The 56,161-nt window shown below is 65.3% G+C and carries 54 protein-coding genes (1 of these 54 cut by a window edge); 25 read left to right on the top strand and 29 right to left on the bottom strand.

Features of this window, described 5'->3' with window-relative positions:
* Positions 1-351, bottom strand: partial view of a type II 3-dehydroquinate dehydratase gene (aroQ, locus tag Q8R73_RS06085; RefSeq protein WP_305718635.1) — the 5' portion only. The gene continues 105 nt to the left of window position 1, outside the view; 351 of the gene's 456 nt are visible here — the first part of the coding sequence; it begins with the start codon at positions 349-351; its stop codon lies beyond the left edge, outside the window.
* A 97-nt stretch (positions 352-448) separates the two neighbouring features.
* Here aroQ and Q8R73_RS06080 point away from each other — a divergent pair, with 97 nt between their 5' ends.
* A complete protein-coding gene (locus tag Q8R73_RS06080; RefSeq protein ID WP_305718634.1) occupies positions 449-1,735 on the top strand; it encodes an amidase in 1,287 nt (428 codons plus the stop codon).
* 5 nt (positions 1,736-1,740) lie between these two features.
* Complete coding sequence (locus Q8R73_RS06075) at positions 1,741-2,331, top strand: nitroreductase (RefSeq protein WP_305718633.1); 591 nt, start codon at positions 1,741-1,743, stop codon at positions 2,329-2,331.
* On the opposite strand, the gene Q8R73_RS06070 is transcribed toward Q8R73_RS06075, so the two are convergent.
* The 5 genes from Q8R73_RS06070 to Q8R73_RS06050 form a co-directional block, all read right to left on the bottom strand.
* Complete coding sequence (locus tag Q8R73_RS06070; protein WP_305718632.1) at positions 2,328-3,512, bottom strand: MFS transporter; 1,185 nt, start codon at positions 3,510-3,512, stop codon at positions 2,328-2,330. The genes Q8R73_RS06075 and Q8R73_RS06070 overlap by 4 nt on opposite strands.
* A gap of 8 nt (positions 3,513-3,520) precedes the next feature.
* Positions 3,521-3,712: a 4-oxalocrotonate tautomerase gene (locus Q8R73_RS06065; protein ID WP_305718631.1), complete on the bottom strand. Its 192-nt coding sequence runs from the start codon at positions 3,710-3,712 to the stop codon at positions 3,521-3,523.
* A gap of 14 nt (positions 3,713-3,726) precedes the next feature.
* Positions 3,727-4,473, bottom strand: a complete 747-nt coding sequence (locus Q8R73_RS06060) for a class II aldolase/adducin family protein (RefSeq protein ID WP_305718630.1) — start codon at positions 4,471-4,473, stop codon at positions 3,727-3,729.
* A 3-nt stretch (positions 4,474-4,476) separates the two neighbouring features.
* Entirely contained in the window at positions 4,477-5,571 is a 1,095-nt protein-coding gene (gene aroC, locus Q8R73_RS06055) for a chorismate synthase (RefSeq protein WP_305718629.1), read from the bottom strand.
* Positions 5,572-5,633: 62 nt separating this feature from the next.
* Complete coding sequence (locus Q8R73_RS06050) at positions 5,634-6,092, bottom strand: CBS domain-containing protein (protein WP_305718628.1); 459 nt, start codon at positions 6,090-6,092, stop codon at positions 5,634-5,636.
* A 122-nt stretch (positions 6,093-6,214) separates the two neighbouring features.
* On the opposite strand from Q8R73_RS06050, the gene Q8R73_RS06045 reads away from it, so the two are divergent.
* Both Q8R73_RS06045 and Q8R73_RS06040 read left to right on the top strand, forming a co-directional pair.
* Positions 6,215-7,510 carry an O-acetylhomoserine aminocarboxypropyltransferase gene (locus tag Q8R73_RS06045; RefSeq protein ID WP_305718627.1) on the top strand — a complete coding sequence of 432 codons (1,296 nt, stop codon included), beginning with the start codon at positions 6,215-6,217 and terminating at the stop codon, positions 7,508-7,510.
* Between the two features lie 3 nt (positions 7,511-7,513).
* Positions 7,514-8,296 (top strand): alpha/beta fold hydrolase, encoded by a 783-nt coding sequence (locus Q8R73_RS06040; RefSeq protein WP_305718626.1) that lies wholly within the window; start codon positions 7,514-7,516, stop codon positions 8,294-8,296.
* A 9-nt stretch (positions 8,297-8,305) separates the two neighbouring features.
* On the opposite strand, the gene Q8R73_RS06035 is transcribed toward Q8R73_RS06040, so the two are convergent.
* A complete protein-coding gene (locus tag Q8R73_RS06035) occupies positions 8,306-9,517 on the bottom strand; it encodes an LLM class flavin-dependent oxidoreductase (RefSeq protein ID WP_305718625.1) in 1,212 nt (403 codons plus the stop codon).
* Between the two features lie 197 nt (positions 9,518-9,714).
* Here Q8R73_RS06035 and Q8R73_RS06030 point away from each other — a divergent pair, with 197 nt between their 5' ends.
* The 5 genes from Q8R73_RS06030 (at position 9,715) to Q8R73_RS06010 (ending at position 12,962) form a co-directional block, all read left to right on the top strand.
* On the top strand, positions 9,715-10,824 hold the full coding sequence (locus Q8R73_RS06030) for an ATP-dependent RecD-like DNA helicase (protein WP_305718624.1): 1,110 nt from the start codon (positions 9,715-9,717) through the stop codon (positions 10,822-10,824).
* Between the two features lie 186 nt (positions 10,825-11,010).
* Positions 11,011-11,727 (top strand): peptide-methionine (S)-S-oxide reductase MsrA, encoded by a 717-nt coding sequence (msrA, locus tag Q8R73_RS06025; protein ID WP_305718623.1) that lies wholly within the window; start codon positions 11,011-11,013, stop codon positions 11,725-11,727.
* A 24-nt stretch (positions 11,728-11,751) separates the two neighbouring features.
* Complete coding sequence (gene msrB, locus Q8R73_RS06020; RefSeq protein ID WP_305718622.1) at positions 11,752-12,165, top strand: peptide-methionine (R)-S-oxide reductase MsrB; 414 nt, start codon at positions 11,752-11,754, stop codon at positions 12,163-12,165.
* A gap of 114 nt (positions 12,166-12,279) precedes the next feature.
* Positions 12,280-12,444 (top strand): DUF3309 family protein, encoded by a 165-nt coding sequence (locus Q8R73_RS06015; RefSeq protein ID WP_305718621.1) that lies wholly within the window; start codon positions 12,280-12,282, stop codon positions 12,442-12,444.
* A 221-nt stretch (positions 12,445-12,665) separates the two neighbouring features.
* Positions 12,666-12,962, top strand: a complete 297-nt coding sequence (locus Q8R73_RS06010; protein WP_305718620.1) for a hypothetical protein — start codon at positions 12,666-12,668, stop codon at positions 12,960-12,962.
* A 95-nt stretch (positions 12,963-13,057) separates the two neighbouring features.
* On the opposite strand, the gene Q8R73_RS06005 is transcribed toward Q8R73_RS06010, so the two are convergent.
* From Q8R73_RS06005 to Q8R73_RS05990, 4 genes are all read right to left on the bottom strand, one after another.
* Positions 13,058-13,585 (bottom strand): DUF4112 domain-containing protein, encoded by a 528-nt coding sequence (locus Q8R73_RS06005; RefSeq protein ID WP_371126039.1) that lies wholly within the window; start codon positions 13,583-13,585, stop codon positions 13,058-13,060.
* A 54-nt stretch (positions 13,586-13,639) separates the two neighbouring features.
* Positions 13,640-14,059: a DUF5413 family protein gene (locus tag Q8R73_RS06000; protein ID WP_305718618.1), complete on the bottom strand. Its 420-nt coding sequence runs from the start codon at positions 14,057-14,059 to the stop codon at positions 13,640-13,642.
* A 275-nt stretch (positions 14,060-14,334) separates the two neighbouring features.
* Positions 14,335-15,975, bottom strand: coding sequence for a hypothetical protein (locus Q8R73_RS05995; protein ID WP_305718617.1), 1,641 nt, complete (start codon positions 15,973-15,975; stop codon positions 14,335-14,337).
* Between the two features lie 52 nt (positions 15,976-16,027).
* Positions 16,028-17,320: an adenylosuccinate synthase gene (locus Q8R73_RS05990; RefSeq protein WP_305718616.1), complete on the bottom strand. Its 1,293-nt coding sequence runs from the start codon at positions 17,318-17,320 to the stop codon at positions 16,028-16,030.
* A 377-nt stretch (positions 17,321-17,697) separates the two neighbouring features.
* Here Q8R73_RS05990 and ybaK point away from each other — a divergent pair, with 377 nt between their 5' ends.
* The 4 genes from ybaK (at position 17,698) to Q8R73_RS05970 (ending at position 21,452) form a co-directional block, all read left to right on the top strand.
* On the top strand, positions 17,698-18,171 hold the full coding sequence (ybaK, locus tag Q8R73_RS05985; protein ID WP_305718615.1) for a Cys-tRNA(Pro) deacylase: 474 nt from the start codon (positions 17,698-17,700) through the stop codon (positions 18,169-18,171).
* 140 nt (positions 18,172-18,311) lie between these two features.
* Positions 18,312-19,247 carry a DMT family transporter gene (locus tag Q8R73_RS05980; RefSeq protein ID WP_305718614.1) on the top strand — a complete coding sequence of 312 codons (936 nt, stop codon included), beginning with the start codon at positions 18,312-18,314 and terminating at the stop codon, positions 19,245-19,247.
* A gap of 81 nt (positions 19,248-19,328) precedes the next feature.
* On the top strand, positions 19,329-20,147 hold the full coding sequence (locus Q8R73_RS05975) for an MlaD family protein (protein ID WP_305718613.1): 819 nt from the start codon (positions 19,329-19,331) through the stop codon (positions 20,145-20,147).
* A 144-nt stretch (positions 20,148-20,291) separates the two neighbouring features.
* A complete protein-coding gene (locus Q8R73_RS05970) occupies positions 20,292-21,452 on the top strand; it encodes an alpha-hydroxy acid oxidase (RefSeq protein ID WP_371126040.1) in 1,161 nt (386 codons plus the stop codon).
* Between the two features lie 91 nt (positions 21,453-21,543).
* Here Q8R73_RS05970 and Q8R73_RS05965 read toward each other — a convergent pair whose 3' ends face one another.
* Positions 21,544-21,945, bottom strand: coding sequence for a DUF1330 domain-containing protein (locus Q8R73_RS05965; protein WP_305718611.1), 402 nt, complete (start codon positions 21,943-21,945; stop codon positions 21,544-21,546).
* A 96-nt stretch (positions 21,946-22,041) separates the two neighbouring features.
* Here Q8R73_RS05965 and Q8R73_RS05960 point away from each other — a divergent pair, with 96 nt between their 5' ends.
* The 4 genes from Q8R73_RS05960 to Q8R73_RS05945 all read left to right on the top strand — a co-directional run bounded on the left by Q8R73_RS05960 (position 22,042) and on the right by Q8R73_RS05945 (position 26,769).
* On the top strand, positions 22,042-22,974 hold the full coding sequence (locus Q8R73_RS05960) for a DMT family transporter (protein WP_305718610.1): 933 nt from the start codon (positions 22,042-22,044) through the stop codon (positions 22,972-22,974).
* A gap of 124 nt (positions 22,975-23,098) precedes the next feature.
* The gene (locus tag Q8R73_RS05955) at positions 23,099-24,079 is read left to right on the top strand and encodes a tripartite tricarboxylate transporter substrate binding protein (RefSeq protein WP_305718609.1); all 981 of its coding nucleotides are present in this window, start codon (positions 23,099-23,101) and stop codon (positions 24,077-24,079) included.
* Positions 24,080-24,228: 149 nt separating this feature from the next.
* Complete coding sequence (locus Q8R73_RS05950) at positions 24,229-25,272, top strand: C-terminal binding protein (protein WP_305718608.1); 1,044 nt, start codon at positions 24,229-24,231, stop codon at positions 25,270-25,272.
* Positions 25,273-25,413: 141 nt separating this feature from the next.
* A complete protein-coding gene (locus Q8R73_RS05945; RefSeq protein WP_305718607.1) occupies positions 25,414-26,769 on the top strand; it encodes an esterase-like activity of phytase family protein in 1,356 nt (451 codons plus the stop codon).
* Positions 26,770-26,946: 177 nt separating this feature from the next.
* On the opposite strand, the gene Q8R73_RS05940 is transcribed toward Q8R73_RS05945, so the two are convergent.
* The 8 genes from Q8R73_RS05940 to glmM form a co-directional block, all read right to left on the bottom strand.
* The gene (locus Q8R73_RS05940) at positions 26,947-28,596 is read right to left on the bottom strand and encodes a mucoidy inhibitor MuiA family protein (RefSeq protein WP_305718606.1); all 1,650 of its coding nucleotides are present in this window, start codon (positions 28,594-28,596) and stop codon (positions 26,947-26,949) included.
* Positions 28,597-28,831: 235 nt separating this feature from the next.
* Positions 28,832-30,421: a phosphoglycerate dehydrogenase gene (gene serA, locus Q8R73_RS05935; RefSeq protein ID WP_305718605.1), complete on the bottom strand. Its 1,590-nt coding sequence runs from the start codon at positions 30,419-30,421 to the stop codon at positions 28,832-28,834.
* Positions 30,422-30,543: 122 nt separating this feature from the next.
* Positions 30,544-31,716 carry a phosphoserine transaminase gene (locus Q8R73_RS05930; RefSeq protein WP_305718604.1) on the bottom strand — a complete coding sequence of 391 codons (1,173 nt, stop codon included), beginning with the start codon at positions 31,714-31,716 and terminating at the stop codon, positions 30,544-30,546.
* A 190-nt stretch (positions 31,717-31,906) separates the two neighbouring features.
* On the bottom strand, positions 31,907-32,497 hold the full coding sequence (locus Q8R73_RS05925) for a glutathione S-transferase family protein (RefSeq protein WP_305718603.1): 591 nt from the start codon (positions 32,495-32,497) through the stop codon (positions 31,907-31,909).
* A gap of 83 nt (positions 32,498-32,580) precedes the next feature.
* Complete coding sequence (locus tag Q8R73_RS05920; protein ID WP_305718602.1) at positions 32,581-33,405, bottom strand: outer membrane protein; 825 nt, start codon at positions 33,403-33,405, stop codon at positions 32,581-32,583.
* Positions 33,406-33,626: 221 nt separating this feature from the next.
* Complete coding sequence (locus tag Q8R73_RS05915) at positions 33,627-34,454, bottom strand: outer membrane protein (protein WP_305718601.1); 828 nt, start codon at positions 34,452-34,454, stop codon at positions 33,627-33,629.
* A 343-nt stretch (positions 34,455-34,797) separates the two neighbouring features.
* A complete protein-coding gene (locus Q8R73_RS05910) occupies positions 34,798-36,057 on the bottom strand; it encodes an MFS transporter (protein ID WP_305718600.1) in 1,260 nt (419 codons plus the stop codon).
* A gap of 101 nt (positions 36,058-36,158) precedes the next feature.
* The gene (gene glmM, locus Q8R73_RS05905) at positions 36,159-37,505 is read right to left on the bottom strand and encodes a phosphoglucosamine mutase (RefSeq protein WP_305718599.1); all 1,347 of its coding nucleotides are present in this window, start codon (positions 37,503-37,505) and stop codon (positions 36,159-36,161) included.
* A gap of 356 nt (positions 37,506-37,861) precedes the next feature.
* On the opposite strand from glmM, the gene Q8R73_RS05900 reads away from it, so the two are divergent.
* Positions 37,862-38,998, top strand: coding sequence for an alpha-hydroxy acid oxidase (locus tag Q8R73_RS05900; RefSeq protein ID WP_305718598.1), 1,137 nt, complete (start codon positions 37,862-37,864; stop codon positions 38,996-38,998).
* An 8-nt stretch (positions 38,999-39,006) separates the two neighbouring features.
* Here Q8R73_RS05900 and Q8R73_RS05895 read toward each other — a convergent pair whose 3' ends face one another.
* The 5 genes from Q8R73_RS05895 to Q8R73_RS05875 are packed head-to-tail and all read right to left on the bottom strand — an operon-like array spanning position 39,007 to position 43,610.
* A complete protein-coding gene (locus Q8R73_RS05895) occupies positions 39,007-40,200 on the bottom strand; it encodes an FAD-dependent oxidoreductase (protein ID WP_305718597.1) in 1,194 nt (397 codons plus the stop codon).
* Positions 40,182-41,585: an NAD(P)/FAD-dependent oxidoreductase gene (locus tag Q8R73_RS05890; RefSeq protein WP_305718668.1), complete on the bottom strand. Its 1,404-nt coding sequence runs from the start codon at positions 41,583-41,585 to the stop codon at positions 40,182-40,184. The genes Q8R73_RS05895 and Q8R73_RS05890 overlap by 19 nt, the downstream gene beginning before the upstream one ends.
* 30 nt (positions 41,586-41,615) lie before the next feature.
* Positions 41,616-42,320, bottom strand: coding sequence for a TVP38/TMEM64 family protein (locus tag Q8R73_RS05885; RefSeq protein WP_305718596.1), 705 nt, complete (start codon positions 42,318-42,320; stop codon positions 41,616-41,618).
* On the bottom strand, positions 42,320-42,904 hold the full coding sequence (locus Q8R73_RS05880) for a TIGR04282 family arsenosugar biosynthesis glycosyltransferase (protein ID WP_305718595.1): 585 nt from the start codon (positions 42,902-42,904) through the stop codon (positions 42,320-42,322). The genes Q8R73_RS05885 and Q8R73_RS05880 overlap by 1 nt, the downstream gene beginning before the upstream one ends.
* Positions 42,905-42,932: 28 nt before the next feature.
* Positions 42,933-43,610 carry a TIGR04283 family arsenosugar biosynthesis glycosyltransferase gene (locus Q8R73_RS05875; RefSeq protein WP_305718594.1) on the bottom strand — a complete coding sequence of 226 codons (678 nt, stop codon included), beginning with the start codon at positions 43,608-43,610 and terminating at the stop codon, positions 42,933-42,935.
* Positions 43,611-43,892: 282 nt separating this feature from the next.
* Between Q8R73_RS05875 and Q8R73_RS05870 the strand changes: the two genes are divergently transcribed.
* Complete coding sequence (locus Q8R73_RS05870) at positions 43,893-45,689, top strand: radical SAM protein (RefSeq protein ID WP_305718593.1); 1,797 nt, start codon at positions 43,893-43,895, stop codon at positions 45,687-45,689.
* A gap of 63 nt (positions 45,690-45,752) precedes the next feature.
* Here Q8R73_RS05870 and Q8R73_RS05865 read toward each other — a convergent pair whose 3' ends face one another.
* The 3 genes from Q8R73_RS05865 to Q8R73_RS05855 form a co-directional block, all read right to left on the bottom strand.
* A complete protein-coding gene (locus Q8R73_RS05865) occupies positions 45,753-46,595 on the bottom strand; it encodes a shikimate dehydrogenase (RefSeq protein ID WP_305718592.1) in 843 nt (280 codons plus the stop codon).
* A 232-nt stretch (positions 46,596-46,827) separates the two neighbouring features.
* Positions 46,828-48,891, bottom strand: a complete 2,064-nt coding sequence (locus tag Q8R73_RS05860) for an elongation factor G (protein WP_305718591.1) — start codon at positions 48,889-48,891, stop codon at positions 46,828-46,830.
* 634 nt (positions 48,892-49,525) lie between these two features.
* Complete coding sequence (locus tag Q8R73_RS05855) at positions 49,526-49,975, bottom strand: ion channel (RefSeq protein ID WP_305718590.1); 450 nt, start codon at positions 49,973-49,975, stop codon at positions 49,526-49,528.
* A gap of 423 nt (positions 49,976-50,398) precedes the next feature.
* Between Q8R73_RS05855 and Q8R73_RS05850 the strand changes: the two genes are divergently transcribed.
* The 6 genes from Q8R73_RS05850 to Q8R73_RS05825 all read left to right on the top strand — a co-directional run bounded on the left by Q8R73_RS05850 (position 50,399) and on the right by Q8R73_RS05825 (position 56,043).
* Complete coding sequence (locus Q8R73_RS05850; protein WP_305718589.1) at positions 50,399-51,151, top strand: SDR family NAD(P)-dependent oxidoreductase; 753 nt, start codon at positions 50,399-50,401, stop codon at positions 51,149-51,151.
* Between the two features lie 150 nt (positions 51,152-51,301).
* Positions 51,302-52,744: a sensor histidine kinase gene (locus Q8R73_RS05845; protein ID WP_305718588.1), complete on the top strand. Its 1,443-nt coding sequence runs from the start codon at positions 51,302-51,304 to the stop codon at positions 52,742-52,744.
* Positions 52,745-53,025: 281 nt separating this feature from the next.
* Positions 53,026-54,165 carry an alpha-hydroxy-acid oxidizing protein gene (locus tag Q8R73_RS05840; RefSeq protein ID WP_305718587.1) on the top strand — a complete coding sequence of 380 codons (1,140 nt, stop codon included), beginning with the start codon at positions 53,026-53,028 and terminating at the stop codon, positions 54,163-54,165.
* A gap of 119 nt (positions 54,166-54,284) precedes the next feature.
* Positions 54,285-54,734, top strand: a complete 450-nt coding sequence (locus Q8R73_RS05835) for a c-type cytochrome (RefSeq protein ID WP_305718586.1) — start codon at positions 54,285-54,287, stop codon at positions 54,732-54,734.
* 143 nt (positions 54,735-54,877) lie between these two features.
* On the top strand, positions 54,878-55,366 hold the full coding sequence (locus Q8R73_RS05830) for a Twin-arginine translocation pathway signal (RefSeq protein WP_305718585.1): 489 nt from the start codon (positions 54,878-54,880) through the stop codon (positions 55,364-55,366).
* A gap of 5 nt (positions 55,367-55,371) precedes the next feature.
* On the top strand, positions 55,372-56,043 hold the full coding sequence (locus tag Q8R73_RS05825) for a ferric reductase-like transmembrane domain-containing protein (protein WP_305718584.1): 672 nt from the start codon (positions 55,372-55,374) through the stop codon (positions 56,041-56,043).
* Here the strand turns inward: Q8R73_RS05825 and Q8R73_RS05820 are convergent.
* Positions 55,994-56,161: DUF992 domain-containing protein (locus Q8R73_RS05820; protein WP_305718667.1), on the bottom strand; the 168-nt coding region annotated here is incomplete at its 5' end. The genes Q8R73_RS05825 and Q8R73_RS05820 overlap by 50 nt on opposite strands.

Here is a 56,161-nt window from a genome sequence, read left to right as displayed (position 1 = left end):
GTGGCGGAACGCTTCGCGCGCATGCACATTGCTGATGTGCAGCTCGATCAGCGTGACCCCCGCGCCCTTGATGGCGTCGTGCAGCGCGATGCTGGTGTGCGTGTAGGCGCCGGCGTTGAGGATGACCCCCAGCAGCTTGCCGGCGGCCTGTTGGCTGCCGGCCTCGTGGATCCAGTCGATCAGCTCGCCCTCGTGGTTGCTCTGGCGGAAATCCAGCTTGAGGCCGTTGGCGGCGCTGGCACGCTCGCACAGGTCCTGCACATCGGCCAGGGTCTGCGAGCCATACACGGCCGGCTCGCGCGTGCCGAGCAGGTTGAGGTTGGGGCCGTTGAGAACGAGGACGGTTTTCATGGACATCTTTTCCGGGCGTTGATTCGGAATTGTGCCACTGGGGAGGGTGTTCAGGGCTCGGCTAACATTCAGCGACAAGAATCACGAGGAAGACGGCATGACCACTCCCAAACTTCACGAACTCGGTGCCGCCCAGGCCGCCGTCCTGCTGGCGCGGCGCGAGCTCAAGGCCGAAGACCTGGTGCGCGCCTGCCTGGAGCGCGCCGCAGCGCGCAACGAGGACATCCACGCCTTCGTGCACATCGACGCCGTCTCGGCCCTGGCCCATGCGCGCGCGCTGGACGCCGGCGCCGTGCGCGGCCCGCTGCACGGCCTGCCCATTGGCGTAAAGGACCTGTTCGACACCGCCGACCTGCCCACCGGCTACGGATCGAGCCTTTACGCCCACCACCGCCCGGCGGCCGATGCCGCCAGCGTGGCCCTGTGCCGCGAAGCCGGCGCCGTGCTGCTGGGCAAGACCGTCACCACCGAGTTCGCCTACTTCACGCCCGGCCCTACGGTGAACCCGCACAACCCCCTGCACACCCCGGGTGGCTCGTCCAGCGGCTCGGCCGCCGCCGTGGCCGAGCACATGGTGCCGCTGGCCCTGGGCACGCAGACGGCCGGCTCCATCATCCGCCCGGCCGCCTACTGCGGCGTGGTGGGCTACAAGCCCAGCTTGGGCCGCGTGATGAGCGCGGGAGTGAAGAGCCTGTCGCCCACGATGGACGTGATCGGCGGCTTCGGACGCAGCGTGCGCGACGCCGCCCTGCTGGGTGCCGTGCTCACGGGCGACATGCGCTTGCTGGCGGGCCACGAACACGGCACGCTGCGCATCGGCCTGTTCCCCTCGCCGTCCTGGCCGCTGGCCGAACTGGACACCCAGCGCGCCTGGGAGATCGCCACCGCGGCCTTGTCACGCAACAGCGACAGCTGCCAGGACGTGGTGCTGCCCCAGGACTTTGCCGAACTGATCCAGTTACAGAAGGACCTGATGACTTTCGAGATGGCGCGCTCGCTCAGCCACGAGCGGCTGCGCCATCGCGAGGCCTTGAGCCCCCAGCTCGTGGCCCTGCTGGACGCCGGCATGGCCATCGACGGCGCCACGCATGAGGCCTATCTGCAGCGCACCGCCGACTGGCGCCTGCGCATCGACAGCCTGTTCGAACGCCATGATGTGCTGCTCACCCCCAGCACCACGGGTGTGGCGCCGGCCGGCCTGGCCGCCACCGGCGACCCCTTGTTCTGCCGCAGCTGGTCCCTGCTGGGCCTGCCCGCCGTGCACCTGCCCTTCGCCACCGGCGCCAAGGGCCTGCCCGTGGGCCTGCAGCTGGTCGGGCGCATGGGTGAAGACCACAAGCTGCTGGCTGCCGCGCAGCGCATCCACGAGCGCCTGCTGTACTGACCGGCATGAGCGATCGCATCACAACCGACATGCCCGTTTCCCTGGCCGCCCTGCTGGGCCGCCATTCGCTCGGCCCGCGCTGGATGGTGGCCCCCGGGCCCGACGCGCAAGAGCTTGCGCTGGCCGTGCAGGCCGCACTGCGCGCGCCGAACCATGGCCGGCTGCAGCCCTGGCGCCTGGTGACGATCGCTGAAGCCCAGCGCCCGGCCCTGGCCGCGCTGTTCGAGCAGTTCGCGCGCGACGCCGGCAAAAGCGAGGAAGAGGTGGCCACCGAACGCGAGCGCGCCTGGAACGGGCCGGTGCTGGTGGCCTGGGTGGCGCGCATCGACGCCAGCGTGGAAAAAGTGCCCCCGCACGAGCAGTGGATCTGCGTGGGTGCCGCCATGGGCAACTTCATGAACGCCCTGCACAGCCTGGGCTACGGCGCCAAGATCCTCAGCGGACGCAAATGCCAGCACCCGGCGCTGGTGCAGGCCTTCTGCGAAGAGGGCGAGCAGCTGGTGGGCTTCACCTGCATCGGCACGCCCACGCGCGGGCTGGAGCCGCGCGAGAAGGATGAAGCGGCTTCGCTGGTGTCGGCGTGGAAGCCTGGCTAACTGAGGGCGTGGTGCGGGCCATGTAAATGGCGCCAGACCCGCCACGCACAGAACGTGGCCAGCGCGGCGCACACCAACCCGGCCCAGAACACGCTGGCCAGGCCCAGATGGCTGGTCAGCACGCCCCCCGCCAGACCGCCGAGCACGCCGGGCACGCCATAGGCCAGCACGGTGTACAGCGCCTGGCCGCGCCCGCGCAGGCTGCCCGGGAAATGGTGTGAGAGCAGCGCGATGCAGGCCGCGTGGTGCGCAGCAAAGGTGAATGCATGCAGGCACTGCGCCAGCAGCAGCACCGGCCAGAGTTCGGCGCCGGCGGCGGTCATGCCCATGCGCAGCACGGTGAGCGCGGCGCAAAGCAGCAACCAGCCGGTCAGGCTGATCAGCGGCAGCCAGCGGCTTTGCGTGAAGAACCAGACGATCTCCACCACCACCGAGATGCCCCACATCATGCCGATCACGGTCTTGCTGTAACCCAGCGCATCGAGGTGCAGCGAGAAGTAGATGTAGACACCCATGTGCGCCAGCACATGGAAGAACGCCGAGGCGAAGAACCACTGCACCGCGCGCTGGCGCAGGATGGGCAGCAGCGGACGTTTCTGCTCATGCGGGTGCAGCTCTTCCTTGAGATCCGGCAGCCACCAGACACTCGCCACCACCAGGACCATGGACACGACGGTCCAGGCCGGAAAGTGGTCCATGCCAAAAGCCTCGAACCAGGCGCCGGCGGCAAACACCGTGATCAGGAAGCCCAGCGAGCCCCACAGGCGCACGCGGCCATAGCGCTTGGCATCGAAGGCGCCGCCGGCACTCACCAGATGGGCCATGGCGGCCTCGCTCATGGGCATCATGGCGCTGGTGTGCAGGAACATGAGGAAGAGCACCAGCGCCAGCCACCCCACGCCGGCCTCCACCCACAGGCCCAGCGAAACGAGGAGCGCCGTGGTGGCGGCGTAGCGCAGCAGCTTGACGCGTTCGCCGGTGTGGTCGCTCAGTGCGCCCCAGGCGTAGGGTCCGACCAGGCGGGTGACCGCGGGCACCGCCACCAGCAGGCTGATGACGAACAGGCTGTAACCCCGCTCCTTGAGCCAGAGCGGCAGGTAGGGGTTGAAGAAACCGATGTGCGCGAAATAGCTGGCCGACAGGGCCGCGAAGGGCACCAGATGCCGGCGGTTTTGGGGCACCGGGCGCCCTACTTCGTCTTCTCGCTCCAGAGCACGCCACCCGAGGCCCAGTCGGACTTCTTGATGTCGGTGAGGATCACGTCCACCGCCTCGGGCGAGGTGCCCAGGGTGCGGACGGCGGCTTCGGTGACGGCCTTGACGAATTCCTTCTTCTGCTCGGGCGTGCGGCCTTCGAACATTTCAACGCGGATGGTGGGCATGGATGAACTCCTCTTCAGTTGCGGTAGGTGGGATCGATCTTGTCGAGTTTGCGCAGCAGGGCCGGCCATTCAGCGTCGCCATCGCGTTCACTGCCGTCGCCGGTCCACTGGGCATAGGTCCTGGCGGCCACCGCCTCACTGGCGACCAGCACGCGGCCTCCAGTGGCGGCCATGGCCCGCAGCTGGGCGCGCGCGGCGCGCTCCAGGTGGTGCATGAGCATATAGGCCTCGGCCACCGTCTGCCCCACGGTCAGCGTACCGTGATTTTCCAGGATCAGGCCGTCGAGTTCGCCCAGGTTCTTCACCAGGCGTTGACCCTCCGGCTCACTCAGCGCCAGGCCCTCGTAGGCGTGGCGGCCCAGGCGATCAAACAGGCGCATGGCATGTTGCGTGGTGGGCAGCAAGCCGCCCGGCACCATGGCCAGGGCCAGGCCCCATTCGGTGTGCAGGTGCAGCACGCAACGCGCACTGGCGCGCGCCGCGTGGATGGCACCGTGGATGGCAAAGCCCGTGGGGTTCACAGCATAGGGCGAGTCGTCGAGCTTCTCGCCGCGTGTGTTGACCTTGACGAGGTTGGAGGCGCAGACCTCGTCGAACAGCAGGCCGTACGGGTTGATCAGGTAGGCGCCCTCCTCGCCCGGCACGGCCGCGGAGATGTGGGTGTAGATGGTGTCGTCCCAGCCGTTGAGCGCAGCCAGGCGGTAGGCCGCGGCCAGATCGATGCGCGTGGCGCGTTCGGCCTCGGTCATCGGCGCGGACATGGCTTAAACAGAACCGGGGATGGGTGCGATGGGCAGCTGAACATCACCGCACTGCGCGCGGTGCCGCAGCGCGTGGTCCATCACCACCAGGGCCAGCATGGCCTCGGCGATCGGCGTGGCACGGATGCCCACGCAGGGATCGTGGCGGCCCTTGGTGATGACCTCGGTGCTGTGGCCTGCCGTGTCGATGGACTCACGCGGCAGCAGGATGGAGCTGGTGGGTTTGATGGCGATCGACACGTCCAGGTCCTGCCCGGTGCTGATGCCGCCCAGCACGCCGCCGGCCTTGTTGCCCTTGAAGCCATCCGGCGTGAGGGCGTCGCCATGCGTGCTGCCCTTGTCCGCCACGCTGGCAAAACCGTAGCCGATCTCCACGCCCTTGACGGCGTTGATGCCCATCATGGCGTAGGCGATGTCGGCGTCGAGCTTGTCGAACAGCGGCTCGCCCAGGCCCACGGGCATGTTGGTCGCGGTGACACGCAGGCGCGCACCGCAGGAGTCACCGGACTTGCGCAGCGCCTCCATATAGCTCTCCAGCGCGGACACGTCGGCCACCGGGGCAAAGAATGGGTTGTGGGGCACGTGGTCCCAGGACTCGAAGGGAATGGCGACCTCGCCGATCTGTGTCATGCAGCCGCGGAACTCGGTGCCGAATTTTTCCTTGAGCCACTTCTTGGCCACGGCACCGGCCGCCACCATGGGCGCCGTCAGGCGGGCCGAGGAACGGCCGCCGCCACGCGGATCGCGGATGCCGTACTTGCGCCAGTAGCTGTAGTCGGCATGGCCGGGGCGGAAGGTCTGCAGGATCTGCCCGTAGTCCTTGCTGCGCTGGTCGGTGTTCTTGATCAGCAGGCAGATCGGCGTGCCCGTGGTCTGGCCCTCGTAGACGCCGGAGATGATCTCCACCGCATCGGGCTCGTTGCGCTGGGTGACGAACTTGGAGGTACCGGGGCGACGGCGGTCCAGGTCAGGCTGGATGTCGGCCTCGCTGAGCGACATGCCGGGCGGGCAGCCGTCGATCACGCAGCCGATGGCCGGGCCGTGGGATTCACCGAAGTTGGTGACCGTGAAGAGATGTCCGAAGGTGTTGCCGCTCATGGGGAGTGATTATCCCAGAGCGGCCGGGGACAGCGGAAGCAAGAAACCTGATTCGCAAGTTCTCAGAACTTGGAATCCGGTACATCGTCTTCCGGCCAGTCGCGGATGTAGGCCTTGAGCATCTTGTTCTCGAAGTTCTGGCTGTCCACCACGGCCTTGGCCACATCGTAGAAGCTGATCACGCCCATCAGCGTCTTGGCATCCATGACGGGCATGTAGCGGGCGTGGCGCTCCAGCATCATGCGGCGCACCTCGTCGAGCTCGGTCTCCACGTCGCAGATCAGGGGCGCGCTGTCCATGGCGGCACGCACCAGCGTCGTGCCCACGCTGCCCTTGTTCTTCACCACCTGCTGGATGACCTCGCGGAAGGTCAGCATGCCCACCAGATTGCCGTTCTCCATGACCACCAGGGAGCCGATGTCCTTCTCGGACATCGCATCCAGGGCCTTGGCCAGCGTTTCCTCAGGGGTCACGGTGTACAGGGTACTGCCCTTGACGCGCAGAATGTCGCTGACTTTCATGGTGTGCTCCTCGCGATGTTGTTATGAATTGAATATAGCCCACAATAAGACGTAACCGTGCGTCGGGTCAAGAGGGCATGCGACAAGCCTCGGCCCGACCGCGGGTAACTACGGAGACACCCATGCCCGGCTATTCCGACCCTGGCTTCGACACCCTGGCACTGCACGCCGGTGCCGCGCCCGACCCGACCACGGGCGCACGCGCGGTGCCCATCCACCTCACCACCTCCTTCGTCTTCGAGTCGAGCGACCACGCCGCCGCGCTGTTCAACCTGGAGCGCGCCGGCCATGTCTACAGCCGCATCAGCAACCCGACCAACGCCGTCTTCGAGCAGCGCATGGCCGCCCTGGAAGGCGGCATCGGCGCCATTGCCGTGGCCAGCGGCCAGGCGGCCCTGCACCTGAGCGTGGCCACCCTGATGGGCGCGGGCTCGCACATCGTGGCCAGCACCGCGCTGTACGGGGGCTCGCAGAACCTGCTGCACTACACCCTGCGCCGCTTCGGCATCGACACCACCTTCGTCAAGCCCGGCGACCTGGACGGCTGGCGCGCCGCCGTGCGGCCCAACACCAAACTCTTCTTTGGCGAGACCGTGGGCAACCCGGGCCTGGACGTGCTGGACATCCCCGCCGTCAGCTCAATCGCCCACGAGGCCGGCGTGCCCCTGCTGGTGGACTCCACCCTGACCTCGCCCTGGCTGATCAAGCCCTTCGAGCACGGGGCCGACCTGGTCTACCACTCGGCCACCAAGTTCCTCAGCGGCCACGGCACGGTGATCGGCGGCGTGGTGGTGGACGGCGGCAGCTTCGACTGGGAAGCCTCGGGGAAATTCCCCGAGCTGAGCCAGGCCTACGACGGCTTCCACAACATGGTCTTCACCGAGGAGTCCACCATCGGCGCCTTCCTGCTGCGCGCGCGCCGCGAGGGCCTGCGCGACTTCGGCGCCTGCCTGTCGCCGACCAATGCGTTTCAACTGCTGCAGGGCGTCGAGACGCTCGGCGTCCGCATGGACCGCCACATCGCCAATACCCATGCGGTGCTGGAGGCCCTCACCGCCAACAAGGCGGTCGAATGGGTGCTGCACCCGTCGCTGCCGAACCATCCGGACCATGAACTTGCGAAAACGCTGCTGCCGCGCGGCGCGGGCTCGATCGTCAGTTTCGGCATCAGGGGCGGCCGGCCCGCCGGCAGGAAGTTCATCGAAGCGCTCCGCATGATCAGCCATCTCGCCAATGTCGGCGACGCCAAGACGCTGGTCATTCACCCCGCCAGCACCACCCATCAGCAGATGGATGCCGCCCAGCTCAAGGCCGCAGGCGTCGGCGAGGAACTGGTGCGGCTGTCGGTCGGCATCGAATCCGCCACCGACATCGTCGACGATCTCGGCCAGGCGCTCCGCATCTCGCAGAAGGCCTGAGCCATGCAACTCACCGTCAACGGCACCGATACCTTCGTCGCCACCGGCGGGCGGGAATACGACAAATCCCTGCCCACCATCGTGCTGCTGCACGGCGCCGGCTTCGATCACACCACATGGGCGCTGCATTCGAGGTGGTTCGCGCATCACGGGTTTGGCGTGCTGGCGCCGGATCTGCCGGCACACGGCCGCTCCGGCGGCGCGCCGCTGGCAACCATCGCCGACATGGCCGACTGGACCGCGGCCTTGCTCGATGCGGCCGGTGCTGCGACGGCACGGCTGGTCGGTCACTCCATGGGATCGCTGATCGCGCTGGAGACCGCCGCGCGGCACCCGGCCAGGGTGACCGCGCTGAGCCTGATCGGCACCGCGGCGACCATGACGGTCGGCCCCGATCTGCTGAGGGCCGCCGAAGCCAACGACCATGACGCCATCGACATGGTCTCGATCTGGGGCCTTGGCTACCAGGCCGAACTCGGCGGCAGCCTCGCGCCCGGCCTGTGGATGCATTGCGGCGCGCAGCGGGTGCTGGAGCAGTGCCGGCCCGGCGTGCTGTTCAACGACCTCTCGGCCTGCAACGCCTATCAGGGCGCGCTGGCCGCCGCCGCGCAGATCAAGGTTCCGGCCACGCTCATTCTCGGCGAGCGCGACATGATGACACCGGCCCGGGCCGGCAAGGCGCTGGCCGCCGCACTGCCGAACTCGCGCACGGTAGTACTGTCAGGCGCCGGCCACATGATGATGGTCGAGCGGCCGGACGAGTTGCTGGCGGCGCTGCGGAGCTAAGCGAACTCGCTAACTCGCCGCCGCGTTTGCCTTTGCCGGCGCGACAGTCACCGCCAGCTTGCCGTAGCGATCCGTGAACGCCTCGGTATCGATTTCCTCGAGCTTGATGGCGCCGCTCATCACGCCGGCCTTCCAGGCGTCATGTTCCGGGTCCTCGCGGAACTCCGGCATGACTTCCTTCGCGAACAGTTCGAGCGAATCGCAGATGTGCTCGTGGCTGTTCTTGCCGGCCTGGTTGAGCAGGATCACCTGGTCGATATGAGAGCTTCTGAAACGCCGCAGTTTCCTGCGAATGGTTTCGGGCGAACCGATCAGGCCGCCGCGCAAGGCGGCCTCCTGGGCTTCCGGATTTTCGCGCTTCCACTTGTTGTATTCGTCCCACATGTTGACGGTGCCGGGATCGGGACGCTGCCGGTTCTGCGAGGCGCCGTAGAAGCGCAGCGCGAACTGGAAGAAGGTTGCGCCATCCGCCCGCGCGCGGGCCTCCTCGTCGGTCTTCGCGCACATGAAGAACGACACCAGCGCCATGTTCGGATTGATCTCGTAGTCCGCCAGCTTCTTCAGCCGTTTTGTAATGGCGTTGTAATAGGCGTGCACCCAGGCATGGGCGGCATCTGCGCTGACGAACTGGAAGCCGAGCGCGCCAAAACCGTGCCGGCCGGCACGCTCGATGGTCGGCAGTTGCGAGCACGCCATCCACAATGGCGGGTGCGGCTTCTGCACGGGTTTGGGCACCACGTTGCGCAGCGGAATGTCGAAATACTTGCCGTGATGCTCGCTGCCGCCCTCCCCGAACATCGGGAAGATGGCGGCGACCGCCTCCTCGAACACTTCCTTCTTCGTCTCCATGTCGCGGCCGAACGGCGTGAGTTCCGTGATCGAGGCGCTTTCGCCCATGCCGAATTCGCAGCGGCCGTTGCTCAAGAGATCGAGCACCGCGACCCGTTCGGCGACGCGCGCCGGATGATTGGTGGTGAGCTGGAAGATGCCGTGGCCGAGCCGGATGTTACTGGTGCGCTGGCTGGCCGCGGCGAGAAAGGACTCCGGCGACGGCGAATGCGAATATTCCTCGAGGAAATGATGTTCCACCACCCAGGCATGATCGTAGCCGAGCCGGTCGGCGGTCTCCAGCTGCGTCAACGCGTCCTGGTAGAGCTTCAGTTCGCTCCCGGCCTCCCAAGGGCGCGGCAGTTGCAGCTCATAGAAGATGCCGAATTTCATGATTTCGCTCCCGCGCGGCTCGTTGTTTTTCAAACAGTGTATTCCCGTGAAAGCGTGAGTCCAGCCTGCTTCAGTGTCCGGCCTCCCCGCAATTCCGCGCGGCGGAAGTCGCCTTGCAAGAGCAGCGCGAATGGTTAGCTTTGACAGGTGAGTCGCGGTCGCACTCGCTGCCCGTCTCTCCCCTTTATCGAGATCCCATGCCGACCTTTACGCCGCATCAGGACGCCGCGCTGAAAGCCGTTGCCGACTGGCTCAAGGCCAAACCGGGCAGGAACGGCACGCCGCCGGTGTTCCGGCTGTTCGGCTATGCCGGTACCGGCAAGACCACGCTGGCGCGGCACATCGCCGAGGGCGTCGAGGGCGGGGTGAAATTCGCGGCCTTCACCGGCAAGGCCGCCCTGGTGATGCGCAACAAGGGCTGCGACAACGCCTCCACCATCCACTCCTTGATCTACCGCGCGCGCGAATCCGGCGTCGAGCAGCCGAGTTTTGAGCTGTGGGACGACGCGCCGGCCTCGAAAGCCAAGCTGATCGTGATCGACGAATGCTCGATGGTGGACGCCGAACTCGGGCGCGACCTGATGTCGTTCGAATGTCCGCTGCTGGTGCTCGGCGACCCCGCGCAGTTGCCGCCGATCCAGGGCGGCGGCTTCTTCACTGACAGCGAACCCGACGTGATGCTGACCGAGGTGCATCGCCAGGCCCAGGACGACCCGATCATCCGGATGTCGATGGACGTGCGCGAGGGCCGCGACCTCGATATCGGCCGCTACGGCGAGAGCCAGGTGGTGTCGCGCAACGAACTCGATCCCGAAAGGGTGATGCAGGCCGACCAGGTGCTGGTCGGCCGCAACAATACCCGGCGTGCCTACAACATGCGGGTGCGGCAGAAGCAGAACATCGAGGATCCCCTTCCCGTTGCCGGCGACAAGCTGGTGTGCCTGCGCAACAACCGCAAGAAGGGCCTCTTCAATGGCGGGCTGTGGCGGGTGAAGTCGCGTGCAGCGTCGAAATCCCAGATCATCACCATGCGATTGTCGCCGGATGAAGACTTCGGGCACAAGGTGACGAAGGTGTCGGTGCGCGGCGACTGCTTCGGCGGCGCCATCGACACCATCCCGTGGGAACAGCGCAAACCCTATGACGAGTTCGACTACGGCTACGTGCTGACGGTGCACAAGTCGCAGGGGTCGCAATGGGACGACGTGGTGCTGTTCGACGAAAGTTTTGCCTTCCAGGAAAGCCGCGCCCGCTGGCTCTACACCGGCATTACGCGCGCCGCCAAGCGGCTGAGCGTGGTGATCTGAGCCGGCGCATCCCCTCCTCCCGCGAAGCGGTGGGGAAGGGAGAAGGTTCACGAACTCGTGTGCATTCGGCCGTAACAACCCCCGTCCCGCCGCGTATCTTGGGGACATCGGGCAGGCCGCCGGCGTTGCGAACCGTGGCAGCCTCATTAAACTGCTCACCCATCCGCTGACCCCTGAGGAAACCCCATGTCCCGCAGCTTCACCCGCCTTTCGCTTGGAGCCGCCGCGCTCAGCGCGCTGGCGATCTCAGCCCTGGCCCTCGCGCCCGCGCGCGCGGCCGAAGACGCCGTGATCATTCCCGCCCCCGCGGTCGACGCCAAAGCCACCGACGGAGTCCAGACCGCCATCCTCGCCGGGGGCTGCTTCTGGGGCGTGCAGGGCGTGTTCCAGCATACCGCGGGCGTGCTGAACGCGGTATCCGGCTATGCCGGCGGCAGCAAGGCGACCGCGAACTACACCATGATCACGACCGGCGCCACCGGCCATGCCGAGACGGTCGAGATCAAATACGACCCGAAGAAGATCAGCTACGGCAAGCTGCTGCAGATTTTCTTTTCCGTCGTGCACGACCCGACGCAGTTGAACCGCCAGGGCCCCGATGTCGGCACCCATTATCGCTCGGAGATATTCACCAATTCCGACGAGCAGAAGAAGGTGGCGGAGGCCTATATCGCCCAGCTCAACGCCGCCAAAGTCTACAGAAAGCCGATCGTGACCAAGGTCGGGCCGCTGGAGGCGTTTTATCCGGCCGAGGCCTATCACCAGGATTACCTGACGCTGCACCCGAACCAGCCTTATATCCGCATGCACGACCTTCCGAAGGTCGAGAACCTGAAGAAGATCTTCGCGGAGCACTATACGGCGAAGCCGACGCTGGTGAGCCAGGCGAAGGCCACCAACTGAAGGCGCAATTCACGAGGAGGATGAATGTCTGACACCAGGACGACGGACGGCAGGCTCGAGAAGAGCGACGCCGAGTGGCGCAAGGAACTGACGCCGATGCAGTATGCGGTGTTGCGCGAGAAGGCCACCGAGCGGCCGTTCTCCGGGGAATACGAGCATGAGCATCGCGCCGGCACCTATATCTGCGCCGGCTGCGGCCAGACGCTGTTCGAATCCGACGCCAAGTTCGATTCCGGCTGCGGCTGGCCGAGCTTTACCCAGCCGGCGCTGGAGAGCCATGTCGACGAGGAACGCGACATCAGCCACGGCATGGTCCGGACCGAAGTACTGTGCTCGAAATGCAATGGCCATCTCGGCCACGTGTTCGAGGACGGCCCCGGCCCGACCGGCCTGCGCTACTGCATCAATTCGGCGGCCCTGAAGCTGCAGCCGAAATAGCTGGGACGAGGAGCCGGTCGTTCCCGCGATGGAACCCTGGCCCGGGATATGCTTGGCTACCGGAGGCGTAGCGGCGGATTTCCGTTCGCCGGCCGCCTCTCGGGGGAGAGTGCCATGTCGCTCGGAACGATACTCGTCATCATCCTGATTATTTTCCTGTTGGGCGGCTTCAGCGGCCGGTTCGGCGGCTATGGATACGGCTTTGGCCACTCCGGCATGGGTCTCGGCGCCGTCATTCTGGTCGTGCTGCTCATCCTGCTGCTGCTCGGCAAGCTTTGACCCGCGCAAGCCATTGAAATATCATAACTAAATACGAAAGCGGTACCAGGATGCGCGGATTCATCATCCGGCCTGTCAGGAGTCGCATTTCTGGCAAACGAGCTTATATTAAAGACTGTCCTGAAATGACGTGTGCCGACGGCGCCCTTGAGCCCCGCCCGCACGACACGTTCGCGGTTTCCGAATCGCGTCCTCACGAAAAAGATTAGAGGTCACTGACCATGGCTGCCTTCAGTTACAATACTGCCGCCGAACTGTTTCCTGCCGCGATCCGCAAGAAGAAGCGGGCGGGCTTCGCCTACCGGCGGTTTGGCACCGCGGCCGAAGCGGTTCGCTTCGCGATCGAGGAATTGCCGGCGGATTCGCTGAACGGCGCGTATCTCCAGGTCGACGAGGCCCGCTTCGACCAGAGCGGCATTCGCACGCTGTATGAAAGCCAGGACTTTCCGCTCGAGCGTCGCCCGCGTGCCCCCGAACCCGAGCCCGCCGGTAACGACGCCAACGCGGACGCCGCGTAAGAATCTCTTCCGGTAGGCTTTTTACCTGGGCGCATGCTTACTTCACCTCTCCCGTCGGGAGAGGTGAATGAATCCAAGTCGACATCGTCCAATGTTCAGCGCGGCTGCTTTTCCAGCCAGCGTTGCAGCATCCGCACGTTGCGAACGTTGGCGCGGAACATGACGTCGAAGGCGTCGCCTGCGATCGGCACCAGACCGACCACGCCGTCGAGCGCGACATTGCCCAGCATCCGGGTCGTCAGATACCAGGGCGCGCCCAGCGCGCGCGCTTCGCGCACCACCCACAGCGAAATCGCCGTGGTGATGATATCGCCGAACACCGGGACCAATCCGATCAGGCCGTCGATGCCATAACGGATGTTGGTGCCTGGCACGACGAACGCGACATCGAGCAGCTTCGACAGGGCTTCGAGCCGCGCCAGCCGCTGCTCGCGGGTGAGATTTCCGAACGGATTGCTCGACGTTCCGAACTCGAACTTGACGCCGCCGACCTGCGGACCCAGCCTCTCAGGAGGGACCTCGCGGCCGTCCTGATCGATGATGGGGCCAAGCGCCTCGGCCCCGCGAAACCCGGTCTTCCGGCCGCGCGCGGAGTTGGGAGAGATGATTTCTTCGTTCGACATGGTCATCACATGGTAACGCGCGAAACGGCCGCAAGTTGCGTCACGCCGTCGCGGCTATGCGGTCGCTACCGGCCGCGGCTCGGCGTATTTGTGCGCCAGCCATGACGCCACGGTCGCGGGGACGAAGCCCGGCAGGCCATACAGAATGAACTGGAGCGCGCCGGGGTCCGTTCTCTGGCCCCCGTAGATCAACAGCGCCGTGGCAAAGGCGATCACCCCGACGATCAGCACCCGCGCCACCCAGTTGATCCGCTGGACGTGAAACAGGATGTCGTCCACCGCCGCCATCATCAGTGCCGGCACGATGCCGAACAGATAGGCGAACTGCAGCGTCTTGCCGAACACCACGAACAGTTTTGCCACCTCCGCGGCGCTGATCTGGGTCCAGTAGCCGGAGGCATAGGTGGTGGCGAACAGCAGCAGGAAGCCGCCGAGAAAGGGGCCGACAGCGGCGAAGATCAGATAGCGCTTCATGGGTTGCTCTCGAGATTTCTTCGTAACATAGCGGAATTTGCCGAAGCGCAACCCGCGAATGCGGGCGATCCAGTATTCCAGAGACAGTAGGTAAAATCGACAGGCCGCGGCGTACTTTATCCTCCGCTTTCGCGGAGGATGACGGGTTGTGGTGTTGCGGCCACCTGACTCCCGGTCCGGAGTGAGCCTTGCAAAATCCGGGGCCACTCGCGCGCAGCGTTCCCGGATTGCGCCCACCGGCCCCATCCGATCTCTACGGGATCGAACGTAGCCCCTTACTCGCCCCACGCCATGAAGGCCTCGTTGAAGGCGCGTTCGCCCGGTGCGCCCTTTTCGATGGCGATGATGGCGCGGCGCTGGTTGACATAGACCAGCGGCACGTCGAACCAGGAGCGCTCCTTCAACAGCTGGATGTTGCGCGTTCGCTCGGACTCGATGTTGGAGAGGCCGACCAGGAACAGCGCCTTCGGGCCGTCGGTGACCTTCACCGCATAGCCCGCCAGCGGCGTGCCGCGGGCCTGCTCGTTGGACTTCATCAGCACGCCCGGCACGTTGCCGATGCCGCCCCCGGCAAAATCCTGCGGCAGGATGAAGGTCAGTTCCGCGGTGTGGCTGGCCGGCAGCGACGTGTCGGTGTTGCGCAGGAACGACATCGTCATCTTGAACTGGCGGTCGGGGATCTCGATCTCGGCGCGCACGGCAATATCGGCCTTCTGGGCGCCGGACGCCTTGACCTGTTCGGTGCGCCAGATCACCGAGCCGACATATTGCTTGCCCTTGGGATCGGAAGGATCCTCGTCATACAGCACCACGCGCTGCGCCACCGGGGCGACCTGGTCGGTCGACGACGGCTGACCGACGCGATCGGGAATCTTCGGCTTCGACAGCGGCGTCGACGGATCCTTCGGCGCGTCCGCCACCGGCTGCGACTTGAACAGCCCGCTGACCGTCGTCACCAGTGACTTGCCCCACAGGATGCCGGCGCCGACCAGGATCAGCACGACGCCGACCGCGATCGCGCTCTTGAACGGGAACACGGTGCCGGACCGGATCCGCTTCTTCGCCTCGCTCTCGCGGTCCTGGGTCAGGCGCGAACGCTGCGGGCGCTGCGGCGGTTGTTGCGGCTGCGTCGAGGGCGCGTAGCGCTCCGCCTCCTCGACGGATTCGTCGTAGGAATAGGGCGCGTCGGGATCGGCGCCGCGGTTCTCCATGCTCGGCTCGAGCCGGTCGAATTCCGGCGAGGGCGACGGCACGTTGGCGTAGGTCTTTCGCGCCGAGCGGTTGGCCTGCGCCGCCGCGCGGCCGAGATCGTCGGCGTCGGCGGCGATGTCGCGGAAGCCGCGCATGCCCGGCGCCTGCGGCGCGTTGTTGTCGGGGCCGCGGCGCGGCGCGCCGGTGCGTTCGCGGGTCGGCGGCAGCTGCGGATCCTGCATCGGGACCTGCGGTTGCAGCGGACGCGGCGGCGGCGGAGCAGCGTCGGGGCGTGGGGCGCGCGGGCGATCGTCCTGGCCGAGCGGCGGACGTTCGTTGCGCGCGGGCGGCGACAACGGCGGACGGGGACGCGGCGGCACCGGCGGGGAAGCCGGTGGCTGCGGCTGCGCGACAACCGGCGGCGCCGGCTCACCCGGCCGCGCCGGTGGCTTGGTGGTGGCGCGAAATGAATCGCCGGCGCGAGCGCCGCCGCGCGAGGCGTCCCGGGCGCGCTGGGCGGCTTCGGATTCGACCTTGCGAACGGCCTCTTCCAACGACAGCCGCTCGCGGGTGATTTCGGATTCGCTGAGCGGCGGCTGCACGCTGCGCAGTTGCGCGATCAGCGCGGCGCGGGCCCGTTCGTACAGGGCGCGGCGGCTCTCGCCGGGGGCACTGGGGTCCAGGCCGGCAATGGCGCGGGCGATCAGCGGGTAGTAATCAGCCATATCGTCTCAATATTGCAGGCCTTCACATTGCCGGCCTTCCGGTAACATCTCGTTAAGCCTCAAACGGGTTCTGCACCAGAATAGTATCCTCGCGTTCGGGGCTGGTGGAAAGTAAGGCGATGGGACAACCCACCAGTTCCTCGACCCGGCGGACATATTTGATGGCCTGGGCCGGCAAATCCGCCCAGGAGCGGGCATTGGCGGTCGGTTCCTTCCAGCCCTCGATGGTCTCGTAGACCGGCTTGATCCGGGCCTGCGCGCCTTCGCCTGCCGGCAAATGGTCGATTTCCTTGCCGTCCAGCGTATAGCCGGTGCAGACCTCGATCGAATCGAAGCCGTCGAGAATGTCGAGCTTGGTCAGCGCCAGCCCGTGAATGCCGCAGGTCCGCACGGTCTGGCGCACCAGCACCGCGTCGAACCAGCCGCAGCGCCGCGGCCGGCCGGTATTGGTGCCGAACTCGCGGCCACGCTCGCCGATCTTGCGGCCGATCTCGTTGTCCTGCTCGGTCGGGAACGGGCCCTGGCCCACCCGGGTCGTATAGGCCTTGCAGATCCCGAGGACATAGCCGACCGCCGACGGCCCCATGCCGGTACCGGTCGCCGCCTGAGCCGCCACGGTGTTGGACGAGGTGACATAGGGATAGGTGCCGTGGTCGACGTCCAGCAAGGCGCCTTGCGCGCCCTCGAACAGGATGCGCTTGCCCTCCCGGCGCTTGAGGTCGAGCAACCGCCATACCGTCTCGGCGTAGGGCAAGAGCTGCGGCGCCAGCGCGCTCAATTCCTTCAGGATGCCGGCGCCGTCGATTTCCTCCAGCTTGAGGCCGCGGCGCAGCGCGTTGTGGTGCGTCAGCAGGCGGTCGATCTTGTGCGGCAGGGTGTCGAGATCGGCGAGATCCATCAGCCGGATGGCGCGGCGGCCAACCTTGTCTTCATAGGCCGGGCCGATACCGCGCCGCGTCGTGCCGATCGCAGTCAGGGCGCTGGCCGACTCCCGGAGCGCATCGAGTTCGCGATGCAGGGGCAGGATCAGCGTAACGTTCTCCGCGACGCGCAGATTCTCCGGACTGATGGCGACCCCCTGGCCTGTCAGCCGGGTTACCTCGTCGAGAAAGGCCTGCGGGTCGAACACGACGCCGTTGCCGATCACCGCCAGCTTCGAGGGCCGCAACACGCCGGAGGGCAACAGCGCCAGCTTGTAGGTGACGCCGTTGATGACGAGCGTATGGCCGGCATTGTGTCCGCCCTGGAAGCGCACGACGATGTCGGCCTGCTCCGACAACCAGTCGACGATCTTGCCCTTCCCTTCGTCGCCCCATTGGGCGCCGACGACGACGACATTGGCCATTTCGAAAGACTTCCCTCTGCAACTGTTTCGGTCCGAGAATGATCGGTTCGGAAAATCGGTTCCCAATCTTCCGGATCAAGCGCCCAGCCTAAATCACGGCCGGGGCCGCTCGCATGCGAGGCATACCATCGGATAAAGGATGCAGGCTATCGAAGCAAGCAGGAACGGGGGCATTCGACCGGGTTGGAGGTTCTCCAACCCATTGATATCCCCACAAGATTTGTGGCGGCGCGAGGGCACGGCGAGGATCGGCGGAGCAACGGCCCTGCTCTTGCGGCAGGAACAACGCCGGCGATACAGTGGCCACCACGCCGTTACGCTACCGCCCCGAAAATTGCTATCTGAACTCCCGGCACGAGATCCCGGAGCAATGGCCCATGTCGAAGACCACGCCTGCGACCCTGGCGCTGCGCAAGACCGGCTGCGCCTTCAAGCTGCACACCTATGTCTACGATTCCAGTGCCGAAAGCACCGGGCTGCAGGCCGCCGAGGCGCTCGGCGTCGACCCCAACCGCGTGCTCAAGACCCTGATGGCCGAAGTCGACGGCAAGCCGGTCTGCGTGGTGGTTCCGGCCGATAGCGAAGTCAGCATGAAGAAGCTCGCGGCGGCGTTTGACGGCAAGTCGGCGAACATGATGCGCCCGGCCGATGCCGAACGGCTGACAGGCTATCATGTCGGCGGCATCAGCCCGTTCGGGCAGAAAAAGCGCGTGCCGGTGGCGCTCGAGCAGACGGCGCTGAACCACCTGACCGTTTTCGTCAATGGCGGGCAGCGCGGATTGCAGATCGAAATCGACCCCCATGACGCCGCGATCGCCGCGGGCGCGGTCGCGCACGCGCTGGCGGTCTGATCGCGCCAACTCCCGCATGGTCGCGATGCGTCTTCCGCCATTGAAAGACGGCCAGAACCCGTGTCTGTGAGGCATGCCGGGTGAACATTCCGGCCCGGCCCTGCCGGGCCGGGCGCGGCGCCATGAACCGAGCCCAGAGAATGTCTGCTTCCAACCCCACCACCGGCGCCGCGACTTCCGGGAACTGGATCGCCAACCAGCCTTATCTGCTGCTGTCGATTACTGCGCTGTGCTGGGCCGGCAACGCCATCGTCGGCCGGCTCGCCGCCGGACATATTCCGCCGGTCACGCTGTCGTTCCTGCGCTGGTCGCTGGCATTTCTCATCATCCTGCCGTTCGCCTGGAAGCATCTGGTGCGCGACTGGGGCGCCATCCGCGGCCGGCTCGGCACCATGGTGATCCTTTCCGTCACCGGGATCAGTGCCTTCAACACCATGCAATACTGGGCGCTCGAGCACACCCAGGCGCTGAACACGCTGTTGCTGCAGTCATCCACGCCGCTGTTCGTCGCAATATGGTCGCTGCTGCTGCTCGGCATCCGGCTGACGCTGGCGCAGGCCGGCGGGCTCGCGGTGTCGCTGGCGGGCGTGCTGGTCATCCTGCTGCAGGGCGACCTGACGACGCTGAAGAACATCGAGTTCAATTTCGGCGACCTCATCTTCGTCACCGCCTTGGTGATCTTCGGGCTGTACTCCACCCTGTCCTTCAGGCGCCCGCAGATCCACGGCCTGTCCTTTGTCGGCTTCACCTTCGGCTGCGGCGCCGCCGCCCTGATTCCCCTGTTGGTCTGGGAACTCATGACCCGGCCGATGATGCAGCTCAACACCGCCAATCTGCTGACGCTGGTCTATGTCGCGGTGTTCCCTTCCACGCTGGCCTATCTGTGCTTCAATCGCGGCGTGCACCTGATCGGCGCCAACCGCGCCGCAGCGTTCTTTCACGTCGTCCCGATGTTCGGCGCTGCGATGGCCATCGTCTTTCTCGGCGAGCATCCGCGATTGTTCCACGTGATCGGCTTCGCGCTGGTTCTCACCGGTGTTTTCGTCGCCTCGCGCAGACCCTCGCCCGCGGCGTGACCCCTCACTGGTCCGGAAAGCGGTGACGGGGCGCGGCAATTGCGCTATCCCTTCACGCTGTCGAAAGCTGGAATACCGAACATGAAACCGCGGGCGAGCAGCCTGATGATCGGAACGTTGACCCTGGTGCTGATCGCCGGGGGATTCGGCGCGTTTCTCGGCATCCGGAAGTACGCCGGCATCCAGGGGCAGGTACCGCTTCGGGTCGTTTTCGAAGGCTCCGCATCCGGCCTTCACGAGGGCGGCAGCGTCAATCTGAACGGAATCCGGGTCGGCGAGGTGGTCTCGCTGACGCTGGACAACCCGCGCCGGGTGGTCGCGCTGGCGATGATCGACAGCGCCGCTCCGATTCGCAAGGACACCGAGGCAGGGCTCGAATTTCAGGGACTGACCGGCGTGGCGGCGATCTCGCTGATCGGCGGCGCGATCAACGGCCCTCCGGTTCCGCTGGACACGGACGGCGTGCCGGTGCTGACGGCCGATCCGGATGCGCTGCTGGACGTGCAGGAAAAGATCCGGGTGGCGCTGCGCAACATCGACCGTATCATCAAGGACAATCAGGTGGCGGTGAAGGATACACTGCTCAACTTCGAGACCTTTACGGCGAGCCTCGCGGGCAGCGGCCAACAGATCACCGACGTGGTCGATGCCGCCGACGATGTCCTGAAAGGCATCGACGGCAGCCTTGCCCAGACGGAAACGTTTCTGGCGAGCCTCGGCAGCGCCAAATATGGCGGCGACCTGCTGCCGACCGTGATCTCGCTTCGCGAACTGATCGAAAGTTTCGACAAGCGCTCCGGCGTCCTGATGGCGGATACCCGCCGCATGCTGCAGGATGTCAGCCAGTCGATCATCAAGGCGGACCAGAAGCTCGGCGGCCGTCCTCCGGCCAGGCGCTAGGCAGGTCGCGCGCGGCGGCGCTTGACCCTCAAGCCGCGCTGTCTCACCATCGAGGTCAAGATCCCCCGAAGAAGGCTCGCCGACGTGCACGACAAAACCGCGCTCACCCCTCCGCCACCCACAGTGCAACGCTCGACCGACGCCGTGCCCCGCGCCTTGCGGCGTTACCTTTCGCTCGACGATTTCGAGGCGACAGCCCGGCGGCGGCTGCCGAAATTTCTCTATGGCTATATCTCGGGCGGTGCCGAGACCGACGCCTCGGTGCGCGACAACCGCCGCGCCTTCGAGGAATACGGCTTCGTGCCGCGGGTGCTGAACGACGTCTCCGGCCGGGAACACACCACCACGCTGTTCGGCAAGACCTATGCGGCCCCGTTCGGCATTCCGCCGATGGGCTCGTCGGCGCTGTGCGCCTATCGCGGCGACATCGTGCTGACGCGCGCGGCGGCCGCGATGAACCTGCCGATGATCCTCAGCGCCTCGTCACTGATCACGCTGGAAGACGTGCGGCGCGAAAATCCCGATGCCTGGTACCAAGCTTACCTCGCCGGCGAGCCGTCGCGCATCGAGCCGCTGGTCGACCGGGTCGCCGCCGCCGGCTACGACACCTTTGTCGTGACCGCCGATGTGCCGGTACCGCCCAACCGCGAGAACAACATCCGCAACGGTTTTCAGGTCCCGCTGGCGATCACGCCGCGCGTCGCGTGGGATACCGTGACCCATCCGCACTGGCTGTTCGGCGTCTGGGCCCGCACGCTGATGAACCACGGCATGCCTCATTTCGAGAACATGGACGCCAAGCGCGGGCCGCCGGTGCTGGCCAAGAACCTGATGCGCAACATCGGCCATCGCGACCAGCTCGCCTGGAAGCATGTCGAGATGATCCGTCGCCGCTGGAAGGGCAGACTGGTGGTCAAGGGCCTGATCTCGCCTGCGGATGCCCGCATCGCACGCGAAAGCGGCGTCGATGGTGTCATCATTTCGAATCACGCCGGCCGGCAGCTCGACTTTACCGTGTCGGCCTTGCGCACGCTGCCGGAAATCGCCGCCGAAGCCGGCGGCATGACCGTGATGCTGGACGGCGGTATCCGGCGCGGCACCGACGTGATCAAGGCGCTGGCGCTGGGCGCGCAATTCGTCTTCGTCGGCCGGCCGTTGCTATATGCGGCGGTGGCCGGCGGCGAAGCCGGGGTGCAGCGCGCGCTGACCCTGCTGATGGACGAGATCAATCGCGACCTGGCGCTGCTGGGAATCCGCAGCATTGGCGAGATAACTCCGGATCTGGTGCGGCGGCTTGCGTCGTGAAGATGCTGTTGGACGACTTCGCATACCAACGAACGATCGGAATTATGGGTCCCGGCGTTCTTCGCCGGGACGACGCAAAACTTGTGTGCCACTAACCCATCTTGAATTTGCTGTAGGCCTCGGCGGTCGCGATGATCACGTGCTCGGCGCAGCCGTTGCGGCGATGCGGATCGCATCGTGTCTCGTAATCGGCAGAGGTCATCATGTCGATGAAAGCGGCGACCGAGGGATAATACACCAGCGCCAGATAATTCCATTGGTTGCCGTCCAGCCGGCCCAGCGCGACCGTCTTGGCGTCGCCGGTCCACAGCAGGGTGCCGCCGCGCGCCTTTATCATCGGCACCGTCAGCGCGCTGTAGCGCAGATACGCATCCCAACCCGAGCCGTCGCCGTCGAGCGAGCGGTCGTGAAACCGCATCAGGTTCACCATCACGACCGGCCCCTGGTGCTCCAGCTCCTTCAGCCCTTCGATATTCAACAGATCCACGCCCATCGCCTGCTCCTCCTTCGCTTGATTCCGGCATTGTAGCATTGCGGATGCGGGGCTTGTCGCGCGGCAGGATTCCGGCACAACTCCGTCCTGAAGCACATGACAACTCCCGCGCCGCCGCCTGCCCCCGGTCCGGTCAGGTGGCTCAATCACCAGCCCTATCTGCTCTTGAGCCTGACCTCGCTGTTCTGGGCCGGCAATATCGTGCTCGCACGCTATGTCGCCGGCCATGTGCCACCGATGACTCTGTCCTGCGTGCGCTGGATCGGCGCCTTCCTGATGCTGATGCCGTTTGCCTGGCCGCATCTGAAACAGGATTGGCCGGCGCTGCGCGCCCGCCTGCCTCTGATGGTGGCCCTGTCGGCCACCGGATTCGCCTTCAACAATGCGATTTCCTACTGGGCGCTGCAATATACCGAGGCGCTGAACGCCCTGTTGATCCAGTCGTCGGGACCGCTTTTCGTGGCGCTGTGGTCACTGCTTCTGTTCGGCATGCGGCTGACATCGGCGCAGTTCGCCGGCATCACGATCTCGCTGGCGGGCGTGCTGACCATCCTCTTGCGGGGCGATCTCGCGGCCCTGGTCGACATCCGGTTCAACCGCGGCGACGTGATGTTTGCCGGCGCGGTGCTGAGTTTCGGGCTGTATTCGGCGCTGATCACCCGGCGGCCGAAAATACACCAGCTCTCGCTGATTTCCTTCACCATCGGCTGCGGCGCGGTGCTGCTGCTGCCGTTCTCGATTCTCGAATTTTCGGCGGGTGTCCGGCTGAAGCCCGATGCGCTGACGCTGGCGACGGTCGTCTATGTCATGATCTTTCCATCGACGCTGGCCTACCTGTTCTTCAACCGCGGCATCGCGCTGATCGGACCGAACCGCGCTGCGCCGTTCCTGCATCTGGTGCCGGTGTTCGGCTCGGCGATGGCGATCCTGCTGCTCGGCGAGCAGCCGCGGCTGTTCCATCTGACGGGATATCTTCTGGTGCTGGCCGGCGTGGTGATCGCCTCAAGGCAGGCATCGGCGGCCGGTTGACCCCGCAGTGCCCCGATCATTCGCGGCGCAGACGGGCTTTCGTTTAGGCCCCCGGCAGGCTAGCGTGGCCGGCGAGAAAGCCATCAGAAAAGCCCCAAGAAGGCTCCAAGGGAGACGAAACGGAATGATTTTGCCATCGACACAACGCCTGCGCGCGGCCGTAGCCTTCGCATTGGCATTCGCCGGACTGACATCCGCCGCATCCGCGCAGGCGCCCTACCCGAACCGCACCATCACGCTGGTGCTGCCGTTCGCCGCCGGCAGCGGCACCGACACCACGACCCGGATTATCTCCAGGGAACTAGGCACCGCTCTCGGCGTCGGCATCGTGATCGAAAACAAGCCGGGCGCCAACGGCTCGCTCGCCGCGAGCCATGTGGCGCGATCCGCCCCGGACGGCTACACCCTGATGGTGTCGACGAATACGCCGCATTCGGCCAATCCCTATCTGATGAAGAACATGACCTACGATCCGATCAAGGACTTCACGCCGATCGCGCGGTCCGGCGATCTGCCGTTCATGCTGGTGATTCACCCGGATATTCCGGCAAACTCGGTAGCCGAACTGATCGCGCTGGCCAAGAAGGATCCGGGCAAGTATTCCTATGCCAGCGGCAGTTCCGCGGCGATCGTGTCGGGAGCGACGTTCGCCAGCCTCGCCGGCATAGAACTGCTTCACGTTCCCTACAAGAGTTCGCCGCCCGCGTTGACCGACCTGATCGCCGGGCGCGTCTCCATGATGTTCATCGATGTTCCGACCGGCCTGCCCCATGTCAACGCCAAGGCGCTGAAGGCGCTTGCGGTCACGACCAAGCAGCGCTCGGCCCTGCTGCCCGAACTTCCCACCATGGATGCCACGGTGAAAGGCTTCGACATCACGTCATGGCAGGGTTATCTCGGACCGGCCAACATGCCGAAGGATATCGTCACCCGACTGAACGCGGAGATCCGCAAGGTGGTCGAACGACCGGACATCAAGGGCCAGCTCGCCGACCGCGGCATGGAGGCGTTTTCAGGCCCTCCGGAAGAGTTCGCCGCGTTCCTGAAGGAGCAGCTGGTGGTGTGGGAGAAGCTGATCAAGGGCGCCGGAATCGAGAAGCAGTAGAGTCCGTTGCAGGGTCGGCAAGGCGCTTTTTGCGCTGTGCCGACCTTTCTCCGTCAGTCCTCGAATAAGCTGATCAAGATGGGAATAGAGGCGGCGACGAACGTCGCAGTCATAATCAACACCGAGATGTCAAATCGGGGAGCAAGGAAATGCCGAAATACAGGGTGGTGACGCCGAAGGGTGCGAGTTTCACCGTGGCCGGCGGCGGCTATGATTATGAGAAGGAAGCGCTCGATCCGATCGACGCCGAGATCGTCGAAGCCCCGGCCAATGAGGCGGAATTCATCGCCGCCGCCAGGAATGCCGATGCCGTCTACGCCAAGGGCATGCCGATCACCAAAGCGGTGATCGACGCCCTCGAAAACTGCAAGGTCATCACCCTCGGCAGCGTCGGTGTCGACAGCGTGGACGTGAAAGCCGCCACCGCGCGCGGCATTCCCGTCACCAACATTCCCGACACCTTCATCGAGGAAGTCGCCGACCACGCCATGATGCTGCTGCTGGCCGGCTTTCGCCGGCTGGTCGCGCAGGACCGGCTGGTCCGCGAAGGCCGCTGGCCGGAGGGCCGGCCGGCCCTGCTGAAGATCCCCAGGCTGATGGGACAAACGCTGGGTTTCATCTCGTTCGGCCGGGTGGCCCGCGCCGTCGCCAGGCGCGCCGCCCCGTTCGGACTGAGAATGATGGCCTATGATCCCTTCATTCAGGAAACGCTGATGGCCGATCATGGCGTCATGCCGGCAACCCTGTCCGAAGTACTGTCGCAGTCGGACTTTCTGTCGATGCACGCCCCGGCACGGCCGGAGGTTCACCACATGCTCGGTGAAAAGCACTTCCGGCAGATGAAGCCGACCGCCATCTTCATCAACACCGGCCGGGGCCCGACCGTCGACGAGGAGACGCTGATCAAGGCACTGCAGGAAGGCTGGATCGCCCACGCCGCCCTCGACGTCCTGGAGAAGGAGCCGCCGTCCCACAACAATCCGTTGCTGGGCATGGAAAACGTCACCCTCACCGCCCACGTCGCCTCGGCATCGGCACGCTTCGACGAGGCGCGCAAGCGCCGCGTCGGCCACGAATTATCGCTGGTGCTGCAGGGCATGTGGCCGGTGAGTTGCGTCAATCCGTCGGTGCTGCAGAATACCTCGCTTCGGCGCTGGCAGCCGGTCGGCATGGACCGCGGCCCCAACAGTTAGCCCTGCCAAGGCATCGAGGGTTCGGCGGCGGCGCGCAAGCCGCACGCCGTCCACAGGCGTCACGCACGTTTCATAAAGCCGTCAGCGTGCTGTAATGCACGCTGCGCAGAACACCGCATGGTCAACTCCAGGAGACTAACCATGCGCATGTCGTTGCTTTGTTCCGTCGCGTCGATCGTTCTGGCTACGGGGGCCGCGTTCGCGCAGGGCGAAGGCGAATTTCCCGCCACGCTCAAGGGCCATGCCGTGCTGCCGGCGCAATCCTTTGTCGACGCGCCCGCCGACGCACCGGCCGATCTCAAGACCGCGGGCAAATACACCACCGGCCGCCGGGTGGACGCCGTCGGCAGCGTGATGGGAAAATCCTACGAGCGCCCGACCGGCGTGTCGCTGCCGTTCAAGGGCCAGCCGCTGCAGGGCCATTCCGGCATCAAGGTGATGCCCGACGGATCGTTCTGGGTGCTCACCGACAATGGCATGGGCTCGCGCTACAACTCGGCCGATTCCATGCTGTACCTGAACCGGCACAAGATCGACTGGGCGACCGGCAAGATCGACCGCCAGGAAACCATCTTCCTGCACGATCCCGACAAGAAGATACCGTTCCGCATCCTGCATGAAGATACCGCCAAGCGCTATCTCACCGGCGCCGACTTCGACACCGAAGGTTTTCAGATCATCGGCGACACTTTCTGGATCGGCGAGGAGTTCGGCCCCTACATCCTGAAGGCCGACAAGACCGGCAAGGTGCTGGCGATGTTCGAAACCATGGCCGACGGCAAGCCGGTGCGTTCGCCGGATCATTGGTCGGTGCAGTCGCCGGCAACACCCGGCGCGAGCTACACGTCAGTCAATTTGCGCCGCTCCAAAGGCTATGAAGGCTTCGCGGCATCGAAGGACGGCAAGTTCCTGTACGGCCTGCTGGAAGGCCCGATGTGGGACGCCGACAAGAAGGACGTCGAAAAGGTCGACGGCAAGGAAGCCGCCCGGATCCTCGAATTCGACGTCGCGGCGGAAAAATTCACCGGCCGCTACTGGCACTATGTGTTCGAGCACAACGGCCTTGCGATCGGTGACTTCAACATGATCGATGCCACCAGCGGCCTGATCATCGAACGCGACAACGGCGAAGGCACCGCGGACAAGGCCTGCCCGCAGGGCACCCGCGGGGAGAACTGCTTTCCGGACCTGGCTAAATTCAAGCGGGTCTACAAGGTCGAACTCTCCGACGCCAATGTCGGCAAGCCGGTGCGCAAGATCGCCTATATCGACCTGATGAAGATCCGCGACCCCGACAAGAAGGCGAAGAAGCCGCTCAACGACGGCGTGCTGACCTTTCCGTTCTTCACCATCGAGAACGTCGATCGCGTCGATGCCACCCACATCATCGTCGGCAACGACAACAACCTGCCGTTCTCGTCGAGCCGCGATCCCAACAAGGCCGACGACAACGAGTTCGTGCTGCTGGAAGTCGGCGATTTCCTGAAGGCGAAGTAAGGCATTCGCTTCTCTGTTCTTCCCTTCTCCCCTTGTGGGAGAAGGTGTGCCTTCGCGAAGCGACGGCGGATGAGGGGTCTCTATCCGCGGAGACAGACCCCTCACCCGTCTCGAATGCGCAAGCCCATTCGATCCACCCTCTCCCGCAAGGGGAGAGGGGAAGAAGAAACAGCCGCCCTACCCGCCCGGCATCACGACGGTCTTGTCCTTGGGCCAGCGCACGCGCCAGGCGAAGGCAATTTCCCTGACCTCGCCGGGCCTGGCCTCGAACGCCCATTCCAGCACGCCGCGGCGGTCGCGCAGGTTGGTCGCGGTCGGCGCGGTCGTCGACGGCAGCATCTCGACCTGGATTTCCTCGTTCTCGCTGACCGGCAACTGGTCCTCGATCGCGATCCTGATCGGGAAGTCATGGCCGTTGCGCACGGTGGTCTTGAAACTGCGTTCGTCGGTCTTCGAGGTCGTCACGATCAGGCCCGCCGATCCCTCGTTGCGCTTGACCACGGTGCGTTCGATCTTGACCTTGTCGTCGGCGCCGAAACCGAGCCGCACCGGCTCGCCCCTGGCCGCGCCCGTCATCAGGCCGCGGCCGACAAACACACCGTCGCGATAGATCGAGACCCGGCCCGGCAGCAGCGGCGCATCCTCGCCCTGCGTGAAACGGGCTTCGAGAAATGCCGAGGGATCCCTGACCGGCGCGGAACGCACCGCCAGATCGGGCGCGATGGTCGCGGTGGACACGCGCAGGCTCTTGGCGCCTTCGCTGGCGCCAAGGCTGATCCGGCCGGGAATCCGGAACGTGACCTGGAAACCGCCGACTTCGACCGCGGCTTCCTGCTCGTCGGCGCGCCGGGCGACAGCCTCCGCTGCCATCGGGGCCGGCATAGAGCGAGGTTTTGCCGCATCCAGGGCAGCGCCCGCGGCCAGCGGACGCGGAGTTTCGCGGTATTGCACGATCAGTGAATTCAGCTCGGGCGCGCTGCCGCCCCGCGCGGTCCGGACCGTCGATACGGCCAGCGCGACGTTCGACCAGTCCTCGCCCGTGGTCTGTGTGATCTCGGCGCGGCGCACCAGTTCGAGCCCGGGCTTGCGGTCCTTGCCCCCAGTGTCGAGCCTGGCGTCGTACAGCGGCGTCCAGCGCGCCTGACGCACGGCGTAGGTCACCCGCAGCGTCGCCTTCGCAGCCGTGGCGGCGGCGAGATCGATCCGCACTTCGAGCTTGCTCGGCGGCTTGGCCGCGCGGTCGGATTCGAGCCGCGCGACCTCGCGGTCGATGTCGCTCTGCTTGCGTTCGGCGTCGCGGATCGCGGCGCCCGCGCTGGCGACTTCCTCGGCGACCGCGGCAAAGGCCGCGCGCCACTCGGCGAGCGGACGCGCCTCGCCCTTCTCGCCCAATCCGGCGGGCGAAGCCTCGGCAAAGCGCTCGGCAAATTTGCGGCGCGCGGTGGCGGCATGAATTGCGCCTGCGAGGTTGGCGCGCTCGTCCTTCAGCGCCTCGATGCGCCTGTCGAGTTCCGGCAGGTTGACCGGCGGCGCCGCGCGCGGCGGCCTTGTGTCGATGGCGCCGATGGTGAACCTGGCCCCCGCCTCGCCCTCGACCCGCAGCGAGGACGGATCCAGCGCCAGCGGGAAATCCTTCGCCACCAACGTGCTGTCGCCGGATGGCAGGTCGAGCGTGATGACGCGCGTCACGCTGGCGCCATCCGGATAGACCGTGACGGCATCGACGGCCGAAATGGCCTCGAGTTCGGCCGCCTGCGCCGGCATGGCGGCCAGAGCCGCAACCGCGACCAGGCTGGCCGTGACAAGAATGTTCGCAATCGTTCGCATGAATTTGCCTCCCTGAACTCTCGGCGCCATGGCCCCTAACCGGTCAAGCAACCCCGGCCAACGGGAGTCGCATCACCACCTGTGATGAGACGCCGCGGTCATGGAACCGGTTCGATTGAGGTAACCGTAAGGCGCGGCCAAGGCGGCGGCGGGGCGCGCGCGGTGGGGGCGATAGGCGAAGGGAGTATCTTACCCTCCCTATCAAGAGGAGGGTGAGAGCACGCGCGCCGTGAAGCTAGAACACCAGCGCTTTCGCCTGCTTGACCTGCGGCAGCGCCTGCACCTTGGCCAGCACGTCAGCCGGCACGGCGCCGTCGACCTCGACCAGCGCGATGGCATCGCCGCCCGGCTTGATGCGGCCGAGGTGGAAGGTGGCGATGTTGAGCTTGGCGTCGCCGAGCAGGCCGGCGAACTTGCCGATGAAGCCGGGCTTGTCCTCATTGGTGACGTAGATCATCGACTTGCCGAATTCGGCGTCGACCCGGATGCCCTTGATATCGACCAGCCGCGGCTTGCCGTCGGCATAGACGGTTCCCGATACCGAACGTTCCTGCCGTTCGGTGGTGACGGTCACGGTGATCAGGCTCTCGTAATCGCTCTGCGCCGCGCGCGCGACCTCGTCGACCACCATGCCGCGCTCCTTGGCAACCACCGGCGCCGAAACCACGTTGATGTCGCCCAGCATCGGCCGCAGCAGGCCCGACAGGGCGGCCGAGGTCAGCGCCTTGATCTTCATTTCGGCGACCTGGCCTTCATAGGTGATCTGCACCTTGAGGATGCCGCTCTCGGTGAGCTGGCCCGCGAACGAGCCGAGCTTCTCGGCCAGTTCGATGAACGGTTTCAGCTTCGGCGCCTCTTCCGCCGTGATCGACGGAAAATTGACCGCGTTTGAGATCGCGCCGCTCAGCAGATAGTCCGACATCTGCTCGGCGACCTGCAGCGCGACATTCTCCTGCGCTTCGGTGGTGGCGGCGCCCAGATGCGGCGTGCAGATCACGTTGGGATGGCCGAACAGCACGTTCGAGGTCGCCGGCTCCTCGACGAACACGTCGAACGCGGCGCCCGCGACATGCTTGGTATTCAGGGCATCGACCAGCGCCTGCTCGTCGACCAGCCCGCCGCGCGCGCAGTTGACGATGCGCACGCCCTTCTTCATCTTCGCCAGCGCCGCAGCGTCGATGATGTTTTTCGTCTTCTCGGTCAGCGGCGTATGCAGCGTGATGAAATCGGCGCGCTTGAACAGCTCGTCGAGCTCGACCTTCTCGACGCCGATATCCTTGGCACGCTCGGGCGACAGGAACGGATCGAACGCGACCACCTTCATGCGCAGGCCGAGCGCGCGGTCGGCGACGATCGCGCCGATATTGCCGCAGCCGATCACGCCCAGCGTCTTGCCGGTGATCTCGACTCCCATGAAGCGGTTCTTCTCCCACTTGCCGGCCTGGGTGGAGGCGTCGGCCTGCGGAATCTCGCGCGCCAGCGCCAGCATCAGGGTGATCGCATGTTCCGCCGTGGTAATCGAATTGCCGAACGGCGTGTTCATCACGATGATGCCCTTGGCCGTGGCGGCCGGGATTTCGACATTGTCGACGCCGATGCCGGCGCGGCCGATCACCTTCAGCCGCGTCGCCTTCTCGATGATCTTGGCGGTCGCCTTGGTCGCCGAGCGGATCGCCAGCCCGTCGTAATTGCCGATGATCTCGGCGAGCTTGTCCTTGTCCTTGCCGAGGTTGGGCTGGAAATCGACGTCGATGCCGCGATCCTTGAAGATCTGCACGGCGGCGGGCGACAGCGCGTCGGAAATGAGAACTTTGGGCTTTGTCATGGGATGTGATCCGTGATGGACGATGCATTTGATACCGTCACCCGCGGGCTTGATCCGCGGGTCCATCTTCCTGGATGGATGGCCGGGTCAAGCCCGGCCATGACGATGATGGGTATGGAGATCTATGCCGCCTTCGCGAGCGTCGATTTCATTTCCGCGAACGCCCAGTCGATCCACTGCGTCAGCAGCGCGACGTCGCCGGATTCCACCGTGGCGCCGCACCAGATCCGCAGGCCCGCGGGCGCATCGCGATAATGCGCGAAGTCGTAGCCGGCGCCTTCCTTCTCCACCAGAGCGACCAGCTTCTTGGAGAAATCGGCTTGCGCATCCGCGCTCAGCGACGTGATGGCGGGATCGATCACCTTCATGCACACCGAGGTGTTGGAACGGATCGCCGGGTCTGTCGCCAGGAAATCGATCCACGGCGTCTTCGCCTTCCAGTCGGCCAGCACTTTCGTATTCGCGTCGGCACGCGCCATCAGGCCCTTGAGGCCGCCGACCGACTTCGCCCAGTTCAGCGCGTCGAGATAATCCTCCACGCACAGCATCGACGGCGTGTTGATGGTCTCGCCTTCGAAGATGCCCTCGTTGAGCTTGCCGCCCTTGGTCATGCGGAAGATCTTCGGCAGCGGCCAGGCCGGCACGTAGCTCTCGAGCCGCGCCACCGCGCGCGGGCTGAGCACCAGCATGCCGTGCGCGGCTTCGCCGCCCAGCGCCTTCTGCCAGGAGAAGGTCACGACATCGAGCTTCGCCCAGTCGAGCGGCTGCGCGAACGCCGCCGAGGTGGCGTCGCAGATGGTGAGGCCTTCGCGGTCGGCGCTGATCCAGTCGGCATTGGGAACGCGCACGCCTGACGTGGTGCCGTTCCAGGTGAAGACGATGTCGGAAGCGGGATCGGCCTTGGAAAGATCCGGGATGTCGCCATAGCCGGCATGCAGCCTGATGACGTCCTTGAGCTTCAATTCCTTGACGATGTCGCTGACCCAGCCTTCGCCGAAGGATTCCCACGCGATCGTGGTCACCGGCCGCGCGCCGAGCAGCGACCACAGGGCCATTTCGACTGCGCCGGTATCGGACGCCGGCACGATGCCGATCCTGTAACCGGCCGGCACTTCAAGCACTTCGCGCGTCAACTCGATCGCGAGCTTGAGCTTGGCCTTGCCGATCTTCGCGCGGTGCGAACGGCCAAGGGCGGCATCCTTGAGATTATGGGCGGTCCAGCCGGGGCGCTTGGCACAGGGGCCGGAGGAGAAATGCGGCACATTCGGCCGCAATGCGGGCTTCGCAGCAGTCATGTTCTATCCTTCCAGATAGCTAGCCTCCCGTTGGGGGGAGGTGTCCCGCCGCGGTGATTAGTGGAATCGCCTGGAATGGTCAAGGAACTTTCGGCCGAGCAGGTATTGTACCGAAGATCAGGCATTCACAGGCCGGTGACAGTCGCTGTCGCTGAGCGGCTTGCGAATCCAGGCGTCGGGAACAAATGCCCTAACGCACGGGCTCCAGCCCGAGGGAGCGTTCGGCCTCGGCGATCCATCGCCGGATCGAGCCGTAGCCATCGAGGTGGAAACCACCCTCATGCGCCACCCGCGTATAGGCTAGCAGCGACACATCCGCGAGTGTGGCGGCGTTGCCGACCAGGAACGGCGTCGCCGCAAGCTGCTGTTCCATTCGCGCCAGCGCGAAATAGCCGCGCTTGATCTTGTCGGGGTCGAGGTCGGATGCCGCCTTGCCGAGATACACCATTTGATAGCGGCACACCGCGACATAGGGCTCGTGGCTGTACTGTTCCCAGAACAGCCATTCGTCCATCTTCGCCGCGGCAAAGTCATCCTTCGGAATGAGATCGCTGCCGCGCGCGAGATAGCGGATGATGGCGTTGGACTGGGCCAGCACGCGGCCGTCGTCGAACACGACCGTCGGAACCTGACCCGCGCCATTGAGCTTGAGAAACTCCGTGGTGCGCGTCTCGCCCTTCAGCGTGTCGACACTGACCCAGTCATAGGGCAGCGCGAGATGATCGCAGACCCATTTCACCTTCAGGCAATTGCCGGAATTTGTATCGCCGTGGATTTTCATCGTCTGCTGCCATCCGCTGACGCAACAGAGCAACAGGCAAAAGCAGCTCTGTCAATAGCGCCGCGGCAGCGCAGACAGATGAATCAGAATTTGTAGCCCAGTCCAAGGCGACCGGTGCTGACATTGGTGTCGATAACCGTGGCGAAGCGGGAATATTCCCATTCCGCCCGGAAGAACAGGTTCGATACCAATTGCACATCGACGCCGAGGCCGAAGGAATAGCCGTAGATCAGCTTGCTGTTGTTGGCCTCGGTCGCGCTCACGTCGAACGGCACATTGTCAAACGGAGGAGGGTTGGCCGCGTTGACCTGGGTTCCAAAAATGCGGGCGGTCCTGGTGATGTTGGCTTGTCCGAGCGCGACGCCGCCGAACGCATAGGGAAGGAAGGCGCCCCACGCATAGCCGGCGCGGACACGAAGCGAGGCCATGTCGGAAATCGTGATCGCCGAGGTGCCTTGATACGTCGCGCTGTTGGTGGAACCGGACGGCAGCGAGAAGAATCTCGACATGCTGTCGGTCTGCGATCCCCCGAAACTGCCATGCAGGTAGCTTGCTTCGAAACCAACAACGACGTCGTCCCACTGCGAGTTGTAACCCGCGAACCCGCCCCACCCGCTGCCATGGACCGAGACTTTCCCCATGATCGGCCATGACGAAATCTGCTGTTGGTTCTCCATCTCGGTGCCGGACAACAAGCTCGCGGCGATCGTTCGGGTCGAACCCGAGAAATTCATGTTGGAGGTGCCGTATCCGCCCTGGACGCCGACATAGGCGCCCTGCCAGTTGGCCGGGCGGCTGTTCAGCCCGTCCGTGAAGGCGCCACGCAGGATCGGGAGATCCAGGAGGTCACCCGCCTCGGCGCCGGACGCCGCCCCGAACATTACCGCAGCCAGCAAAATCCTACGCATTGCAACGCTCCATCGAACCCACTCTTACCTGGCGCTGATCATCCCCCGTTAACCTTAACCAATGGTTGTCGCCGGCCCGCGATCGGCATGTTCTGTTGAAGAACCGCGATTTTTTTCGATCGACTCCGGCAGCGGGCCCTGCGAAGCGCACGGCCGCGCACAACAAAACGGCGCGGGAAAATCCCGCGCCGTTAGGAAGTGTTAAGCAATCGAGGGTTCGATCAGCCCTTGCGCATCAGCGGCGGCGCGTAGACCGGCGGGCTGCTCAGATCCCAGCGCACGCCGAGCTTGAGGTCGTGCGAGGTGATGTTCTTGAACGTCATCGGGTTGTTGACGTTGTTGACGCCGTCGAAGGTGCGCAGGTCGCCGGTCAGGCCGTCGCCCATGTCGAGATAGCGATAGGCGAGTTCGACGGTGAAGTTCGGCGTGACCTTGTAGGCGACACCGGCGTGCACCGCCCATGCCAGATTCCACTTTGCGACGTTGTCGCCGTAGGCGAGACCCGGCAGCGCGCCGCCGCCATTGTTGGCGATGCTCTGATCGGTGAAGCCGTTGATGGCAACCCGCGCGCCGCCGACGCCGGCGCCGATGAACGGGGTCATGCACCACCAGGTGCCGAGATCGACATAGGCGTTGCCGAGCACCACCCACTCGTTCTTGGTGGCGTGATAGGTATCGGTGCCGATGCCGCCGGGATAGGTGATGTTGTCCTTGCCGAAATACTGCGAATTGCCGCGATACTCACCGGTGATGTCGGCGCGGAACCAGTTGTTGACCTTGTAGCCGACGCCGAGGCCGAAGATGCCCGCGGTGCCGAAGCTGTGGGTCTGGCTCTGGGTGGTGAGGCCGGCGTCGAGCGCGTTGGTCAGGCGATCGACTTTCTGATTGCTGAAGCCGATATCGCCGCGCAGGTACCAGCCGCCGAAGTCCTCGACGACCGGAGGCGGTGCGTATGCCGGCGGCGGCATGATGGCCATGTCGGCGGCGAAGGCTACCGACGACAACATTGATGCCGCTCCGGCGGCAACGAGAAACTTAACGCTACGCATTGGCTTCGTCCTTTTGTCCGGTGAGGCAGACAACGGAGGCCTCACATCAAAAACTCACGGTCGGAAGATGCCTCAAAATCCTTAAGCGGCACTTAACCCTAATTATTAAGGTTGATAATTCGTTGCGCAGGACGTGCTTCGCGTGCGCGGCCGGTGACGAGATCATGCGAAATTTCAATAATTTGCCACGCCACCGCATGCTGCAAACGCGGATACATTTTTTCCGATCGCGTTTGGAGAATTTCCTGCAGCAACGAGAACAGTCGCGGAAAACGGCGGAATCGCCACAATCGCTAACGATGTGTTGACGGAAATTCGGCGGTCGCCGCGTTTACATTCGCCATCAGCGCGAAGCTTTCGGCATCCTCGGCAGGAACACCGCGAGCAGCCCGATTGCCGGCAGGAACGCGCAGACCTGATAGACGAATTCGAGACCGGTATGGTCGGCGACCCTGCCCAGCACCGCGGCGCCGACGCCGCCGATGCCGAATGCGAATCCGAAGAACACCCCGGAGATCATGCCGAACCGGTGCGGCATCAGTTCCTGCGCGAACACGATGATCGACGACGTCGCCGATGAAATGATCAGGCCGATGAACACCGTCAGCACCGCGCTGGCGAACAGCCCGGCATGGGGCAGCGCCAGCGTGAAGGGCAGCGCACCGAGAATGGAAAACCAGATGACGTATTTGCGGCCGAAGCGATCGCCGAGCGATCCGCCGAAGAAGGCGCCGGCGGCGTTGGCCGCGAGAAACAGGAACAGATAGAGCTGCGCCGCCTGGGTCGATACCTGAAATTTTTCGATCAGGTAGAAGATGTAATAGCTCGACAGGCTGGAGACATAGAGCTGCTTGGAAAACAGCAGCGCGACCAGCACCACCAGCGCGATCTTGACCCGGCGCGAACCCGGCGCGTCCGGATGCGACGGCGGCGGCGTCATCTTCGTCGCGATTTGCGGCCGGTACCAGAGCCCAATCCGCCACAGGATGATGATGGCCAGGAACGCGATCGAGGAAAACCAGGCGATGCTGGGCTGGCCGAACGGCACCACGATCAGCGCTGCCAGCAGCGGCCCCATCGACGTTCCGAAACTGCCGCCGAGCTGGAAAACCGATTGCGCGAAACCGTAACGCCCGCCGGAGGCCAGCCGGGCGATCCGCGCCGACTCCGGATGGAACACCGCCGAGCCCAGCCCGACCAGTGCCGCCGCGATCAGGATCACCGGGTATTGCTGGGCGACGCTGAGCAGCAGCAGACCGAAGAACGTGAATCCCATGCCGATCGCGAGCGAGAACGGCTGTGCCTTCCTGTCGGTGAAATGCCCGACCACCGGCTGCAGCAGCGACGCGGTGAACTGGAACGCCAGCGTGATCATGCCGATCTGCGCGAAGTCGAGCGCGTAATTGTCTTTCAGGATCGGATATACCGATGCGATCAGCGACTGCATCGTGTCGTTGAGGAAATGCGACAGGCTGATGCCCGCCAGCACGACGTAGGCCGGCCCGGCCGTGGCTGCGGCCGTCGCGGCGGCTGGCGTGGCGAGATCGGGCACCACCACCGGCGCGACCAGCGCCTCTTCACTGACGATGACGGGCCTGTTCAACGGCTCAAATCCCGGATTCGGAAAGCGCAATGGCTCTTCCTACGACGGAGGCGCCGCGCCGACCAGCCGCAATGGAAAATGGCTGCGTTGCAATCCCGCGCCTACGCCGCGGCGGCGTGCCCAAGCGCGGAGACGATGTCATCGACCACTTCCTCGACCAGGATGCGGTCGTCGCCCTCGCCCATCACCCGGATCACGGGCTCGGTGCCGGAGGAACGCACCAGCAGCCGGCCATGGCCGTTGAGCCGCCTTTCGCCGGCGTCGATCGCCGATTTGACCTCGGCGTCGTCGAGCGGCTTGCCGCTGCGGTAGCGCACGTTCTTCAGGATCTGCGGCAGCGGATCGAAGCGGTGACAGACCTCCGATACCGGGCGGCGCAGCTTCTGCACCACCGCCAGCACCTGCAACGCGGCGACGAAGCCGTCGCCAGTGGTGGCGTAGTCCGACAGGATGATATGCCCGGAAGGCTCGCCGCCGACATTGTAGCCGCGGCTCAGCATCTGCTCGAGCACGTAGCGGTCGCCGACCGGCGTGCGGATCATCTCGATGCCCTGCCCCTCGAGGAAACGCTCCAGCCCGAGATTCGACATCACGGTGGCGACGATGCCGGGCTTGGCGAGCCGGCCGTCTTCCTTCCAGCTCTGCGCGATCACCGCGAGCAGCTGGTCGCCATCGACGATATGGCCGCGCTCGTCGACCAGGATCACCCGGTCGGCGTCGCCGTCGAGCGCGATGCCGATGTCGGCGCGCATCTCGCGCACCTTGCGGCTCAGCGCTTCCGGCGAGGTGGACCCGCATTCCTTGTTGATGTTGAAGCCGTCGGGTTCGACCCCGATCGAAACGACGTCGGCGCCGAGCTCCCAAAGCGCCTCCGGCACCACCTTGTAGGCCGCGCCATGGGCGCAATCGATTACCACGCGCAGGCCGTCCAGGCTGAGATCGCGCGGCAGCGTGCGCTTGGCGAATTCGATGTAGCGGTCATGGACGCCGTCGATGCGGCGGGCGCGCCCGAGGCTCGCGCTCTGCGCCAGCCGCTTGTCGAGCGACTCGTCGAGCAGCAGTTCGATCTGCTTCTCGACGTCGTCGGAAAGTTTGAAACCCTGCGGGCCGAACAGCTTGATGCCGTTGTCCTCGAAAAGATTGTGCGAGGCCGAAATCATCACGCCGAGATCGGCGCGCATCGACTTGGTCAGCATCGCCACCGCCGGCGTCGGCATCGGGCCGAGCAGCAGCACGTCCATGCCGACCGAGGTGAAGCCGGCCACCATGGCGTATTCGATCATGTAGCCCGACAGGCGCGTGTCCTTGCCGATCACGACGCGGTGGCGATGTTCGCCGCGCTGAAACACCAGGCCTGCGGCCTGCCCGACCTTGAGCGCCAGCTCCGGCGTGATCAGACCATTGGCACGGCCCCGAATCCCGTCCGTCCCGAAATATTTGCGGCTCATGTGACCCCCAGCTTCATCCCGGCTTCTCCCATCCACCGGCGAGAAACCGCGAACGCCGCCTATCGTGGCGTGCAAAGGGGGTTATAGGGCCTCGGGGGCTAAAATGGCTTCAAAAAATATGATGAATCATTACCGGCGCCCGGCCGGCGGCCTGGTCCCTAATATGCTGTAAATGCATGGTTATCCCGCCGTCCGGGGCGCTGGCCGGTGACATGGCAGGATCCGAACTCCCCGGATAAAGCCTTCTCCGGCCCTCCCCCAGGGTCCGGACCGGCGATATTGCCGGGGCCTCAGGCATGCTAGATGATCGGTCAAAGCGACAATACAAGACCATGCGAGAAGGGCCGGGAACGCTTATGAAACACATCACCTGCATCGAGGACCTGCGCCAGGTCCACAAGCGCAAAGTGCCGAAGGCGTTCTTCGACTATGCCGACCGCGGCTCCTATTCGGAGGACACGCTGCGCGCCAATGTCGACGATCTGCAGGCCATCAAGTTCCGCCAGCGCATCCTGGTCGATGTGTCGAAACGCGACCTCTCCACCACCATCCTCGGCGAGCCCGCCGCGATGCCGCTGATCCTGGCGCCGGTCGGGCTGACCGGCATGCAATATGGCGACGGCGAAATCCATGCCTGCCGCGCCGCGCAGGCCGCGGGTATTCCCTACACCCTGAGCACGATGTCGATCTGCTCGATCGAGGACGTCGCCGCCAATGTCGACAAGCCGTTCTGGTTCCAGCTCTACGTCATGAAGGACCGCGGCTTCATCAAGGCGCTGATCGAGCGCGCCATCGCCGCGAAATGCAGCGCGCTGGTGCTGACGGTCGACCTGCAGGTGATCGGGCAGCGTCATGCCGACATCAAGAACGGCATGACAGTGCCGCCGGAATGGTCGCTGTCGAAACTGGTGGATTTCGCCAGCAAGCCGGCCTGGGTCGCCGGCGTGCTGCGCGGCAAGCGCCGCACCTTCGGCAATCTGGTCGGCCATCTCAAGGGCACCGACGACATCACCGCGCTGGGCACCTGGATCGCGACCCAGTTCGACACTTCGCTGAACTGGAAGGACATCGAGTGGATCCGCTCGATCTGGCCCGGCAAGCTGGTTCTGAAGGGCATTCTCGACGTCGAGGACGCCGAGGAAGCGGCCAAGACCGGCGCGCAGGCGCTGGTGGTCTCCAACCATGGCGGCCGCCAGCTCGACGGCACGACGTCTTCGATCGAGGCGCTGCCCGAAATCGTCGACGCCATCGGCGCGCAGATGGAAATCATGTTCGACGGCGGCATCCGTTCCGGCCAGGACGTGATGCGCGCGCTGGCGCTCGGCGCGCAATCCTGCATGATCGGCCGCGCCTATATTCACGGCCTCGGCGCCTTCGGCGGTCCCGGCGTCGACAAGGCGCTCGACATCCTGCGCAACGAACTCAGCGTCACCATGGGCCTGTGCGGCGTCAACACCATCGCCGAGATCGACGACCACGTGCTGGCGATCTGAAAGGAAAATCACAGCACCGGCATGGACGGCTCCGGTGCAGAATAGCGCTGGTATCGACGCATCCAGCGCCGGTCCAGCCAGTTCTTGAACGTCCACACCCAGTCGCCTTCCACGACCAGTCCGTTCCGGGTCGCTATGGCGTGACGCTCGCCCGTGGACACGATGTACAAAGCGTCCTGTTGCGGGGAATAGTGGCGGAGCTCTTCGCCGGCCACAAGACGGCGAATGTTCTGCGCCAGAACGGGTCCCTGGCGCACCGCATAGACGCCGGATTTCGGCAGCTTTCTCGGCAGGAACGCCGCCACGTCGCCGACCGCGAAAACGTTGTGATTCCCGACAGCTCGCAGCGTCGGGTCGATCGCGATGAAACCACGCGGGTCCAGTTCGAGCGCCGTGGCTCCGAGCCACTCGGGAGCGGCGGCCTCGGTTGCCCAAACGACCTCGTCGGCTGAAAGGCCCGGGTGTCCTTCGATCTGAATGTGGCCCGGCCGGACCTCCGTCACCCGCGCATCCGTCACGATTGCAATGCCGCGTTCGCCGAGCACACGTTCGAACTTGCGTTGAAATCGGGCGGGGAAGGTCGTCAGGATAGCCGCGGAGGCGCTCACCAAGGTGAATTGCACCCCGGACTGCAATCCGGCAGCGGCCATTTCGACCGAGAGCCGCCGCTGCATCGACAGCGCGAGCTCGACACCGGCGGCACCGCCGCCGACCACCACGATGTGGCTGCCTGCGGACCTGCGCATGACGCGGTGACGCAGAGCCTCGAACCGATCGAGAAAGCCATCGATCGGCTTCACCGGGATGGCATGGTCCGCCGCACCCGGAATGCCGCCGATGGTGGGCGTCGACCCAATGTCGAGCGATACGATATCGTAGGGAACGGCCGCCGCGTCACGGCACATCACGCTGCACGATTCCAGATCGAGTCCGACCGCCTCCGACTGCAGAAACCTCGCCCCGGCGGCAACGGCCAGCGGCCTTGTGTCGATGCGCGTCTCCTCCAGACGGTAATTGCCCGCGATCAGCCCCGGCAGCATCCCGGAATAGGGCGTGTATCGGGAGCGCGTAATGAGCGTGAGGCTGACATCCGGCGGCGGAGATTCAGCGAACGACCTCAGCACCTCAACATGCGCGTGGCCGGCTCCGACCAGGACGACGTTCTGCGGCGGCCGCGATGCGCCTACCATATCGGCAGCCATTGCAATGCTCCAACGACCCGGCTCGTCCTGTCGTTGAACAGCAGCGGCTGATAGTACTGGCTTGCCGCTGCCTTTCCGATTTCGCTCATCGTGGGATAGGGCAACATCAGATCGGTGATCGCCTTGAGCGTGAGCCTTTGCTTGATGGCCAGGCACCACAGCCCGATCATTTCTCCGGCCGACGGCGCCAGTATCGACGCCCCCAGAATGCGGCCCCGCGGGCCGAGGATAACCTTGATCGATCCGGTGGTACGACGCTCGGCGACCGCCCGGTCATTGGTTCGCAACGCGACGCGCTGCACCGAAACCTTGCCGCCAAGGCTTTTGCGCGCCTGGGCTTCCGTCAGGCCGACATGCGCAAGTTCGGGGTCGGCATAGGTCACCCATGGCAGGGCCCGGTAATCGACCCTGGCCGGAAGTCGAAAGGCAAGGTTGCGCACCACGATCCCGGCCTGATATCCGGCCACATGCGTGAAATGAGGCGCGTCGATCACGTCGCCCAGCGCGAAAATATGCCTTCGGTTGGTGCGCAGCCGGCCATCGACGACAATGCCCCTGGCATCATGGACCACGCCGGCGGCATCGAGCTGCAAGTCCTGCAGTTGCGGAGATCGTCCGGCGGCGACGAGCAGGTGCGAGCCCGAAACTGAGTTATCGCGGCCATCCCGCCGGAAGCCTGCCTCCACGCGGCCCGGCCCGTGCCGGATCGAAGAAATTTCGACGCCTTCGAGCAGCACGATTCCTTCGTCACGAAGCACGCCGCGCAGATCGTCCACGAGTTCGGGCTCGTCGTGCGGCAGTATCGCGTCACGCTCCAGGATCGTGACGGCGGCCCCGAGCCGGCGATGCGCCACGGCCATTTCGATCCCGATCGGCCCGCCGCCGATGATGACAAGATGATCCGGCTTCTCGCGCAAGCCGAATATGGTGTCGTTGGTCAGGGTTGCGGACGGATCCAGCCCCGGGATTTTCGGGATGACTGCTTTCGATCCGGTGGCTATGACGAACCATCTTGCGCGCAGCCGGGCATCGCCGATCTCCATGGTTTCCGCATCGACAAACCGGGCCGTGTCGCGCAGCACCGTGACGCCGAGTTTCTCGAAACGGGCGACCGAGTCATGCGGCGCGATCGTTTCGATGACCCCGCGCACGCCGTCATGCACGGCGGCGAAATCCACATCGGGCGTCGATCCGCTGACGCCGGCAATCTCCCAGCCGCCATAGCCATGCGCCGTCTTCGCTGCGGCGAGCAGGGCTTTCGACGGAACGCAGCCGGAATTAAGGCACTCCCCGCCCATCTCGCCGCGTTCGATGAGGACCGTCTTCAAACCGAGCTGGGACGTCCCCGCGGCCACCGATAGACCGGCAGAACCCGCACCGACCACGCAAACGTCAAACCGCGATGCTGTCACGCGTCAAACCTCCGATTTTCCTGTCGCGCCCGAACGTCTACCGCTCCACTGCCTGTACACCGCCGGCATCAGCGCCAGCAGGCCAAGCCCGGTCAACGCAACCAGCACACCAGGCGACAGGAGATCCTGAAGACTTGTCACCGTGCCAAGCTGGCGTCCGAAATTCACGTAGATCACGGTCCCGGGCGCCATGCCGATGACGCTGGCAACGACGAAGCTGCGCGCCGTCATGTCGAACAGGGCCGCAACGAGGTTTACAAGGAAGAACGGAAACACCGGTACGAGGCGCAGGAACAGCAGGTAGCCGAACGCGTTTTCCCGCATGTTGACCGCGATCTTCTCGTAGAGCGGCCCCGCCTTGCGGCGAAGCGGTTCTCCGATCGCGCTGCGCGCCAGGGTGAATACGATGAGGGCGCCTGCCGTCGCCGAGCAGAGCACCAGCACCGATCCGAGCCCTACCCCGAACAGGAAGCCGCCCAGCAGGCTGAGGATCGCAGCCACCGGCAACGCGAACGCCGCGACGGCCAGATACACGCCGGCAAACGCCAAAGGCGCGAGCACCGGATAGGATGCGGCGAGTTCCTGCAAGGCCTGCCGCTTGGCCAGAATGGCCTGCGGGCTCAAGGCATCGGTCAGCCCGCTGAAATGCGCGGCGGCGGCGATCGCCACAAAGAGGCCGGCGACAATGTAGGGCAAATAGCGCCTCATCAGCCGCCGCCTTCCGGTTGCCGCCCTTCGAAGTCTCCCCGGCGCCAGCGCCGCCAATCGGCTTCCGTGTCCACATCGGCCAATGTGGCGGCAAGGCCAACCGGTCTGCCCACATTCACCAGCGTGTCCGCCAAAGTGTGCGGTGTCGACCATCGCACGTTCCGGAACAGACGTGGCGTCGGGCGCCGTGTGCCGGCAAGCCAGAACCCGCCATCCTCCGAAGGGCCGAAAACCAGCCGCGAGCGCGCCAGCACGGCGAACGCCTCGGCGATGTGACCCGTCCGGATGCCGGGAATGTCCGAGCCGATCAGAATGCAGGGTCCACCCGGCCGGTCGAGCAAACGCTGCATCCGGTCGCCCAGATCGCCCTGCCCCTGCCCGATGCGGGACAAGCCGGCCGGCCAGAACCGCGAACGGGCATACCGATCCGGACTGACGGCGAGTACGGTCCGCCAACGCGGGTCCGCTCCGACGCGCCGCAGCAGCGAAGCGGTCGAACTACGATAGAAGCGAAGCGCTTCGGCCGTGCCGATCGCGGCCGCCAGCCGGGTCTTTACCGCGCCGGCCAGCGGCGCCTTGACCATCACAAACAACGTCGGGAGTACGCGACTTCTATCCATAGATCCTGGCAATCGATTTCGGCGGCACCCCGATGAAATAGAGCAGCAGACACGTAGCGTTGCGCGCCATTCGGGGCAGGTATCCGTTCCGCCGGTAGCGAACCGCGCTGGTAACCGCGGGCACCGCAAGTGTCTCCAGCCGGGTCCGCCCGATGCGGCGAACGAAATCGACGTCCTCCATGATCGGCAGCGGCCTGAAACCCCCGATTTCATCATAGAAGCCACGCGACACCAGCAGGCCCTGATCGCCGTAGGGCAATCCGAGCGCCCTTCCGCGCAACGCGACGATCCGCTCCAGGACCAGCGCCGACGTCGCGGAATCGTCGAGCTTGAATGTGAATACCGCCGCACGGCGCCCCGTTGTTGTCCGCCGCATGAACTCGGTCGCGGCATCTTCCCACCCCGCCCCAAGGCAGGTGTCGGCATGAAGAAAGAGCAGCCAGCGACCTTCGGCCTGGCGCGCGCCGAAACCCAGTTGCTCGCCCCGCCCCGGCGGACCCCGGACCACCCTGCAATTGGCGCGATGGGCAATCTCGACCGTGGCGTCGGTCGACCCCCCATCGGAAACGATGATTTCCTCGATGAGCCCTTGTGTGCCAGCCCGCAGCCGATCGAGCGTTGCCGCCAGACCGGCTTCCGCGTTCAGCGTGGGGATGACGACGCTGATCATGGAAAGGTTCCCTGCGGGGTCAGCCCCGGTTCTCCGATAGTTTCGTCGCAGGCCAACCGATGGTTACCCCGAGCGGGATCGCGTCCAGCGTCAAATCGCCGCGGAACTCTCCCGGCTCGGTCGACCTTGCGGCCGGAACGGGACTTGGTGCAACCCAAATGGAACAGTCCGGTTAGAACCCTGCTGCGCACGCGGGCAGCCTGAGCCGAAATCCGGCGTCATGGCGTAACTAATACGGCTCTGTCGACGAACCATCCTTAGCGACTGCGGATCGATCACAGCATGAATGCAGACTCCAGGCTTCTGGTTTTTGGCGGCCCCTATTCCAACCTCCAGGCGACCGAGGCCGTCCTGGCGGAGGCGTCGCGGCGCGGCATTCCCCCGCATCGCGTGATTTGTACCGGCGACGTGGTGGCCTACGGAGCGGACGCGCGATCCTGCGTCGACCTCGTGCGCAAGGCCGGCATCAGCGTCGTCATGGGAAACTGCGAAGAGCAACTGGCTGCGGACGCCGAGGATTGCGGATGCGGTTTCGCGCCGGGGAGCGAATGCGACCGACTGTCGGCGGTCTGGTTCAACCATGCGCGTTCGCAACTGAACCGTGACGACCGAGACTGGATGCGCAGCCTTCCCAGGCGGCTGGAAGTATCGGTCGCGGGCCTCCGCCTCGTCGCCGTGCATGGAAGCCTCTCCGACATCAGCCGCTTCATATTCGCGTCGACGCCCTCACGCATCAAGGCGCTCGACCTCGCATCCTCCCGGGTCGACGGCATCATTGCCGGGCATTGCGGCCTGCCCTTCACCCAGGTGATCGATGGCCTTCTATGGCACAATCCCGGGGTGGTCGGGATGCCCGCGAACGACGGCACGCCGCGCGTCTGGTACAGCGTCCTCAGTCCGGGCAACGCGCCTCGCTCGATCGTGCTCGAGCATGCCTCGGTGAATTACGACCATGCGGCGGCCGCGGCCGCGATGCGCAACGCCGGTCTCCCGGAAGGTTATTCGGAAGCGCTGTCGTCGGGCCTCTGGCCCGGTTGCGACGTGCTGCCGCGGGCCGAAGCGAAAGCGCGGGGGGTTGCGCTGTCGCCCTGCTCGCTGACCTGGGAGCGCGACAGCAGCGCACGGCCGGCCTGGCCGATATCCGCGGAGCCCGCAGGACTCGATCCGGCGAAATTCCGACATGCCGGATCCACCGCGACAGGGGCGCCGCGCGCGAGCGTTGCGCTGGCCGGCCTCGATACGCTGTGGATCAACACCGGCACGCTCTGCAACCTCTCCTGCGCCAATTGCTACATCGAATCCACCCCGAGGAACGACAGGCTCGCCTATATCACGGCGGCCGAGGTCTCGGACTATCTCGACGAGATCGCCCGCGATGCGCTGCCGACCAGGCTGATCGGCTTTACCGGCGGCGAGCCCTTCATGAACCCGCAATTCCCTGCGATGCTCGAAGATGCGCTGGCGCGCGGCTTCGAAACGCTCGTCCTCACCAATGCCATGAAGCCGATGCGGCATCATCAGCGATCGCTGCTTCGCCTCAGGGAAAGATTCGGCGACCGCCTGGCGCTGCGGGTCTCGATCGACCATTACACAAGCGAGCTTCATGAACTGGAACGGGGACCGCGGAGCTGGCAGCCGACCATCGACGGCCTGAGCTGGCTCGCCGCCAACAGCTTCCGGATCAGCGTTGCCGGACGGATGTATTCGGGCGAGGCCGAAGGCATGGTGCGGGCGGGGTATGCCCGACTGCTGGAAAAATTCGGTATCGACGCAAACGACCCGATCGACCTCGTGGTCTTTCCGGAAATGGACCAGACGGCCGATGTGCCGGAGATCACCGAAGCCTGCTGGGGCATCCTCGGGAAATCGCCGGCCGACGTCATGTGCGCGTCGTCGCGGATGGTCGTCAAACGCAAGGACGCCGAACGGCCGGCGGTGCTGGCCTGCACCCTTCTTCCCTACGACACCCAGTTCGAACTCGGCAGCACGCTGGCCGAAGCTTCGCAGCAGGTGATGCTCAACCATCCGCATTGCGCGAAATTCTGCGTGCTGGGCGGCGCCGCCTGCAGCGCGAAATGATGCGCCGGTCGCGCTCGCGATGACGTTGCGCGGCCGACGCTGGTCCGGCGTCGCTGTTTCCGCTCAGACCTTTTTCAGATCGGCCTCGACCAGCGCGCGGAGTTCGGCGGTGACCTGCGGGCGCCGGCCGAACCACAATTCGAAGCCCCGCACCGCCTGGTGCAGCAGCATGCCGAGGCCGTCGGCGACCGGCAGTCCGCGCGCGCGCGCGGCCGCCAGCAGCGGCGTTTCCAGCGGCACGTAGACGAGATCGGCGACCACCGCGCGCGGCGGCAGCAAGGCGAGGTCGATATCGAGCGCGGGCTGGCCATGCATGCCGAGCGACGTGGTATTGACCAGCAGGCCCGCGCGCGGCAGCACCTCGTCGATGCCATCCCACGCGAGCGGATGCACCTCGGCGCCGAACTGATCGGCAAGCGCCCGCGCGCGATCGAGGGTGCGGTTGGCCAGGTGCACACGCTTGATGCCGCGCTCGATCAGCCCGAACACTACCGCGCGCGACGAACCGCCGGCGCCCAGCACCAGCGCATCCTCGGCGCGGTCCCATCCCGGGGCGCAGACGTCGAGATTGTTGATGAAGCCCTCGATGTCGGTGTTGGTCGAGCGCAGTTCGCCGTCCTGGTACCACAGCGTATTGGCGGCGCCGACGGCGCGGGCGCGCGCGTCCGGCTTCGACAGCGTCAGCGCCTGTTCCTTGTGCGGCAAGGTGACGTTGGCGCCGACGAAGCCGCGCAGCGACAGCCGGAACACGAAATCCCTGAATTCGTCGGGCGGCACCGCCTCGATGACGTAGCCGCCCGCGATGCCGAGCGTGCGCAGCCAGTAATGATGAATCAGCGGCGAGCGCGAATGCGCCGCCGGCCATCCGATCAGGCACGCGGCGGGGGGCTTTGTTTCAGCGGTCATCGACGATCCCATGGCGACGCCCGGGAGCGGGCGACGCCCGTGAGATCGGGCAAGCCGGCGGCGCTGTCAATGCCGCCGCCTGACAACCAACGCCGTCATTACGGGTCGGCCCGCAGGGCTGAACCTCAGATGTGCAATTGCACATCGGGAATCCCGATCGGGCGGGACACCGGGAACACATCCTCCGGATTCCGGGTTCGCGCTTTCGCGCGCCCCGGAATGACGGAAAGGATCACGCCGCGACGCTGTGGGCGGCGATGATCTGGTCGGCGGCGCGGCCGGTGACTTCGGCCATGCGGTCGAACGCCCGGGTGAAGCTGCCGGCGCCGGCGGTGGCCGAGCGCAGTTCGACGATCAGCTCGCCGATCTCGGCTTCCGGCATCATGGCGCGGACGCGGTCCCAGCCCGGCCAGCCCTCGCGGGTGTCGAAGCCGAGAATTTGCCCCCGCCGCCCCGACAGGATGGCGTTGATCTTCGCGGTGGCCTCGGTCGGACAGACGATCTCGACCACATGGATCGGCTCCAGCAATACCGGCGCGCATTGCGGCAGCGCTTCGGATACGCCGATCCGCGCCGCGGTGCGGAAGGCGAGATCGGAGGAATCGACGCTGTGATAGGAGCCGTCGGTCAGCGTCACCTGCACGTCGATCACGGGGAAGCCGAGCGGCCCCTTCAGCAGGCCGTCGACCACGCCCTCCTCCACCGCACCGATATAGTTTTTCGGCACGGCGCCGCCGACCACCCTTTCCTGGAACACGAAGCCGCCGCCGCGCGGCATCGGCTTGACCTCCAGCACCACGTCGCCGAACTGGCCATGGCCGCCGGACTGCTTCTTGTGCCGGCCGCGCTGGGTGATCGATTTGCGGATGGTCTCGAGATAGCCGATTGAGGGCGGCTGCGATTTGACGTTGACGCCGAAACGGTCCTTGAGCCGTTCCAGCGCGACGCGCAGATGCATCTCGCCCTGCCCCCACAGCACGATGTCGTGGGTGCGTGGGTTGTGGATCATGGTCAGCGAGGGATCCTCCTCGTTGAGCCGCAGCAGCGCCTGGCCGAGCTTGACGTCGTCCTTGCGGTCGGTGGCCGACAGCGACAGCGCCAGTACGGGCGGCGTCGGCTCAACGCTGACCAGCGCCTTCGGCGCGTTCTTGCCGCTCGACACGGTGTCGCCGGTCTTGACGGAGTCGAGTTTTCCCAGCGCGACGGTCTCGCCAGCCTCGGCGGACGCACGCTTGCTGTCATGCAGGCCGCTGACCCCGAGAATGCCGGACACCCTGCCATGCTCGCCTGACGACGATTGCAGCGTGGCGCCGTCGTCGAGCCGGCCGGCCAGCAGCCGCGTCAGCGACAGCTTGCCGCCGTGCTGCAGATGCAGCGTCTTGAACACATAGGCCAGTGCGTCCTTCGGCGACGACGCGCCGAGCCGTTTGGCGGTCGCGGTCACATCGGGCGCCTCGTGGCGCAGCGCCTTCATCAGCCGCAGCACGCCGTTTTCGCGCAGCGCCGATCCCAGCAGCACCGGACAGATCAGGCCTTCGCGCAGTTCGCGGGCGAGATCGTCGAACACCGCGTCGCGCGGCGGCGTGATGTCCTCCAGCAACTGTTCCATCAGCGCGTCGTCGTGATCGGCGAGCTTTTCCAGCATCGAGAAGCGGGCTTCCTTCTCGCGGTCGAGATCGCCTCCCTCCAGCGCCACCACTTCGGAGGCCTTGTGCTCGCGGTAGACGAAGGCGCGCTCCAGCGCGAGATCGACGAAGCCCGCGATCAGATCGCCGTTCCAGATCGGAATCTGGCGCAGCACCAGCGGAATCCGCGACGCCGGCTGCAGCGTCGCCAGCGTCTCCCGGACGCGCTTGGAGGCGCGGTCGATCTTGTTGAGGAACAGAAAGCGCGGAATGCCGAGGTCCTCGAGCTCGCGCAGGATGATCTGCAGTTGCGGCAGCTTTTTCTCGTCCGCCTCGCACACCACGACCGCGGCATCGACCGCCGGCAGCGCGGCGCGCATGTCGTGCGCGAACTCGACCGAGCCCGGACAATCGATGAAGGTGTAGCTTTCGCCCATGAAATTGGTGGCGGCGGCGGTGAGGCCGGTGCCCATCTTGTGATGGCGGGCCTCGGGGCTGGAATCCCCGACCGAGGTTCCGGAATCGACGCTGCCGGCGCGGGGGATGGCGCCGGTGCGCGCCATGATGGCTTCGAGAAGTGTGGTTTTACCGCTCTGGAAAGGGCCCACCAGCGCAATGCACCGTGGGCCCGAAGCTTTAGTGCCCGAGGGACTTCTGACGTCGTGTCCCATTGCCGCCTCCTTGTTTGGAGCTCGGCCCATGATTGGGTCGGCGGTTGGATGGTCCGCCCGTCCCGCGATTTTGGCAAGCGGGAAAAATTTCGCTGCAGTGCATTGTGAAGTGAACAGCGACGGGCGCACGAGTAGATCGCTTTGGGAAGGAAATGGGCTTGGCAGGCGCGCCCCACACCAAGCTGTCGTCGCCCGGCTCCGACCGGGCGATCCAGTACGCCGCGGCTTCTCGGTTGAACACGACCGTCTCTGGAATAGTGGGTCCCCGCCTTCGCGGGGACGACAACGGTAAATGTGCGAACAGCGTGGCCGCTCCCCAATGTGGCTCATCACCAGACACACGTCCGCCTTCTCGCGGCATGATACTGCCCGAGGCTTGCCTGTCGTTTCTCCCTCCAATGAGGGAGCAGGAATGCCGGATGCGCGCTGCACCCGCGGTCTCGTGTGCGAAGTCGTGCGAAAAAGGTGCACACGAGCATACTGCAGGAGCCGTCAAATGCGATGGAGGCAGCGCGGTCGTCGGCGAACGTCCGCTTGGGTGGGCATTACGGACTTAAACCAGACATCGCGCCGTGTCGAAAATGTGCTCTGAGCGATACCTCGATCACCTCGGCGACACGACCAGTAAACCCGATCAGCCTTGCGCCTTAGGATCCTGATCCGGGTGCAGAGGCCAAAGCCTGTCCATCACAAAGTAGGTGAACGACGTCGACCACGCGATCAGAAATAGACCATTGATTCCTTCGATGCCGGAGATCAGACGGAGCACGCCGGTCGGATAAACGTCACCAATCCCCATTGTGGAATACGATGTCGCAGAGAAGTAGAGAAAATCTGCGAAGTGCTCCTCGACCTGTCCTTGCAGTGACCCGAGGCCAGCTTTGTAAATGGCCAAGAAAGCGCCTGCATACAACCATACCTCAATCGTATGTGCCACAAAGCAACCGAACACCACGATCAGTACCTTCAGGCGAACCGCGATTGGCAGATTGGGGACGTAGGCCGACATCAGCCGCAGCATCTCGTAGTGGACTATAATATTGACCATCACCAAGAATGCAGAAATTGCCATGGCTACAAACATTGAGTCTTCTCGCTCCTTGGCGGTTGCGCAACTTCGCGCGAAGGAGGCTGCGAAATTCTCGCCGCGTGTTGTTTGTGACCGATCCCGGATAGCAATTTTATCAGCATTCTTGCAGGAAATTACCGTCGGTCCAGCCATCCTATGACAGTTGTGGGTCAAAAGGCGACATCTGCCAACGACCTAACCAAGTCTATTCCACCTCCAGGAAGGGACATCGGCGAAGCGATGGCAGTGTTTTGCCAGGAATGGAGTTCGAAGCGATGTCGCTTGATGACCCGTCGCTGGCATGATGAAGCTTGCCCTCGGTAGGGGATTCCTGACAAGAACTGCTCATCAAGCAAGCTGCCAGAGAGACGTTCAATCGTGGCCGAGTCGCACAGGCCGCGACTCGCGTCACCGCACCCACATCAAAGGAAAGACCCGATGGACCTGAAGAACACAGTCGCACTGGTGACCGGCGGCAATGGCGGGCTGGGGCAGCGGATCTGCCACGCGCTGGCGCGGGAGGGCGCGCATGTGGCCGTGATGTATGCGCGCAGCCGCGAGCAGGCGGAAGGCGTCGCCCGTGATCTCGCGTCGCGGTACCAGGTCGATGCCCGGGCGTTCGGCTGCGACATCACCGACGGCGCCGATGTGGAGCGGCTGGTCGGCGAGGTCACCCAGGCCTTCGGCCGGCTCGATATCCTGGTCAATGACGCCGCCTACAACGTCGCGATCCCGTTCGGCGATCTCGACGACCTGACGATGGAAGTGTGGGAGAAGATCATGGCCGTCAATCTGGCCGGGCCGATGCGCCTGATCAAGGCGGTGGCCCCCGTGATGAAGGCGCAGGGGCAGGGCCGCATCGTCAACATCGCTTCGGTGGCGGGGCTGAGCCCGACCGGCTCCTCGATCGCCTATGCCGTGTCGAAGGCGGGGCTGATTCACCTGACGCGGTGCATGGCGGTGGCGCTGGCGCCGGAGACGCTGGTCAACTGCGTGGCGCCGGGGCTGCTGGAAGGCACCCGCGCCACGGCCAATCTGCGCTCCGAGCAGGTCGAGCGCGCCGCTTCGAGCGCACTGCTGAAGAAGCCGGCCGACAAGGACGACTGCGCCGACATGGTGGTCGCGATGTGCCGCACCGGGACCATGACCGGCCAGACCGTCGTGATCGACTCCGGACGCATCTTCCACTGAGGCGACGGGCCGGACAGTCCTGGGCGGCGCGCTCCAGGGCGTGAGACGGAATCCCGGAAACGAAGCGGCCAATCCAGGGCCCGCGACCCGGGTGGTATCGATACCCTGCATCTGATATCGGTGGGATCCAGCATACAACTGAATGCGCAGATGGAAACGTCATCGGAACCAGGTGCCGGGAGTGAAGTCCCCCCTTCCGGGGAAGCCCTCCGAACGTCGGAAGATTTTTACGATCTGGCCGATCATCTCCCGATGCTGTGCTGGCTGGCCGACGCCGACGGCAGCATCTTCTGGTACAATCGCCGCTGGTACGAGTACACGGGGACCTCACCCGAGAGTCAGCAAGGCTGGGGCTGGACCTCGGTTCACGATGCCGATCGGCTGCCCGACGTCCTGAAGCAATGGAAACATTCCATCGCCACGGGAGAGTCATTCGAGATGACTTTCCCCCTGAAGGGAAGCGACGGGATTTTTCGTCCCTTTCTGACGCGCGTGGTGCCGCGGCGGGACCCGGCCGGCAAGATCGTTCGCTGGCTGGGGACCAATGTCGACATCTCCGCGCAGGTTGCCGCCGAATCCTCCCTGCGCGAGAGCGAGGCGCTTTATCGCTCTGCCCTGAGCGCCGGCAGAATGGGCACCTGGCAAACCGATCTGATCGGCAGGACGCGGCTCTGGACCGAAGAAGGCATGGCGCTGTTCGGCCTCAACCTCGTCGACGGGCGCGGCCGCGTGGGGGGCGATGAAGACGAATACCGGTCCGCATTGCACCCGGACGACCGTCATTTGATGCAGAAATTCCACGAGCTTGCAGACAGGCAGGACTCGTTTACGTCCGAGTACCGCGTGGTATGGCCCGACGGCACGACTCTCTGGCTCAGAGGCCACGGCCAGGTCGTCGCCCGTACGCCCGATGGAAAGGCTCACCGCATGGTGAGCATCGTGGCCGACGTCACCGAGCGCAAGGCCGCGGAAGATCATATTCAGTTCCTGATGCATGAGCTGTCGCACCGGTCGAAGAATCTGCTCACCGTCATCCAGTCGATTGCCCGCCGGACGGCCCGGACGGTCGCGACCACGGAGGAATTCGAAAGCCGGTTCGGGCGGCGTCTGCAGGGCCTCGCGGCGTCGCACGACGTACTGGTTCTCAACAGCTGGCAGGGAGCCCCTCTCGCCGACCTCATGCGCAAGCATCTCGAGCCCTTCGTGGAAGTGCAGAGTTCTCGCCTCGAGCTCAGTGGACCCGACATCGTCGTCGGCGCGGAAGCCGCCCAGGCCATCGGACTTGCCATCCACGAACTGACGACGAACGCAACCAAGTACGGGGCCCTGTCGGTGCCGACCGGGAAAGTCAGGGTGTCCTGGGCGTTCGAAGGCGGAGCCGACGCGCCGCGCCAACTGCTCCTGAACTGGATCGAGCAAGGCGGGCCGCCGGTGATCGCTCCGTCCCACAAGGGGTTCGGCCATGTCGTGTTCGACGACATGATCGGACGCTCTCTCAATGCCAAGGTCGCCGTGGAGTTTGCGGCCTCCGGACTGAACTGGCGCGTCTCCATTCCGGCAGCGAACCTGATCAGCGGACAGGCCGGCGGCTGACAGCCGTTGCGCAGCTCGCACCTCCAGCCTCCCAACCGCGTCTCCGCACCGGGACCACCGGTCGGACCGTGGTGATCGACTCCGGACGTGTCTTCCATTAAGGCGAGGCTGTTCACGCCCCTCCCCCCGCGCGCTCTTGCGCGTGGTGGGGAGGGGTCGGGGGTGGGGGGTGTTTCAGCAAATTCGCTGTCAGCGGAATGCACCGATAGACCCCCCACCCCCGACCCCTCCCCACCGCTTCGCGGGTGGAGGGGCGAAGTAAGAAGTACGAGGTTCGAACGATGGTCGTCTGGTCTCCTTTCAGGTTCAACTGCGGACGCGAGATGGCAAACCGGTTTGCGATCGCACCGCTGACGACCGATTCTTCCCATGAGGACGGCACGGCTGCCGACGAAGAACTCGAATTCGTCCGGCGGCGCGCGGCGAACGGATTCGGCGCCGCCATTTCTTCCGCCACCTATGTCGAAGATGACGGACGCTCCTGGCAGGGAACGGGCGCGGCCCATGACGGCCATCTGCAAAGCCTGCAGCGGCTCGCCGGGGCCATGCGTGCCGCGGGAAGTCTGGCGATCCTCCAGATCTATGACGGCGGCCGCATCGCCAAGCCCGAACTGATCGGCGAGCAGCGCATGCGCGCGCCTTCCGCCGTGGCGTCGCTGCGTCCCGGCGCCCGGACGCCGAGGGCGATGACACCGGACGAGGTCGAACGCCTGATTGCGAGTTTTCGCAGGGCTGCTTCGCTGGCCCGGAAGGCCGGGTTCGACGGCGTCGAGGTTCACGGCGCCAACCACTATGCGGTGCACCAGTTCTTTTCGCCGCGGGCCAATCATCGCGACGATCACTGGGGCGGCACGCCGGCCAGGCGGATGAACTTTCCGCTCGCGGTCGCAGCGGCCGTTCGCGACGCGCTCGGCCCGAACCTGATCGCGGGGTTTCGCGTGACGCCGTTCGAGGCCGAGGCGGACGGCTATACGCTCGCGGACGCCAGTCTGCTTTGCAACGAACTGGCCGGGTTGAATCTCGACTACATCTCGATCTCGCTCGATGATTTTCGCAAGAGCCGGCCGCAGCGGGAGACCCGCGTCTATGACGGCCCGGTCGAGCCAGACGTCATCCCGGCGAAAAGTCCGATCACGGAGTTTGCCCGCGTCATCGCGGGCCGCTGCGCGGTGATGGCCAGCGGCGGGATCAGGACATGCGCGGATGCCGGGGAGGCGATCGGCATGGGCGCCGACCTGGTTGCAATCGGACGCGCCGTGGTGGTCGATCCGGAGTGGCTGTCCAAGGTGCGAAGCAAGCGCGAAGCATCGATCCTTCCGGGACTGCCCGGGGATAAAAGCGGGATAGCGGGCACCCTGAGCATTCCGCCGCGCATGGTCGACTACATGCTGAGCCGTCCGGGCTGGATCCCTCGCCTATAGACCGGCCTTCCCGCACTATTCGGGCGCATCAAGAGGCAAGCCGGGCTTGATGTGCGTCAAACTTCGGGGGGCGCAAAGCGCCTAGCATCAGCACGTTCCTGCCAGCGTCGGAGCGCGACATGATAAAATCCGGTGTAAAATGGGTGATCATTGCCAGTCTGACCGCCGGTTTCGCGGTCGCGGCCCAGGCTGACGACCCGGACGTCGGCAAGTCGGAATTCCAGTCCTCGTGCGCGAGTTGTCATGGCACGGATGCCAAAGGCAAGGGACCGGTCAGCGGCCTCCTGAAAATACCGCCTCCGGATCTGACGATGCTGGCCAGGAACAACAACGGGGTTTTTCCCACCGACGCGGTTTATGAAACCATCCATGGGTCGAAAACAATTCCCGCTCACGGCACCCGCGAAATGCCGATCTGGGGGGAACGATTCAATCCCATCGTCAGGCTGCCGCATTATGTTGACCCGACCTACTGGAAGCTGGCCGGGCCGGAGCAAAGTCCGGAAGTCGTGGTGCGGACCCGCGTCCTCGCCGTCGTCGACTACCTCAGCCGCGTTCAGCAAAAATAGCAGCCGACGGACATCGGATGACGCCGGCTGAGCGGTCGCGCGCCGGTTCACAACACTGTTATGCGAGCTGCCGCGCTCCTTACCTGTCGCGCGCGTTGTTGTAAGCTTGATGCAATATCTGCACGCTGCCGGAAGGAACCCGCATGACCACCGTCGTACTCAACCGCCGCACCCTGCTCGCCGCAGGCGGGGCCGTGCTGGCAACCGGGATTTCCGGGCTGCCGGTGCCCGCCCGCGCGGAAGGCCTGGCGCCGACGCCTTCGATGCGCGGCGGCACCAACAACTACCGCGAAGGCGCGCCGGTCGTGGAGCGGATCGGCAAGGGCGGCTTCTGGATGACCGGCACCGTGCGCCGCGCCGGCGACGGCGCGCCGCTGGCCGGGCAGCGCATCCAGATCTGGGCGCACACGACAGAAGGGCGCGAGAACGACCCGCACAGCCATGGCGCCACGCTCACCGACAAGAACGGCGTGTTCCGACTCGAAATGCCGCAGATCGTTCCGGTGTTCGGCCAGCCGCACGGCCACCTCGCCTATGACAGCGATGAATTCAAAGCCGTGTTCCTGCGGCCGGTGATGCGCAGCGCCAAGGATACCAGCCTCGAGGCGCATTTCGTGCTTCAGCCGGCCTGACCGGGTTGCGAACCAGCGGATGGAAATCGGCGCTGGCGGCGCTGGCCTGGACCGCCGTTGCCGCGGCCGTCGGCGTGCCGCTCGCCGCCGCGGCGGTGAGCCCGCTGCTCGCCTACCGCGATGCGGTCTACATCGTGGCGGGGTTCGCGGGGATTTTCGGCCTCGGCCTGATGCTGTTTCAGCCCTTGCTGATCGCCGGATATCTGCCGGGACTGCCGGCCCGGATCGGGCGGCGAGCCCATCCCTGGATCGGCGGCGCGCTGCTGGCAGCGGTGGTGGTCCATGTCGCCGGCCTCTGGATCACCAGTCCGCCCGACATGATCGACGCCCTGCTGCTGGCGTCGCCGACGCCGTTCTCCTACTTCGGCGTGATCGCGATGTGGGCGATCTTCGCCGCCGCGCTGCTGGCGGTCCTGCGCCGGCGGTGGCGACCGCGAACCTGGCGCATCGTGCACCGGCTGCTCGCAATCGTCATCGTCGCCGGCAGCGTGGTCCACGCCATCCTGATCGAGGGGACGATGGAGACGGTCTCGAAGGCGGCGCTTGGCGCGCTGGTGCTCGCTGCGACCGCCAAGGTGATGGCCGATCTGGTGTGGCGAAAGCGCGGGACGTTGCGCGGGGAGAACCTCACCTCCCCGGGCGCAGTTCCAGGCTCTCCAGACCCGCGGCGACGCTGAGGCCGACCTGGCCCTGCAGGCTGAGCGGCTGCAGCGCGATGGTGTTGTTGGAGCCGCCGATCAGCAGATTGCCGCCGACGCCGACGCCGATCGCGGCACTGCCCTGCACGCCGGCATA

Source organism: Bradyrhizobium sp., assembly GCF_030697065.1.
In the GTDB taxonomy this organism is placed as follows: Bacteria; Pseudomonadota; Alphaproteobacteria; order Rhizobiales; family Xanthobacteraceae; genus Bradyrhizobium.
Note: the sequence above shows the minus strand (reverse complement) of the source record. Positions and strands in the feature narration are given on the sequence as shown.

What these genes read in the sequence shown, in the direction of transcription:
- Q8R73_RS06080 (WP_305718634.1), top strand. Translation starts at nt 449, where the DNA reads ATGACCACTCCCAAACTTCACGAACTCGGTGCCGCCCAGGCCGCCGTC.
- Q8R73_RS06075 (WP_305718633.1), top strand. Translation starts at nt 1,741, where the DNA reads ATGAGCGATCGCATCACAACCGACATGCCCGTTTCCCTGGCCGCCCTG.
- Q8R73_RS06065 (WP_305718631.1), bottom strand. Translation starts at nt 3,712, where the DNA reads ATGCCCACCATCCGCGTTGAAATGTTCGAAGGCCGCACGCCCGAGCAG.
- Q8R73_RS06060 (WP_305718630.1), bottom strand. Translation starts at nt 4,473, where the DNA reads ATGTCCGCGCCGATGACCGAGGCCGAACGCGCCACGCGCATCGATCTG.
- aroC (WP_305718629.1), bottom strand. Translation starts at nt 5,571, where the DNA reads ATGAGCGGCAACACCTTCGGACATCTCTTCACGGTCACCAACTTCGGT.
- Q8R73_RS06050 (WP_305718628.1), bottom strand. Translation starts at nt 6,092, where the DNA reads ATGAAAGTCAGCGACATTCTGCGCGTCAAGGGCAGTACCCTGTACACC.
- Q8R73_RS06045 (WP_305718627.1), top strand. Translation starts at nt 6,215, where the DNA reads ATGCCCGGCTATTCCGACCCTGGCTTCGACACCCTGGCACTGCACGCC.
- Q8R73_RS06040 (WP_305718626.1), top strand. Translation starts at nt 7,514, where the DNA reads ATGCAACTCACCGTCAACGGCACCGATACCTTCGTCGCCACCGGCGGG.
- Q8R73_RS06035 (WP_305718625.1), bottom strand. Translation starts at nt 9,517, where the DNA reads ATGAAATTCGGCATCTTCTATGAGCTGCAACTGCCGCGCCCTTGGGAG.
- Q8R73_RS06030 (WP_305718624.1), top strand. Translation starts at nt 9,715, where the DNA reads ATGCCGACCTTTACGCCGCATCAGGACGCCGCGCTGAAAGCCGTTGCC.
- msrA (WP_305718623.1), top strand. Translation starts at nt 11,011, where the DNA reads ATGTCCCGCAGCTTCACCCGCCTTTCGCTTGGAGCCGCCGCGCTCAGC.
- msrB (WP_305718622.1), top strand. Translation starts at nt 11,752, where the DNA reads ATGTCTGACACCAGGACGACGGACGGCAGGCTCGAGAAGAGCGACGCC.
- Q8R73_RS06015 (WP_305718621.1), top strand. Translation starts at nt 12,280, where the DNA reads ATGTCGCTCGGAACGATACTCGTCATCATCCTGATTATTTTCCTGTTG.
- Q8R73_RS06010 (WP_305718620.1), top strand. Translation starts at nt 12,666, where the DNA reads ATGGCTGCCTTCAGTTACAATACTGCCGCCGAACTGTTTCCTGCCGCG.
- Q8R73_RS06005 (WP_371126039.1), bottom strand. Translation starts at nt 13,585, where the DNA reads ATGTCGAACGAAGAAATCATCTCTCCCAACTCCGCGCGCGGCCGGAAG.
- Q8R73_RS06000 (WP_305718618.1), bottom strand. Translation starts at nt 14,059, where the DNA reads ATGAAGCGCTATCTGATCTTCGCCGCTGTCGGCCCCTTTCTCGGCGGC.
- Q8R73_RS05995 (WP_305718617.1), bottom strand. Translation starts at nt 15,975, where the DNA reads ATGGCTGATTACTACCCGCTGATCGCCCGCGCCATTGCCGGCCTGGAC.
- Q8R73_RS05990 (WP_305718616.1), bottom strand. Translation starts at nt 17,320, where the DNA reads ATGGCCAATGTCGTCGTCGTCGGCGCCCAATGGGGCGACGAAGGGAAG.
- ybaK (WP_305718615.1), top strand. Translation starts at nt 17,698, where the DNA reads ATGTCGAAGACCACGCCTGCGACCCTGGCGCTGCGCAAGACCGGCTGC.
- Q8R73_RS05980 (WP_305718614.1), top strand. Translation starts at nt 18,312, where the DNA reads ATGTCTGCTTCCAACCCCACCACCGGCGCCGCGACTTCCGGGAACTGG.
- Q8R73_RS05975 (WP_305718613.1), top strand. Translation starts at nt 19,329, where the DNA reads ATGAAACCGCGGGCGAGCAGCCTGATGATCGGAACGTTGACCCTGGTG.
- Q8R73_RS05965 (WP_305718611.1), bottom strand. Translation starts at nt 21,945, where the DNA reads ATGGGCGTGGATCTGTTGAATATCGAAGGGCTGAAGGAGCTGGAGCAC.
- Q8R73_RS05960 (WP_305718610.1), top strand. Translation starts at nt 22,042, where the DNA reads ATGACAACTCCCGCGCCGCCGCCTGCCCCCGGTCCGGTCAGGTGGCTC.
- Q8R73_RS05955 (WP_305718609.1), top strand. Translation starts at nt 23,099, where the DNA reads ATGATTTTGCCATCGACACAACGCCTGCGCGCGGCCGTAGCCTTCGCA.
- Q8R73_RS05950 (WP_305718608.1), top strand. Translation starts at nt 24,229, where the DNA reads ATGCCGAAATACAGGGTGGTGACGCCGAAGGGTGCGAGTTTCACCGTG.
- Q8R73_RS05945 (WP_305718607.1), top strand. Translation starts at nt 25,414, where the DNA reads ATGCGCATGTCGTTGCTTTGTTCCGTCGCGTCGATCGTTCTGGCTACG.
- Q8R73_RS05940 (WP_305718606.1), bottom strand. Translation starts at nt 28,596, where the DNA reads ATGCGAACGATTGCGAACATTCTTGTCACGGCCAGCCTGGTCGCGGTT.
- serA (WP_305718605.1), bottom strand. Translation starts at nt 30,421, where the DNA reads ATGACAAAGCCCAAAGTTCTCATTTCCGACGCGCTGTCGCCCGCCGCC.
- Q8R73_RS05930 (WP_305718604.1), bottom strand. Translation starts at nt 31,716, where the DNA reads ATGACTGCTGCGAAGCCCGCATTGCGGCCGAATGTGCCGCATTTCTCC.
- Q8R73_RS05925 (WP_305718603.1), bottom strand. Translation starts at nt 32,497, where the DNA reads ATGAAAATCCACGGCGATACAAATTCCGGCAATTGCCTGAAGGTGAAA.
- Q8R73_RS05920 (WP_305718602.1), bottom strand. Translation starts at nt 33,405, where the DNA reads ATGCGTAGGATTTTGCTGGCTGCGGTAATGTTCGGGGCGGCGTCCGGC.
- Q8R73_RS05915 (WP_305718601.1), bottom strand. Translation starts at nt 34,454, where the DNA reads ATGCGTAGCGTTAAGTTTCTCGTTGCCGCCGGAGCGGCATCAATGTTG.
- glmM (WP_305718599.1), bottom strand. Translation starts at nt 37,505, where the DNA reads ATGAGCCGCAAATATTTCGGGACGGACGGGATTCGGGGCCGTGCCAAT.
- Q8R73_RS05900 (WP_305718598.1), top strand. Translation starts at nt 37,862, where the DNA reads ATGAAACACATCACCTGCATCGAGGACCTGCGCCAGGTCCACAAGCGC.
- Q8R73_RS05895 (WP_305718597.1), bottom strand. Translation starts at nt 40,200, where the DNA reads ATGGCTGCCGATATGGTAGGCGCATCGCGGCCGCCGCAGAACGTCGTC.
- Q8R73_RS05885 (WP_305718596.1), bottom strand. Translation starts at nt 42,320, where the DNA reads ATGAGGCGCTATTTGCCCTACATTGTCGCCGGCCTCTTTGTGGCGATC.
- Q8R73_RS05880 (WP_305718595.1), bottom strand. Translation starts at nt 42,904, where the DNA reads ATGGTCAAGGCGCCGCTGGCCGGCGCGGTAAAGACCCGGCTGGCGGCC.
- Q8R73_RS05875 (WP_305718594.1), bottom strand. Translation starts at nt 43,610, where the DNA reads ATGATCAGCGTCGTCATCCCCACGCTGAACGCGGAAGCCGGTCTGGCG.
- Q8R73_RS05870 (WP_305718593.1), top strand. Translation starts at nt 43,893, where the DNA reads ATGAATGCAGACTCCAGGCTTCTGGTTTTTGGCGGCCCCTATTCCAAC.
- Q8R73_RS05865 (WP_305718592.1), bottom strand. Translation starts at nt 46,595, where the DNA reads ATGACCGCTGAAACAAAGCCCCCCGCCGCGTGCCTGATCGGATGGCCG.
- Q8R73_RS05860 (WP_305718591.1), bottom strand. Translation starts at nt 48,891, where the DNA reads ATGGGACACGACGTCAGAAGTCCCTCGGGCACTAAAGCTTCGGGCCCA.
- Q8R73_RS05855 (WP_305718590.1), bottom strand. Translation starts at nt 49,975, where the DNA reads ATGTTTGTAGCCATGGCAATTTCTGCATTCTTGGTGATGGTCAATATT.
- Q8R73_RS05850 (WP_305718589.1), top strand. Translation starts at nt 50,399, where the DNA reads ATGGACCTGAAGAACACAGTCGCACTGGTGACCGGCGGCAATGGCGGG.
- Q8R73_RS05845 (WP_305718588.1), top strand. Translation starts at nt 51,302, where the DNA reads ATGGAAACGTCATCGGAACCAGGTGCCGGGAGTGAAGTCCCCCCTTCC.
- Q8R73_RS05840 (WP_305718587.1), top strand. Translation starts at nt 53,026, where the DNA reads ATGGTCGTCTGGTCTCCTTTCAGGTTCAACTGCGGACGCGAGATGGCA.
- Q8R73_RS05835 (WP_305718586.1), top strand. Translation starts at nt 54,285, where the DNA reads ATGATAAAATCCGGTGTAAAATGGGTGATCATTGCCAGTCTGACCGCC.
- Q8R73_RS05830 (WP_305718585.1), top strand. Translation starts at nt 54,878, where the DNA reads ATGACCACCGTCGTACTCAACCGCCGCACCCTGCTCGCCGCAGGCGGG.